At 40.3% G+C, this 57671-nt stretch carries 50 protein-coding genes (1 of these 50 running past the window's edge); 25 read left to right on the top strand and 25 right to left on the bottom strand.

The window, feature by feature from the left end; genetic code table 11:
- The 4 genes from gyrB to PR809_RS11645 all read left to right on the top strand — a co-directional run.
- A protein-coding gene (gyrB, locus tag PR809_RS11660; RefSeq protein ID WP_102140054.1) for a DNA topoisomerase (ATP-hydrolyzing) subunit B crosses the window boundary here: on the top strand, positions 1-41 show its 3' end. 2374 nt of this gene lie to the left of the window's left edge; the window shows 41 of its 2415 coding nt (coding positions 2375-2415); its start codon lies beyond the left edge, outside the window; its stop codon occupies positions 39-41.
- Positions 42-342: 301 nt separating this feature from the next.
- A complete protein-coding gene (locus PR809_RS11655; RefSeq protein ID WP_206276744.1) occupies positions 343-3240 on the top strand; it encodes an autotransporter domain-containing protein in 2898 nt (965 codons plus the stop codon).
- Positions 3241-3452: 212 nt separating this feature from the next.
- Positions 3453-5036 (top strand): phosphoethanolamine transferase, encoded by a 1584-nt coding sequence (locus PR809_RS11650; RefSeq protein WP_166267182.1) that lies wholly within the window; start codon positions 3453-3455, stop codon positions 5034-5036.
- 74 nt (positions 5037-5110) lie between these two features.
- On the top strand, positions 5111-5458 hold the full coding sequence (locus PR809_RS11645) for a DUF1622 domain-containing protein (RefSeq protein WP_206276745.1): 348 nt from the start codon (positions 5111-5113) through the stop codon (positions 5456-5458).
- 70 nt (positions 5459-5528) lie between these two features.
- Here PR809_RS11645 and asd read toward each other — a convergent pair whose 3' ends face one another.
- The 3 genes from asd to PR809_RS11630 all read right to left on the bottom strand — a co-directional run bounded on the left by asd (position 5529) and on the right by PR809_RS11630 (position 7374).
- Entirely contained in the window at positions 5529-6635 is a 1107-nt protein-coding gene (gene asd / locus PR809_RS11640) for an aspartate-semialdehyde dehydrogenase (RefSeq protein ID WP_195697958.1), read from the bottom strand.
- A 335-nt stretch (positions 6636-6970) separates the two neighbouring features.
- Positions 6971-7111 (bottom strand): type B 50S ribosomal protein L36, encoded by a 141-nt coding sequence (gene ykgO / locus PR809_RS11635; RefSeq protein WP_102140059.1) that lies wholly within the window; start codon positions 7109-7111, stop codon positions 6971-6973.
- A 2-nt stretch (positions 7112-7113) separates the two neighbouring features.
- Positions 7114-7374 carry a type B 50S ribosomal protein L31 gene (locus PR809_RS11630; protein WP_004906261.1) on the bottom strand — a complete coding sequence of 87 codons (261 nt, stop codon included), beginning with the start codon at positions 7372-7374 and terminating at the stop codon, positions 7114-7116.
- Positions 7375-7598: 224 nt separating this feature from the next.
- On the opposite strand from PR809_RS11630, the gene PR809_RS11625 reads away from it, so the two are divergent.
- The 8 genes from PR809_RS11625 to PR809_RS11590 all read left to right on the top strand — a co-directional run bounded on the left by PR809_RS11625 (position 7599) and on the right by PR809_RS11590 (position 21573).
- The gene (locus tag PR809_RS11625) at positions 7599-8534 is read left to right on the top strand and encodes an SGNH/GDSL hydrolase family protein (protein ID WP_206276746.1); all 936 of its coding nucleotides are present in this window, start codon (positions 7599-7601) and stop codon (positions 8532-8534) included.
- On the top strand, positions 8534-8773 hold the full coding sequence (locus PR809_RS11620) for a hypothetical protein (protein ID WP_206276747.1): 240 nt from the start codon (positions 8534-8536) through the stop codon (positions 8771-8773). Before PR809_RS11625 ends, PR809_RS11620 begins: the two co-directional genes overlap by 1 nt.
- A 297-nt stretch (positions 8774-9070) precedes the next feature.
- Positions 9071-9982 (top strand): N-acetylglucosamine kinase, encoded by a 912-nt coding sequence (nagK, locus tag PR809_RS11615; RefSeq protein ID WP_195697960.1) that lies wholly within the window; start codon positions 9071-9073, stop codon positions 9980-9982.
- 389 nt (positions 9983-10371) lie between these two features.
- Positions 10372-11010 (top strand): OB-fold-containig protein, encoded by a 639-nt coding sequence (locus PR809_RS11610; protein ID WP_166267192.1) that lies wholly within the window; start codon positions 10372-10374, stop codon positions 11008-11010.
- A gap of 74 nt (positions 11011-11084) precedes the next feature.
- Positions 11085-13286, top strand: coding sequence for a flotillin family protein (locus PR809_RS11605; RefSeq protein WP_102140062.1), 2202 nt, complete (start codon positions 11085-11087; stop codon positions 13284-13286).
- 95 nt (positions 13287-13381) lie between these two features.
- On the top strand, positions 13382-18319 hold the full coding sequence (locus PR809_RS11600; protein ID WP_206276748.1) for a DNA repair ATPase: 4938 nt from the start codon (positions 13382-13384) through the stop codon (positions 18317-18319).
- Complete coding sequence (locus PR809_RS11595; RefSeq protein ID WP_206276749.1) at positions 18319-18894, top strand: rhomboid family intramembrane serine protease; 576 nt, start codon at positions 18319-18321, stop codon at positions 18892-18894. Before PR809_RS11600 ends, PR809_RS11595 begins: the two co-directional genes overlap by 1 nt.
- 165 nt (positions 18895-19059) lie before the next feature.
- Positions 19060-21573, top strand: a complete 2514-nt coding sequence (locus PR809_RS11590) for a penicillin G acylase (RefSeq protein WP_206276750.1) — start codon at positions 19060-19062, stop codon at positions 21571-21573.
- Between the two features lie 37 nt (positions 21574-21610).
- Here the strand turns inward: PR809_RS11590 and PR809_RS11585 are convergent, their stop codons facing one another.
- Entirely contained in the window at positions 21611-22273 is a 663-nt protein-coding gene (locus tag PR809_RS11585) for a helix-turn-helix transcriptional regulator (RefSeq protein ID WP_102140066.1), read from the bottom strand.
- Positions 22274-22347: 74 nt separating this feature from the next.
- On the opposite strand from PR809_RS11585, the gene PR809_RS11580 reads away from it, so the two are divergent.
- Positions 22348-23757 (top strand): MFS transporter, encoded by a 1410-nt coding sequence (locus tag PR809_RS11580; protein ID WP_166267200.1) that lies wholly within the window; start codon positions 22348-22350, stop codon positions 23755-23757.
- Positions 23758-23799: 42 nt separating this feature from the next.
- On the opposite strand, the gene PR809_RS11575 is transcribed toward PR809_RS11580, so the two are convergent.
- A complete protein-coding gene (locus PR809_RS11575) occupies positions 23800-25305 on the bottom strand; it encodes an MFS transporter (protein ID WP_166267202.1) in 1506 nt (501 codons plus the stop codon).
- Positions 25306-25400: 95 nt separating this feature from the next.
- Here PR809_RS11575 and PR809_RS11570 point away from each other — a divergent pair, with 95 nt between their 5' ends.
- Together PR809_RS11570 and PR809_RS11565 are read left to right on the top strand one after the other, a co-directional pair.
- Positions 25401-25940: a TetR/AcrR family transcriptional regulator gene (locus PR809_RS11570; RefSeq protein WP_195697966.1), complete on the top strand. Its 540-nt coding sequence runs from the start codon at positions 25401-25403 to the stop codon at positions 25938-25940.
- Positions 25941-26020: 80 nt separating this feature from the next.
- Positions 26021-26575, top strand: a complete 555-nt coding sequence (locus tag PR809_RS11565) for a hypothetical protein (protein ID WP_272524527.1) — start codon at positions 26021-26023, stop codon at positions 26573-26575.
- Between the two features lie 55 nt (positions 26576-26630).
- Here PR809_RS11565 and PR809_RS11560 read toward each other — a convergent pair whose 3' ends face one another.
- On the bottom strand, positions 26631-27278 hold the full coding sequence (locus PR809_RS11560; RefSeq protein ID WP_166267206.1) for a helix-turn-helix transcriptional regulator: 648 nt from the start codon (positions 27276-27278) through the stop codon (positions 26631-26633).
- Positions 27279-27469: 191 nt separating this feature from the next.
- On the opposite strand from PR809_RS11560, the gene PR809_RS11555 reads away from it, so the two are divergent.
- From PR809_RS11555 to PR809_RS11545, 3 genes are read left to right on the top strand one after another with little or no spacing between them, the layout of a single operon-like run.
- Complete coding sequence (locus PR809_RS11555; protein ID WP_166267208.1) at positions 27470-27847, top strand: RidA family protein; 378 nt, start codon at positions 27470-27472, stop codon at positions 27845-27847.
- Between the two features lie 29 nt (positions 27848-27876).
- On the top strand, positions 27877-29130 hold the full coding sequence (locus PR809_RS11550) for an MFS transporter (protein WP_125893818.1): 1254 nt from the start codon (positions 27877-27879) through the stop codon (positions 29128-29130).
- Positions 29131-29152: 22 nt separating this feature from the next.
- Positions 29153-30127 carry a sugar phosphate isomerase/epimerase family protein gene (locus tag PR809_RS11545; protein WP_206277062.1) on the top strand — a complete coding sequence of 325 codons (975 nt, stop codon included), beginning with the start codon at positions 29153-29155 and terminating at the stop codon, positions 30125-30127.
- Between the two features lie 75 nt (positions 30128-30202).
- Here the strand turns inward: PR809_RS11545 and glmS are convergent, their stop codons facing one another.
- From glmS to asnC, 15 genes are all read right to left on the bottom strand, one after another.
- The gene (glmS, locus tag PR809_RS11540) at positions 30203-32035 is read right to left on the bottom strand and encodes a glutamine--fructose-6-phosphate transaminase (isomerizing) (RefSeq protein WP_181489996.1); all 1833 of its coding nucleotides are present in this window, start codon (positions 32033-32035) and stop codon (positions 30203-30205) included.
- 206 nt (positions 32036-32241) lie between these two features.
- On the bottom strand, positions 32242-33612 hold the full coding sequence (gene glmU, locus PR809_RS11535) for a bifunctional UDP-N-acetylglucosamine diphosphorylase/glucosamine-1-phosphate N-acetyltransferase GlmU (RefSeq protein ID WP_166268161.1): 1371 nt from the start codon (positions 33610-33612) through the stop codon (positions 32242-32244).
- 126 nt (positions 33613-33738) lie between these two features.
- Entirely contained in the window at positions 33739-34164 is a 426-nt protein-coding gene (locus PR809_RS11530) for a F0F1 ATP synthase subunit epsilon (protein ID WP_004906291.1), read from the bottom strand.
- A 21-nt stretch (positions 34165-34185) separates the two neighbouring features.
- Complete coding sequence (gene atpD / locus PR809_RS11525; RefSeq protein WP_102140420.1) at positions 34186-35568, bottom strand: F0F1 ATP synthase subunit beta; 1383 nt, start codon at positions 35566-35568, stop codon at positions 34186-34188.
- Between the two features lie 34 nt (positions 35569-35602).
- Positions 35603-36466: a F0F1 ATP synthase subunit gamma gene (gene atpG / locus PR809_RS11520; RefSeq protein ID WP_102140421.1), complete on the bottom strand. Its 864-nt coding sequence runs from the start codon at positions 36464-36466 to the stop codon at positions 35603-35605.
- Between the two features lie 52 nt (positions 36467-36518).
- A complete protein-coding gene (atpA, locus tag PR809_RS11515) occupies positions 36519-38060 on the bottom strand; it encodes a F0F1 ATP synthase subunit alpha (protein WP_102140422.1) in 1542 nt (513 codons plus the stop codon).
- A 14-nt stretch (positions 38061-38074) separates the two neighbouring features.
- Entirely contained in the window at positions 38075-38608 is a 534-nt protein-coding gene (gene atpH / locus PR809_RS11510) for a F0F1 ATP synthase subunit delta (protein ID WP_102140423.1), read from the bottom strand.
- A gap of 12 nt (positions 38609-38620) precedes the next feature.
- Positions 38621-39091 (bottom strand): F0F1 ATP synthase subunit B, encoded by a 471-nt coding sequence (atpF, locus tag PR809_RS11505; protein WP_004906301.1) that lies wholly within the window; start codon positions 39089-39091, stop codon positions 38621-38623.
- A 58-nt stretch (positions 39092-39149) separates the two neighbouring features.
- On the bottom strand, positions 39150-39389 hold the full coding sequence (atpE, locus tag PR809_RS11500; protein WP_004093904.1) for a F0F1 ATP synthase subunit C: 240 nt from the start codon (positions 39387-39389) through the stop codon (positions 39150-39152).
- 48 nt (positions 39390-39437) lie between these two features.
- Entirely contained in the window at positions 39438-40256 is an 819-nt protein-coding gene (gene atpB, locus PR809_RS11495; RefSeq protein WP_042846803.1) for a F0F1 ATP synthase subunit A, read from the bottom strand.
- 33 nt (positions 40257-40289) lie between these two features.
- On the bottom strand, positions 40290-40667 hold the full coding sequence (atpI, locus tag PR809_RS11490) for a F0F1 ATP synthase subunit I (protein WP_102140424.1): 378 nt from the start codon (positions 40665-40667) through the stop codon (positions 40290-40292).
- A 598-nt stretch (positions 40668-41265) separates the two neighbouring features.
- On the bottom strand, positions 41266-41886 hold the full coding sequence (gene rsmG, locus PR809_RS11485) for a 16S rRNA (guanine(527)-N(7))-methyltransferase RsmG (RefSeq protein WP_102140425.1): 621 nt from the start codon (positions 41884-41886) through the stop codon (positions 41266-41268).
- 1 nt (position 41887) lies between these two features.
- Positions 41888-43777, bottom strand: coding sequence for a tRNA uridine-5-carboxymethylaminomethyl(34) synthesis enzyme MnmG (mnmG, locus tag PR809_RS11480; protein ID WP_102140426.1), 1890 nt, complete (start codon positions 43775-43777; stop codon positions 41888-41890).
- A gap of 377 nt (positions 43778-44154) precedes the next feature.
- The gene (gene mioC, locus PR809_RS11475; RefSeq protein ID WP_206276947.1) at positions 44155-44595 is read right to left on the bottom strand and encodes an FMN-binding protein MioC; all 441 of its coding nucleotides are present in this window, start codon (positions 44593-44595) and stop codon (positions 44155-44157) included.
- A gap of 91 nt (positions 44596-44686) precedes the next feature.
- Positions 44687-45148 carry a transcriptional regulator AsnC gene (asnC, locus tag PR809_RS11470; RefSeq protein ID WP_125893840.1) on the bottom strand — a complete coding sequence of 154 codons (462 nt, stop codon included), beginning with the start codon at positions 45146-45148 and terminating at the stop codon, positions 44687-44689.
- Positions 45149-45309: 161 nt separating this feature from the next.
- Between asnC and asnA the strand changes: the two genes are divergently transcribed.
- Positions 45310-46302, top strand: a complete 993-nt coding sequence (gene asnA / locus PR809_RS11465; RefSeq protein WP_102140429.1) for an aspartate--ammonia ligase — start codon at positions 45310-45312, stop codon at positions 46300-46302.
- Here asnA and viaA read toward each other — a convergent pair whose 3' ends face one another.
- A complete protein-coding gene (viaA, locus tag PR809_RS11460; RefSeq protein WP_206276948.1) occupies positions 46303-47760 on the bottom strand; it encodes an ATPase RavA stimulator ViaA in 1458 nt (485 codons plus the stop codon). It abuts the gene before it with no gap.
- A 2-nt stretch (positions 47761-47762) separates the two neighbouring features.
- Entirely contained in the window at positions 47763-49280 is a 1518-nt protein-coding gene (ravA, locus tag PR809_RS11455) for an ATPase RavA (protein ID WP_102140431.1), read from the bottom strand.
- A 281-nt stretch (positions 49281-49561) separates the two neighbouring features.
- On the opposite strand from ravA, the gene rbsD reads away from it, so the two are divergent.
- From rbsD to rbsR, 6 genes are all read left to right on the top strand, one after another.
- Complete coding sequence (gene rbsD, locus PR809_RS11450; protein ID WP_206276949.1) at positions 49562-49981, top strand: D-ribose pyranase; 420 nt, start codon at positions 49562-49564, stop codon at positions 49979-49981.
- A gap of 7 nt (positions 49982-49988) precedes the next feature.
- Entirely contained in the window at positions 49989-51503 is a 1515-nt protein-coding gene (gene rbsA / locus PR809_RS11445; RefSeq protein ID WP_102140433.1) for a ribose ABC transporter ATP-binding protein RbsA, read from the top strand.
- Positions 51500-52462 carry a ribose ABC transporter permease gene (rbsC, locus tag PR809_RS11440; protein ID WP_102140434.1) on the top strand — a complete coding sequence of 321 codons (963 nt, stop codon included), beginning with the start codon at positions 51500-51502 and terminating at the stop codon, positions 52460-52462. Before rbsA ends, rbsC begins: the two co-directional genes overlap by 4 nt.
- An 18-nt stretch (positions 52463-52480) precedes the next feature.
- Positions 52481-53371, top strand: a complete 891-nt coding sequence (gene rbsB, locus PR809_RS11435; protein WP_102140435.1) for a ribose ABC transporter substrate-binding protein RbsB — start codon at positions 52481-52483, stop codon at positions 53369-53371.
- Positions 53372-53449: 78 nt separating this feature from the next.
- Positions 53450-54379, top strand: coding sequence for a ribokinase (gene rbsK / locus PR809_RS11430; protein WP_206276950.1), 930 nt, complete (start codon positions 53450-53452; stop codon positions 54377-54379).
- A gap of 3 nt (positions 54380-54382) precedes the next feature.
- Positions 54383-55384, top strand: coding sequence for a ribose operon transcriptional repressor RbsR (gene rbsR / locus PR809_RS11425; protein ID WP_166268174.1), 1002 nt, complete (start codon positions 54383-54385; stop codon positions 55382-55384).
- Here rbsR and mdtD read toward each other — a convergent pair.
- Complete coding sequence (gene mdtD / locus PR809_RS11420) at positions 55381-56784, bottom strand: multidrug transporter subunit MdtD (protein ID WP_102140437.1); 1404 nt, start codon at positions 56782-56784, stop codon at positions 55381-55383. The genes rbsR and mdtD overlap by 4 nt on opposite strands.
- 48 nt (positions 56785-56832) lie before the next feature.
- Positions 56833-57531 carry a FadR/GntR family transcriptional regulator gene (locus PR809_RS11415; protein ID WP_102140438.1) on the bottom strand — a complete coding sequence of 233 codons (699 nt, stop codon included), beginning with the start codon at positions 57529-57531 and terminating at the stop codon, positions 56833-56835.
- Positions 57532-57671: the final 140 nt, after the last annotated feature.

Raw genomic sequence — 57671 nt, 5'->3', positions numbered from 1 at the left:
TCGAAGAAAATGCCCTAAAAGCAGCGAATATTGATATTTAATTATTCAGCTAACTGAATAATATTTAATAACCCCATACGAAAGTTTGGGGTTATTTTTTTATAATTATTTTTTTATAGTTATTATTTTACTTTCACCATTTAATCAAACCAGTAGTAAAAAAATAAAAAAATAAAACCCGTCAATAGAAAACCACATTATAAAAAATAAAACAATTTAAAATAAAGCTTATCACTTTAATTAATAACGATTTTTTATTTTTAAAACTGTCATAAAAAATAAATATATTATAAATAAACTCCGCCAAATGAAATTTTCACCAATAGCATCGGCGGGATTACAATGAGAAAAACCTTTATATCAGTATCAATAACTTTATTACCATTCATATTCACAAATACTCTAATAGCAAAAAATCATATTTTAGAATTAGAGAAAAACATTATCGATACAAGAAATACATGGCTTGAGGATATAAAACACAATGTTATTAATAATACCCCTAAAGAAGGCAGCGAAGTTGCTGAGCAAGATAGGCTTATTAGCAATGAATACATCAATATCACAGGTGAAAGAAAAAATTTAGCACACGCAGATAAATCCCAAAGCTCAGATTATTTATTTAACAGTTATCAAACGATACTGTTTGGCGAACAGGATATTAATATAAAAGACCATAAACAATATAAAGAAATCCGTTCGTTACATGATACAAGCACTCGTGCTTATGATGAAAAAAAACAACGTACTAGGTCGATTGATTTTATTCTAAAAGACCATTTTAAGCGTGGTCGTCCTTACCAAGTATTGGATGACGAAGGTCATTATATTGCAGGTTATTCACATATACAGGGCTCATCTTACCCTAGCGGCCATACGTGGAATGGTTTTAAGCAAGCAGCAGTATTGGCGATGATTTTCCCCGAAAAAGGCAGTGAAACGTTCAACCGAGCGATTGAATACGGTGAAAGCCGCGTGATTGTTGGCGCACACTTCGCTACCGATACCATCGCTTCTCGTGTAGGTAATTATTATTTATTATCACAGCTGCTATCCGATGAAAAAAACAGCAAATTCATTGTTGAGTCGGCTAAAAATATTCGTACAGATATTTCATCGTCATGTTCAAATAACAGTCAAAATTGTCTAACCGTATCTAACCCTATAACCAATGACCATATTGGTTACTATGGAAAAAAAGAAACGCAAAAGATATCTATGATCGAGCCTAAAAATATACCTAAAACGGCGAGTTATTTACTTCGATTACGCTTCCCATACTTGAATAAAACACAGTGGAACAATATTTTAGCTAGCACTGCGTATCCAAGCCAATCAATTGCGGGTTGGAATATCAAAGAAAATGATCCAAATAGCTATTGGGGGTTAATTAACTTACCTGCGGCTCATCATGGCCCCTCCTATTTATATGAAAACTTTATCGTCAATCAAGACGTTAATGACTTTGATATTGCTAATTTCGGTAAGCTAGATGAATGGAAAAATAATATTCAAGGTACGGGAAAGTTAACGAAACAAGGCCAAGGGACATTAGTATTATCTGGCAACAATACCTTCGCAGGCTTTACAGTAAACCAAGGCCATTTAGTCTTAACGGGTGAGAATAAATACTCGCAAAAATCCCATATAAATGGCGGAACGGTTACCCTTAAAAAACACTTAGATTCCGCAGTTGATGTCCAGAAAGGAACGTTAGTCTTAGATGACGGAAAAATCGGTGCTTCGGTGAATATTAACCACCACGGTTTACTGACGGGCAATGGGAGCATTCGACAATTAACCGCTAACCAAGGTGCAGTTGTTGCACCCGGTCACTCAATTGGCACAATTAACATCATTGATTCCGTAACTTTTGCACCCAACAGCCATTATTTGGTTGAAATCAATTCAGCAGGTAAAAATGATAAAGTCATCAGCCAAGGCTCAGCTTTATTAAAAGGTGGTACCGTCAGTGTCACGCTTGAAAATCAAAATAACCCGCTTTCTAAGCAAGATATCAACCAGTTATTTGATACACAATATACGATATTAAGCGCTCAAAAGGGGATTGATGGCCAATTTGATGCTGTTGTGCCTAATTACCAGTTTATTGGAACGACACTAAATTACACCCCCAAAGAGGTTACACTTAAGGTAGGGCGCAATAACACTGCATTTTCCAGTGCCGCTGCAACGCAAAACCAAACCGCTGTGGCTAACGCCATTGAAACGCTTCCTACGCACCATACTCTCTATAACCAAACGTTAAAAAGCCAAACAAAACAACAAGCTCAAGCGATATTTCGCAATGTCACCGGGCAAATATACGCTGACCTATTATCCAATCAAATAAATAATAGCCGTCAGATTAAAGAAACAGTACTTGAACAAGCTCGCTTGTCTGGATCATGGAGTAGCGAAAGCAAAGGCAATGTATGGGTCAAAATGCTCTATGATTGGGATAAAACGACTGGTGATAACAATGCCACTGGGTATAAGTCATCAAATTATGGTCTATTGCTTGGGGCAAATCGACGTTTTATCAATGAAAAAATGACATTGGGTATCGCGGCTGGGTTTAGTCAAAGCACCTTATCTAGCGACCTAGACCACGGTAACAGTAACAACTACCATGCCGCCATTTATGGTAGCGCTTTATGGCAACCTATCGCGGTTCGTGCTGGGCTCGGTCACACTTCACATCTTATTCATACCGAACGCTCAATCAGTGATGGCACAAGTCACTCAGCGAGCTATTATACCAACACACATCAAGCTTTTATGGAGCTGGCCTATCCAATTAACTCAAATGGGATAAATATTGAGCCATTCACCAATCTCACTTATATCAGCGCAATGAATCATGCTATTAATGAAAACATCAACAACACATCACTACAGGCACGTAAACAGCGCATCAGTACAACGTTATCTACCCTTGGGCTACGCCTTGATAACCAATGGAAATTGAGTAAAACATCAAATATCGGTTTACACGGTGAGCTTAATTATCAATACCAATATGGGAATTTAAATAGAGGGATAAAATTGAATTTTACTGATACCGCGAGCTCATTTACAACACATAGTGTTCCTGCATCACGCCATGGTGTCGCATTAAAAATCGGTACTGATATCAATATAAAAGAAAATACTAAGCTATCAATTAATTATAATAAATTTTTATCAAAAAATTATAGCGATAACAATATTGATGCCAAAATTGCGGTAAGTTTCTAACTCAATATTTTACCTCCCCCTCACGAGTTGTGAGGGGCTAGTCATGACTAAACATCACGATATTTTACAGTTTTTTACGCCACTATTTTGATTATCTTACCTTTTTTTATGTTATAAACGAATAACACCCTAAGTTAACCAGATGTTAACTTATTATTTTTTAATGACTTCTATAACCTCTGATTAAGGTCAAAAATACGTAAAATAACACTATGATACGCCAACTTATTATTTCAATTTATGCATTATTGGTATCTATCATCCCTGTATTTTTTAGTGGAGATATCAGCATTATTGCAGACATTGCCATCATAATTTCAGGGGTGCTTATCATACTGTTATGTGCCGGTATTTATCGGTTTTTACTTGGCAAAATTTTTACTGTTTTTGTGTCACTTCTGTGGGCTCTCAATTTATCTGTTTCATTCTTCTTTTATCAAAAACACGATATCCGCTTTTCTTCTTCGATTGCAGAAACTTTTATCAATACCAATAGCAGTGAAACAGTTGGAATGCTTTCCTATAACATTGGTTATGTTATTTTTTATTTACTTGTTTTTTCAGCTTATTTAGCCTGTATCCATCAATGCGCAAAATATATGAAGCGTCGTATTACAGCGATAAGTATGGCACTAATTTGTGGTTACCTATTAGCCATTCCAGCCTATTACGCATCATTACTTAGCAAACCCGATAGCGCTTTATTGATCACGGAAAAATACTTCTTAAGCACCCCTTTCTATAATGCTGCAGCTTTAGTCAAAAATTTATATGAAAACCGAGGGATAAAAAAAATATCATCACAAGAAGTGGCTTTTAACTACCAGAAAAATGCGTCTGAAACTGAAATCTATGTTCTTGTCATTGGTGAATCATTGCGCCGTGACCATATGGGTTTTTACGGCTATCAATATGAAACAACACCCAATTTAAATCAGCGAAAATCACAAATATTGGCGTTTCAACAAGCCTATTCCCCTGCACCGGTGACTATCTTGTCAGTCCCTATTTCACTGTCTAATATTCGCTTTGAGCAAATGCAGGATAAATCACACTATTCGGACAATATCATTTCATTAGCCAATCATGCAGGCTTTAAAACCTATTGGGTCAGCAACCAGGGAAAAACTAATAAACGTACCAGTATTATTTCTGCTATTGCTTCTATGTCACAAAAGAAAGCTTGGAACGAATTTGTCGGCTACGATGAAGAGCTGCAAGATGACTTCAATAATGCTATCAATGACCCCACTGATAAGAAAAAACTCATTGTGTTACATACTTATGGCAGCCATGAACCTGCCTGTAACCGCTTCCCTGAAACTGAACTAAAAACATTCAGTGGCCAAGAAGATGACGATTGCTACGACAGTTCGGTAGCATATACCGATAAATTTATCGAAAACCTAATACAACAACTCGAAGGGAAACCTGCGACTTTGATGTACTATTCAGACCATGCGTTGCAACGCTTAGACAGCGATAACAATATTCACTACCACCATGGCGTTAACAACCCAAGAAAAGAAGCCTATGAAATTCCTTTGCTGATTTGGTACAGCGAAAGTGCCAGTAAACCAAACATCAAACCAGTAAACTTGCAGTCACCTTATTCTACAGCGAATAATTATTGGCTAATCAGTGATTGGCTTAATATACAACAAGGTTCGCAACAAGCTTGCTTATCACCTTTACGTGAATGTTATCAACCCAATAAGAATATTCAGGTCATTGATGGCAATCGAAATATTTTATCCATTAGCCAATTACCTTCTGAGACGATAGATCCACAATAAAACTCGATATTTTGGCAATATTTGCTCATAGTTAACAAATATGAATCCAATTTACTTATCGAGTCGAGGTTTTAATGTTCGATTTAGTTTTTTTACGTGAATTACTGGTCTCGAGTGTTCACGTACTTCAATTACTTTTAGAAGCAATTTCAGTTATCTGCGTAGTGATTGGGTTAATCAAGACCCTGATCGTGTGGATGAAAACCCAAAAATCACGTACCGCTCGCTATTGTTTTGGTGATTGGCTAGCCACTGCGTTAGAGTTCCAATTAGCCGCTGATATCTTAGCAACAACCGTTGACCCAGATTTAGATAGCCTCATTAAACTCGGTATTATTGCCGTGATCCGAACATTCTTGAACTACTTCTTGGCAAAAGAGTTAGAACACCAGCCGCCGCAGAATGAACCGGCTCGTCACTAATTTAGGTACAAAAAAACCTGCATATTAAATTATGCAGGTTTATCGAATACGACTTATCGCTGCGCCGCGCTTATAATAAAATCCGTAACATACGACGAAGAGGCTCAGCAGCTCCCCACAGTAATTGGTCACCAACCGTAAAGGCAGATAAGTATTCAGGGCCCATATTCAGTTTACGCAAGCGGCCAACAGGGGTGCTAAGCGTGCCAGTGACTGCCGCTGGAGTTAACTCACGCATAGTGATTTCGCGGTCATTAGGAACCACTTTCACCCAATCATTATGTGAGGCAAGCAATTGCTCAACTTCACTCAACGGAACATCTTTTTTCAGCTTCAATGTGAAAGCTTGGCTATGACAGCGCAGCGCACCCACACGAACACATAACCCATCAACTGGAATAATATTATTGCCCGTTTCTAAAATTTTATTGGTTTCTGCTTGGCCCTTCCACTCTTCGCGGCTTTGGCCATTTTCTAACGCTTTATCAATCCATGGGATCAGGCTACCCGCTAATGGTACGCCGAACGCATCCGTTGGCATTGTGCCACTGCGAGTGAAATCTGTGACTTTTTTCTCTATATCTAAAATAGCGGAGGCCGGGTCTTGGAGTTCTTTAGCCACTTGCGTGTGCAAAGACCCCATTTGTGCCAGAAGCTCACGCATATTACGCGCTCCCGCTCCTGATGCCGCTTGGTAAGTTGCCACAGATGCCCATTCCACTAAATTATTAGTGAACAACCCACCTAAAGACATCAACATTAAACTAACCGTACAATTCCCACCGACAAAGGTCTTAATGCCTTTATTTAAGCCGTCTTGGATATGTTGGTTATTTACGGGATCAAGAATAATAATCGCATCATCTTTCATACGTAATGAAGACGCAGCATCAATCCAGTAACCATTCCAGCCAGACTCACGAAGTTTAGGATAAACTTCATTCGTGTAGTCGCCGCCTTGGCAGCTAATAATAATATCCAATGCTTTTAGTGCATCGATATCAAAAGCATCTTGTAAAACGCTACGATGGCCACCATAAACCGGCGCTTCCGCACCCTGTTGTGACGTGGTAAAAAATACAGGACGGATCGCATCAAAATCACGTTCTTCGACCATTCTCTGCATCAATACTGAGCCGACCATTCCACGCCAGCCAACAAACCCTACATTTTTCATTTTCACTCACCCTGTTCGTTTAAATTTTTACCAAGAAATTTCTAGTTTCGACCCCACAAAGTAAATACCGTCATTGTTATCATTCATTCAGTATTCACAAAAATTGAAACTAGAAATTTTTCGGATGTATTAAACCTGACAAAATATGCATCCATGTGCAAGTGAATTTCATCACTAATAATAAGAAGATTAGTAATCATGCTAATAATCGAGGGGATCAGTGGACAAAAAAACAAATAAAAAAAGCCACGGCAGAGAGCAATAATCTGCAATGGCTAAGCAAATAAAATATAAAGCGATACAGGAAATTTTATAATTATGTTTAAATTCAATAATTAGCGTTTTTTCTTACAGCCTTGCACTGCTTTAAAACGCGGGTTTGTTTTGCATATCACATACACCCGGCCACGACGGCGAACAATTTGGCAATCTGGATGACGGTTTTTTGCCGTTTTTAATGAACTCAGTACTTTCATCTTCATTTACCCTCTGACTGTAAAAAACGACCAAAACGCTTCTGGAACTGTGCCGTTTTGCCTTCCTGAGAAATCATTTTCTGTTTACCGGTATAAAACGGATGTGACTGAGAAGAGACATCAAGCGTGACATACGGAAATATTTCACCCTCATACTCGATTGTTTTTTCAGTTTTTATTGTTGAGCCTACTTTGAAATAGGCATCTGCACTTGTGTCATGAAAAACCACGGTACGGTATTGTGGATGGATCCCCTGTTTCATAATAACCACCTAAATGTAATGTTATAATATAACAATACATTTTTTTAAAAAACGATGCAATAACTTTGTCGATAATAATAATTAGTAAACAAGCGATTGTTTTATATGCATTAATTTATTAATTATTAGTCATATCATTATAGATAAATAATCTTTATTTGATACTGTGTTTGTCTGTTGATTGGTAGTTTTATCGAGAAGTATCCCAATCAATAAGGACTCCTATGACATTAATATCCAATACAACTCTGTATGCAACTACACACAGACCTAATTCAACAGTACCCAATACCAATCTAGCCTCGGAAAAAATAGTATCGACTAGAAATGTTCCGCTACAGAATAGTATCGGTGGCAGCATATCTGTACAACTTTATAGCGACAGAGCTAAAAGTATGCCTTCGACGGACACCCCCGTCGATGATGATGTAGATGGGTCACTTTGGGGCAAACATACAGAAAAAAGAATTCCTGGAAATCAATTCCAATTAGCTACTGCGTATTCAAATAAATTTAATATAGGGAAAAAAGAACCGATAACCTATTTTGATAGTGTCACAGTTATTGGTGACAGCTTATCTGACTCTGAAGGAAGGATGCATAAAAAGTCGTGTGGATTACTCACTAATGCTAACCAATACTATAATGGACGGTTCACTAATGGTTTCACATGGCCTGAGTTTCTCACCATGCCTAATACGATGCAAAGCCATTCCAGTAAAGGTAAAGTTACACTCACGAATAAGTCGGAAGGTGGCTCAACTTGTGCACCTTATTTTAAATCCACACTTCACCCTCAATTTGCCATACTTTCAAATATCGAAAAACAAGCAAAACACCTTAAGTTTGATGACAAAAGTTTAGGTATTATTTTTATTGGTGCCAATGACTATATGACCTATTCGAAAGAAAATGTCGATGTTGTTATCTCTAGTCAAGAAAAAACAATCAAAAAAATGATCAAAAATGGTGCGAAAAATATTCTAGTGATGGGGCTTCCTGATCTATCCCAAACCCCTGCAATAAAAACCAGTTCACCGAAAAAACAACAAAAAATACAAAATCTCAGCATCGAACATAACAACAAGCTTCAGACTATAATTAACCTATTGAAATTAAACAAAATATCAACATTAATTACTTTAATGTTAATAACGTAATGAAAAATATAACGAATGTAGTTGGCGACATAAATAAAAACTCACCGGGAGCATATAATATAGAAGACGCTTTTACTGATGGTTATATTCGCCAAGACAATACCGCACCATTAGAAATCGACCCTCATTATGTTTTTATCGATGATGTTCATCCTACTCAGGAAGTCCATCAAATTATTGCGATGGAATTGCATAATTTTATCTTAAAAAAGTACAACCCACTAAACAACCAAAAATAACGCTTTATTTATCAATCAAGGTTAGCTGGTATCTGCTAACTTTGATTGATAAAGCGAGATAAACACGTAATTTTCTCACTTTGTTTTATCAGGCGAAAATCAATAACCTATTTGGCTTTTTCCCAAACATTGTCTGTTTGTCAGCACCCTGAAGCTAACCTCATGTGAATATAAAAATAAATATTAAATCAATAATTCTTTCATCAAATAACTTTTGTATAATCAGGTTAATTAGCACTTTCATTTATTATTTATCATATAGATACATGATACATAAATAACTAAAGGACGATGAAAATGTATTACGGCTTTGACATGGGCGGGACAAAAATTGAACTTGCCGTCTTTGATAACGAATTAAATCAGGTCTGGCAAAAGCGTGTTCCTACACCCAAAGATGACTACCAAACGCTCTTAAATACATTTCTTGAGCTCACACGAGAAGCAGATGAAAAATTTAACTGCCAAGGAAAAGTGGGTGTTGGCGTTCCGGGTATCGTAAACCACGCTGAAGGAACCGTATTTACAACCAATGTCCCTACTGCACAATACAAACCTTTAATTCATGATCTTGCTAATATATTACAGCGCCCAGTAAAAGTAGAAAATGATGCAAATTGCTTTGCATTATCAGAAGCTTGGGACCCTGATTTCAAACGCTACCCTACCGTTCTTGGCTTAATTTTAGGGACTGGTGTGGGTGGTGGGTTCATTATAAATGGTAAAGTTTTATCCGGTAAAAATGGAATTGCAGGGGAAATAGGCCACATGAACCTCAGCGTTCGTGGAGCCAAGCTATTAGGGGAAAAAGTTCCTGAAATAACTTGTGGCTGTGGCCAAACAGCTTGCTTTGAAACCTATCTATCCGGCCCGGGCTTTGAGCGTATTTATTCTTCATTCAACAATGAAAAACGTTCGGCTATCGAAATTATTGAGCTATATAAACAAGGTGATATTCAAGCAAAAGAGCATGTTAACCGCTATATGTCATTACTTGCGATGTTTATGGGGCAAATTGTCACTGTTTTTGACCCCGACTTAGTGGTTATTGGTGGAGGGTTATCACAGTTTGAAGAGATCTATAAACAACTACCAGAAGTACTTCCACAATACCTATATGGTATAGCAACATTACCTGCAATCGAAAAAGCACGTTATGGTGACTCTGGAGGCGCACGAGGTGCGGCATTCCTGAACTTGATAGACTAATCTTACTTTTTTGCGCTTCATAATAGTTTTCATCCATGAAGCGCGAATTTATCACTTTAATCTTATTAATCCCCCCCATTTTGTACTTTAAACACGCTTATTATAGTTGAGAATGATTATCATCAACTTGATTATTAATGGTAAAATCCTATCTCATTAATGTCTTACTATTATCGATAAGACTTTAGGAATAACTTCACCAAATAAAGCTGGATAAACAACCAGTACTATAAGAGACTTCAAAAAATTAAAAGTGCTTATAGACTAGTCTGATACTGCTATTAATTAAAAAATATATTATTAAGCTAAATAATTTTATGGTGATAAATTAAACAAACGTTCCTTTTCACGTAAGCTCAATAATGCATTAATAATAAAGAGAAAACCCTATGAGTTTGTTTTTCCATAACAGTTTGATGTTCCCGACAATTATCTTTAGTGGTTTGCTAATCATTGTTCTATTTTATTGGTTATGTGCCGCTTTTGGCTTATTGGATATCGACGTATTTAATCTTGATACCGAATTTGATGCTGGCATTGATGCAACAGGTTTCGCGGGTTGGCTAACCAAGCTTGGCTTAGCAGGGATCCCTGTCACCATTATTGTCACGTTATTTACTCTTTTTGGTTGGATAATCAGTTATTTCAGCGTACATATCTTTATTCGCTTCATTGATACTGATTTATTACGTTATCTCGTCAGCTTCGCCGTTTTTGCGATCACCCTATTTATCTCTCTTCATTTAACCGCTTTGTGCTTAAAACCTGTGCGCAAAAAATTGGTGAGCCTTAATAAACCCAAAACAGTACAACAACTTATCGGTAAATACGCCACAGTACGTTCAGGAACGGTGAGTGAACAAAATGGCGAAGCGCTATTAGAAGATGGCGGAGCCGGGTTAATTTTACAAATACGCGCCCCATCCTCCGAACAGTTAAAACGCGGTGATCGTGTTGTTATTATTAGCTATGACGCAGCATCGCACAGTTACCAAGTTGTCAGTGAAAATGAGTTTCGCCACGGATAACTTCGCTTTTTAAAATAAATATCTTGCTTGCATAATCGAAATGACGTCATCGTCAGAACCAATGGAGAATTAATATGGACTTGGCTGCACTAATGCCCTTTTTAACAATTATCGGGGGGATCATCCTAGTTATTTTAGGGTTCTTTGGGTTATTCAAAGCCTTCTATATCAAAGTTCCACAAGGTACTGCTTTGATTGTCAATGACATGTCATCACAGCCTAAAGTGCATTTTACAGGGGCATTAGTTTACCCTGTCATCTACAAAAAAGAATTCATGCGTATCTCTTTGCTAACACTTGAAGTTGATCGCCGCGGTAAAGATGGCTTGATTTGTCATGATAACTTACGTGCTGATATCACTGTTGCTTTCTATTTGCGAGTGAATGAAACGACAGAAGATGTGCTGAAAGTTGCAAAAGCTATCGGTGTTGACCGTGCATCAGACCATCAAGCGGTCAGTACATTATTCAGTGCAAAATTCTCTGAAGCCTTAAAAACAGTCGGTAAGCAACTGGATTTAGCCACTTTATTTGAAAACCGACAAGACTTCCGTGATCGCATTGTTGATGTGATAGGAAAAGACCTTAACGGCTATGCACTTGAAGATGTGGCGATTGATTACCTAGAACAAACACCAAAATCAGCCTTAGACCCAAACAATATCTTTGACTCCGAAGGTATTCGTAAAATTACTGAAATCACCGCGATCCACAATATTGAGACCAACCAAAAAGAGCGTGATCAAGAGCTCGCAATTCAAAAGAAAAACGTTGAAACCCGCGAAGCAAGTTTAGCCTTAGAGCGCCAACAAGCCGATGCCGAAGCTCGCCAAAAACGTGAAATTGATAATATTCGTGCACGTGAACAAGCTGAAACCTTACGTGTTCAAGAAGAAGAGCGCCTTAAAGCAGAGCAAGCGCGTATTCAAACCCAGCAAGAAATTGAAATCCGTGAAGAAAACCGCATGCGCGAAGTTGAAGTTGCTCAACAAAACCGTACTCGTGCAGTCGCCATCGAAGAAGAACGCGTGAGCCGCGCACGTGAGCTCGAAATTGTTGCCCGTGAAAGAGAAGTTGAATTACAACGTATAGAAAAAGAAAAAGCACTCGAAGAAGAACGCAAAAATATCTCCAATGTTATACGTGAGCGTGTAGCCGTTGAAAAAACCGTGGCACAAGAAGAAGAACGCATCAAAGAAGTTCGTGAAGTCTCTGAAGCTGAACGCATGCGCCAAGTCACCGTGATTAACGCACAGGCAGAAGCAGAAGAGTCGCTAGTTCGCCAAGTGAAAAAAGCCGAAGCTGATGAAGCCAGTGCTAAACACCGTGCAGAAGAAATAAGCACCATGGCACAAGCAGAACTCGAAGCATCGGCAAAGCAAGCTGAAGCCAAAAAGCGCTTAGCTGAAGGGGTTGAAGCCGAACACGCGGCATTAGGTTTAGCAGAAGCTCGAGTTCGCCAAGCAACTGCAGAGGCAGAAGAAAAAGAAGGTCTTGTTCTTGCCAATATTACGGCTGAGAAACTGTTAGCAGAAGCACGTGGGCTAAAAGAAAAAGGCTTAACGGAAGCTCAGGTTATGGAAGCTAAAGCTAAAGCAGAGCAACAACAAGGGTTTGCTGAAGCAAAAATCCTTGAAGAGAAATTAGCAGCCCAAGCTCGTGGTGAAGAACAACAAGCAAATGCTAAAGAAAAACTAGGCTTAGCTGACGCGAAAGTACTGGAAGAAAAACTGGCAGCACAAGCTCGAGGTGAAGGACAATTAGGTTCAGCGCAAGCAGAAGTTATCCGCCAACGCTTGAAAGCTGAAGCCGATGGTTTAACCGACAAATTTAAATCAATGGATCACCTCAGCGATACTGCACGTTCACATGAAGAGTTTCGTATGCGCCTTGAGAAAGAGTTCGAACAATCCATGGCCTCTATCGACGCAAATAAAGAAATTGCCCGCGAGCAAGCTGATGTATTGGCTGCAGCTCTTAGCAAAACCAATATTGAAATTGTGGGCGGCGACGGCAGCTTCTTCAACACCTTCTCTAAAGCACTAAGCCTCGGTAAAGCGGTTGATGGCTTTATGGATAAAAGCAGTTTCGCAAAAGAAAATGTCGAGAAGCTCATAAATCGTAGCAAAGAAGACAAAAAAATTGATATTGCCGCATTATTGAAAAACCCAGAAGTTCAAGACCTTATCAACGGTTTTATGGCAGCTAAAGGGGCTAACCAGCCAGCAAAAACAGTCATGTCAAAACCGATTCCACCGACGGATGACCAGCTGTAAACCTTTAGCACATTGGGGTAGTGAACCTACCCCCTATTGTTCTTCATTATTTGTTTTCCATTTTTATTGTCTTAGTTAAGGGAATTCGCTGCGCAATGTCAGATATTCAGGATACGGATCGCGAACAAGAAATACTCGATAGCGCTGTTGCAGAAGGCGGTGCTTATGAAATATTACGCAAACGCCTGACCGACCAAGGGCAACAGCTGCATCAAAAAGCCGCACAACTCAATGAAATGCGGTTGGATGAATTTGGTCAAAGCCAAATGGATATTATTGGTCGTATTCGCATTCGTACTGAAAATAATTGCCAAGCAAGGGACATTGTCCGCGTCGGTGAATGGCTCTTATTCGGTTATAACGTATTCCTCGGCCTAAAAAAAGAAACGCACCTCGAAGATGTATTTTCACTATATCGGTTAATTGAAAACGACAATGAGTTTGATGTTGAAGCAGTCCCTTATGAAGATACCTTCTTGAGTGATAATCGCTTTGTTCAAGATTTTACTGAACTCTATACCTATTATAAGAACACACAGTTACTGCAACTTGTTGAACGGGACGGCAAACTTCTTGCTAGTTTTCAAATTGGCGATCGCATCACGGACGTGCGAGTTTTTCGCTGGTCAATCTCCAGCGACAAACGCAAAATTGAGTATATTGATAATCGGGGTGAACGCGATATCGCCCTCCCACCAGCCTATGATTTTGAATGGCAAAAAACCACACGGGAAGACACGGTTAACGGCCGATACCCTCACATCAATATTCTTGACACTGTATTCATAGAAACTATTGGCGGTGATTTAACCATCAAGTGTGAAAATAACACTGAAGATGGTTTGGGGATTTACCAAGAAGCTGTTCTTGATAAAAACCAATCTTTAGATGACGCACAAATTGAATATGCACAAACTGGCAGTTTAATTATCTTAAAAGTTTTACCCTATCGAGAAGAAACTTGGCGTTACTTGGTTTACAACACGCTGTCTCAATCTGTACAACGCATTGATGCCATTGGGCAAGCATGTGTCCAGCTACCAGAAGACCACGGTATTATTTTCCCTGGCGGCTACTACTTACAAAATGGTGACTATAAAACGTTTGAGCAGTCTATGGATGGAATGCGTTTTCGCCGTTTGCGTCGTTCTCCAAATGGAGAAGATGTCCTATATGTTTTCTATTCACCAAATCAAGGTCGTATTGCTCTATTCAATTACAATTTAATTGAACGAACACTTTCAGTTCCGCTTATTGGCCATGGCTATGCCATGCTTGAAGACGGAAAAATGGTGTTATTTGAAGGTGAAGGCGAAGAAGCGACTCGCGTTCATCCTATGCAAGTTTGGCAGACCCCATTTTACTCAGAAGAATTTGCCGACCAACAGCCGACTCGTAGCGGTTTTTTAGGGCGTATCGGCAATGCAGATTTAGTTCGAGGTATTTCTGAAATATTACATGTTTCCAAAGAAATAGAAGGCAGCCAAATTTCTATCGCTCGCTACGAACAGCTCAGCCAACAAGCAAAAAATTTACTGGATATTTATTACTGGTTTGGTGATGAACAATGCCTTGGTATTGGCAAATTGCTCAAAGAAATCACCCAAACAAGTGAACTTGTCCTTGATGAATATGAGAAGGTCGAAAGCATACGGCAGCAATCAGCTAAATCAATGAATGAAGCCATCAGCCGCCAAAAATCACTACTTTCACTAACGTTGCCTGAAAGTTGGGCTGATATTCAACAATTTGTTGATGGCTTAAATGCCCTGAGTGCTCAACGCGGGCACTTGATTTCACTGCGCGAATTTCGCTATATGGATTTAGAAAAGCTTAGCGAAATGGAAAGTGAAATAGAGAAAAATCAACAATATGTATCGCAAGAAACCGCTGTTTTCCTGGCTAGCGATAAAGCATTACAGCCCTTTAAAACACAATTAACTGTTTTCGAAGAACAAATAGAAAAAGCCCAAAACAGTGCTCAGTTAGACATTCCCATGAAGGATATGGAAAAAATGTCTACTGATTTAGATATGCTATCAAACTTAATGGCTTCACTGAGTTTCAACGATGTCACACAACAAACCCACATTATTGATGCTATTTCGCAAATCTATGCTCAGCTAAACCAATCTAGAGCTCGTTTACAACAAAAACGAAAATCACAAAGCAGTGTGGAAACCGTCGCTCAATTTGGCGCACAATTCCGGCTGTTCAGCCAAGGCATTACCAATGCCCTGTCTCTTGCCACTGATCCTGAACGTTGCGATGATCAGTTATCAAGATTGCTTGTTCAGTTAGAAGAACTCGAAAGCCAATTTAGCAATCATGATGAATTTCTTGATGATATCTTGGCTAAGCGGGAAGAATTACTCGAAACCTTTGAATCACATAAACAAGTTCTTATTGATGACCGCCAACGCCGCGCCCAAAATTTAGTTACTGCAGCAGATCGCCTACTAGACAGCCTGCAACGACGAACAACTCGTTTACAGTCTCAAGATGAGCTCAATGCCTTCTTTGCCTCAGACCCTCTCGCGCTTAAAACACGTGAAATAATTGAGAAATTAAGGGAAATTAACGATAACGTTAAAGCTGATGATATTGATGCACGTTTGAAATCCTCTCGGGACCAAGCCATTCGAGTTTTGCGTGATAAAACAGATATTTTTGAAGATGGTGGGAATGTCATTAAGCTCGGTCGTCACCGGTTCAGCGTAAACACTCAAGAGCTTGATCTCACTATTTTACCAAAAAATGAACAACTATGGGTTTATCTCACTGGAACAGATTTCCAAGAACCCATAGAAAATGAACAACTATCACAACTCAAACCTTATTGGAGTGCCTCATTAGAGTCCGAATCTAATACGGTTTACCGCGCAGAATACCTTGCTTATTCAATTATCTATGCCGCAACAAAACGCCAAGAAGGGCTAGATTTTGATATCCTAAAAAATGCATTAACATCAACGGAAAAACTTGAAAAAATTGTCCGTGATTTTGCGAGCCCACGCTATAAAGAAGGCTATGAAAAAGGCATTCATGACCACGATGCTGTTGCTTTACTGAAAAAACTACTGCCAATCGGTGAAAGTGCAGATTTATTACGGTATAGCCCGACAGCCCGTGCTATCGCAGCTATTTATTGGGAGCAAGTACAAAACGACGATTTCCCCGCTTTATGGCCTGAACGTGCAAGAACAGCCATGAATATTCACCAATTATTCCATAATGACAATGCACTTCTTGACCTACAAGCCGAAATCGAAGCTGGGATTAGCTTATTTTTACAAAATAACCCCATTCAATGCCAAGCTTATGAGCAAACCCAAGCCGCTGAATACCTTAGTTTTGTATTAGCAAGAACTCCGATAGAGCTCGTCTATAGCAAGTACGCAAGGGAGTTAGTTTTAGCGCTCCAGAGCCGCTTAGAAGAAACCCATATGTGGGGTGATTTTAATCGCTCACAACAAAATTTAGGGGCTCGCTACGCCCAGCGCTGGTCATTAGTTCAAAACTGGCTACAAGGGCTGTGCTCAATCCCTGAATTTGCTCACCTTGTTCCATACATACCGGGTGCTATTGCCATTATTATCTTAGATAAAGTAGCTTCCGCTCGCTTTAGTGAAGCAGACCTTTACTTTAAGGTTAGCGGGTTGCTCGGTGAACACCCGACCATTGAAAACCAAACTCTAGCACTGAGTTTAGATAACTACTTCAGTCGTATGCGTGGTCAAAGGAAGCGATTCATTCCCGAATTCCGCCAGTATCAAACTCTGCGCCAACAAATTGTGACTGAAGAACGTAGCCGTTTAAAACTGCATGAATACAAAGCAAAGCCACTAAGCTCTTTTGTACGTAACAAACTGATAAACGACGTCTATTTGCCTATCATTGGCGATAACATGGCAAAACAAATTGGGGCTTTAGGGGAAGGTAAACGCACTGACCTCATGGGGCTGCTATTAATGATTTCACCGCCCGGGTACGGTAAAACCACTTTAATGGAATATGCCGCTGACCGTTTAGGGCTAATTTTTATGAAGGTCAATGGGCCTGCTCTTGGCCATGATGTACTTTCTCTTGATCCTGAACAAGCGCCTAACGCAACGGCAAGACAAGAGCTAGAAAAGCTCAATCTAGCTTTAGAAATGGGTAATAATGTGATGCTATACGTTGATGATATTCAGCACACACACCCTGAGTTTTTGCAAAAATTTATCTCTTTATGTGATGGAACACGACGCATTGAAGGGGTTTGGAAAGGCAAAACCAAAACGTATGACATGCGGGGTAAAAAATTCTGTGTCGTTATGGCAGGTAACCCTTATACCGAGTCTGGAGAAGTTTTCCGGATCCCTGACATGCTTGCAAACCGCGCTGATATTTATAACCTTGGTGAGGTGCTAGGGGGTATGGATGAAGCATTTGCTTTGAGCTATATCGAAAACAGCCTGACATCAAACCCTGTATTAGCCCCTCTTGCATTACGAGATCTGAACGACCTGTACTTATTTGTCGATAAAGCGATGGGCAAATCTGTCTCTACCAATACCTTAAGTTACCCATACTCTGATGCAGAAATTAATGAAATCACCTCGGTAATCAGCAAGTTAATTAAGTTACGGGATGTTGTATTGAAAGTGAATCAACACTATATCGCTAGCGCAGCGCAATCCGATAAGTACCGGACAGAGCCTGCATTTCGCTTGCAAGGTAGTTACCGTAATATGAATAAACTCAGCGAAAAAGTCTCTTCAGTGATGAATAATAATGAACTTGAAAGATTACTCGATGACCACTACTTGGGTGAAGCACAGCTGCTCACAACGGGTGCAGAAGAAAACCTACTCAAACTCGCTGAACTGCGTGGTACATTAACAGAAAAAGATTCTGCACGTTGGCAACAAATCAAGAAAGACTTTATGCGTAACAAATCGTTAGGTGGAGATAATGCAGATATTGGTGATCGGGTTGTTGGCCAGCTAGCGTCACTCGTTGAAAGTGTTCAAGCACTTGGCAACCACTAATGAGCTATTTATCAGGGTATCCTCGCGTTAAGTTATTAACCTCAATTGTTGCAATTTTTATTATTGTTCAATCGGTTAATAGCTTAACCGCTGGCGGTTTAACCCAATTTGGGCTAGTTCCACGTACAGAATGGGGCTTGCTCGGTATCTTCTTCGCTCCATTTATTCATGGAAGCTGGGAGCATCTACTCAGCAATTTGCCTCCATTTATCATCTTAAGCGCATTATTGCTTCATCGCACCATCAAAGCTTACATATTGGCATCACTGTTTATCATTATTGCTGGTGGGTTAGCAGTTTGGCTCATTGGTAGGAATGCAGTTCACATCGGCGCAAGCGGGTGGGTTTTTGGTTTATGGGGGTTGCTAATTGCTCAAGGCTTCTTCCGGCGAAAATGGGGTGATATCGCTATCGCATTATTAGTGCTGTTCTATTTTGGCACAATGGCTAGCGGCTTATTACCTACTCACTTATACATCTCAACTGAATCACATATAGCGGGGGCTATTGCAGGGGCTATCTATGCATGGCTGAGTCATCGTTACCATCAAAAAACCAATAATCGCTCACCTTAAATTAGCACCATCACAATTATGACTCACTTTTTATGCTTTATTTAAATTTATGTATCTTTTTATGTGATCGTGGTTCACATATTAACAATTAACTATAAATTAACCATTTATTAACATTGCAATAATGATAGTCTCGAAAAATAATAACAACATGGGACTCAATAAATGAAAAAACACCTCATCTCAATCGCTATTGTTCTAAGTTTAAGCTCCTTATCACTGTCATCATTTTCTCAATCAACTCAAATTAAAATTGAACGAGATAATTATGGGGTCCCTCATATTTATGCCAATGATACTTATAGCCTGTTCTATGGGTACGGCTATGCTGTGGCACAGGACCGATTATTCCAAATGGAAATGGCCAAACGCAGTACCCAAGGTACTGTTTCTGAAGTATTAGGTAAGGATTATATTTCTTTTGATAAAGAAATCAGAAACAACTATTGGCCTGATTCTATCCATAAACAAATCAATCAGTTACCCTCCCAAGAACAAGATATTTTAAGAGGGTATGCAGATGGTATGAATGCATGGATTAAACAAATCAATACTAAGCCAGATGACTTAATGCCAAAACAGTTCATTGACTATGATTTTTTGCCATCCCAATGGACGAGTTTTGATGTTGCTATGATTATGGTCGGTACAATGGCAAACCGCTTTTCCGATATGAATAGTGAAATTGATAACCTAGCATTACTCACTGCGCTTAAAGATAAGTACGGTGAACAATTGGGAGTAGAGTTCTTTAACCAAATTAATTGGCTTAATAATCCCAATGCGCCAACAACAATATCATCAGAAGAGTTCACCTATTCAGATTCACAAAAAACAAAAAATATATCTCAATTGAATCAAATTAGTGATTACCGACTTACTGCTCCCATGTTTGAACGCACAGCCAAAGATACAACTGGAAAAGTCATTGCACTTTCTTCTCAAGAAAATAATGCGTTAATCGCTAAGCAATATGAACAAAGTGGTGCGAATGGGCTAGCTGGCTACCCAACCACCAGCAATGTTTGGCTTGTTGGAAAAGCAAAAGCTTCTGGCGCAAAAGCCATTTTACTTAATGGCCCACAGTTTGGTTGGTTTAACCCAGCCTATACATACGGTATTGGCTTACATGGGGCAGGGTTTAATATTGTCGGAAATACACCGTTTGCTTATCCCGCGATTTTATTCGGCCATAATGGACATATATCTTGGGGTTCTACCGCTGGGTTTGGTGACGGTGTTGATATATTTGCAGAACAAGTTTCACCTGAAGACCCAAATAGCTACCTCCACCAAGGGCAGTGGAAGAAAATGCTTTCTCGCCAAGAGACATTGAATGTAAAAGGTGAACAACCCATTACTTTTGAAATATACCGTACTGTGCACGGTAATGTGGTTAAACGGGATAAGACAACTCACACCGCCTACAGCAAAGCTCGCGCATGGGATGGCAAGGAGCTTACATCCTTAATGGCTTGGGTAAAGCAAGGACAAGCGCAAAACTGGCAGCAATGGCTAGACCAAGCACAAAACCAAGCACTGACGATCAATTGGTATTATGCAGATAAAGACGGAAACATTGGCTATGTCCATACCGGACACTACCCCGATCGCCAAATAAACCATGATCCTCGTTTACCAGTATCAGGCACAGGAGAATGGGACTGGAAAGGTATACAACCCTTTGCTAATAATCCAAAAGTGTATAACCCCAAATCAGGTTATATCGCCAACTGGAATAACTCTCCAGCTAAAAATTACCCCGCTAGCGACTTATTTGCCTTCTTATGGGGCAGTGCAGATAGGGTGAAAGAAATCGATAACCGCATTGAAGCCTATGATAAGTTAACGGCTGATGATATGTGGGCGATTTTACAGCAAACTAGCCGTGTCGACCTTAATCATCGCTTATTTACACCATTTCTAACTCAAGCGACACAAGGTTTGCCATCAAATGACAATAGCGTCAAATTAGTGTCCATGCTCCAGCAATGGGATGGCATAAACCAGTTATCAAGTGATGGAAAACATTATATTCACCCAGGGTCTGCTATCCTCGATATCTGGTTAAAAGAAATGCTTAAAGCCACCCTAGGCCAAACCGTCCCTGCACCATTTGATAAATGGTACCTAGCGAGTGGTTATGAGACGACGCAAGAAGGCCCAACAGGGTCATTAAATATCAGTACAGGTGCAAAATTACTGTATGAATCTCTCTTAGAAGATAAATCCCCCATATCTCAGTCTATCGATTTATTTTCAGGACAACCGCAGAATGATGTTATTAGAAAGACTTTGAATACGACTTACCAAAAAATGATAGAAAAATACGGTGATAACCCGGCTAATTGGCAAACACCAGCCACGGCATTAACCTTCCGTGAAAATAATTTTTTTGGTATACCACAAGCCTTACCTCAAGAAAATTTCCATCAAAATGAATACCATAATCGGGGAACTGAAAACGACTTAATCGTGTTTACCGAAGAAGGGGTGAGCGCATGGGACGTTGTAGCTCCAGGGCAAAGTGGCTTTATTTCCCCGCAAGGAAAACCTTCGCCTCACTATCAAGACCAACTCTCTTTATATCAGCAATTTGGTAAGAAACCGTTATGGCTTAACAGCGAAGAGCTGGCGCCATATATTGAGTCAACTGAAACACTAATAATTGAGAGATAATACTATTATTAAGCTAAATACCAAGGTGTCTCGGTATTTAGCTTTTAACCTTCACACGATACACACAGCGCCCAGCACCATTTAGTAAGTACTGTTCGCGTTCAATGCTACCATTATCACCCACAATCTCACTGAACAACGCCAATTCCGACCGACAAAAGTTTTGGCAAGCAGTGGCTGCTGCACAAATTGGACAATGGTTTTCGATAAACAACCAACTGTCACCATCTTGCTCAACCTTCGCCATATACCCTTCTTCGCTACGCACTTCAGCCAATGCTTCAAGCCGCTCAGCTAATGGTAAATTTTTACAACGGGCAAAATATTTTTCTCTGCTTTCCGTTTCCCTTTGGTTAATCAGCTTTTCTAGTCCTTCATCTCCAAAAATAGTACGAACGGAATCAATCAATTGCAGAGCAAGTTGCGCGTGAGTATCAGGAAAGCGTTGATGCCCCAACTCCGTTAATACCCAATTTTGTCGAGGACGTCCTGCCCCTGTTTGCGATAAGCACTGCGCCCCCTCTACTAACCCTAATGACGTCAGTTTTTGGATGTGCTGCCTTGCAGCTTCTCCGGTCATATTTAAATCATTTGCGATCACAGCGGTAGAAATTGGCCCTTTAGTTTTGATACAAAAAAGAACCTTATCCACGGCCTGTGTCAAATTTAAATTATCAAAGTAATTACTTGCATTAATCATTATGCGACTCTATTATCCAAGCTATTACTTGGATAATACCTCTTTTTCTACTATTCCGTCTAGCGGGTCTCTCTATGAGCAATGAAACATCAACCATACCTCAAGCCAAATGGGCTGATTTACTCAGTGGCACTAATGCATTACTCACTATTGCCCTAACTGGAGGTGTTGCACTACATGCTATCAATATTTATATCGTAACAACCATATTGCCTAGTGTCGTTAACGATATTGGTGGTCTCGAATATTACGCATGGAATACCACTTTATTTGTAGCAACATCCATTGTCGGTTCAGCCCTTTCCAGTAAAGTATTAGACCGTTTTGGGCCTAAATATTCTTATTTATTCGCACTCATTCTCTTTTCTTTGGGGTCTATTTGGTGTGCAGCGTCCCCATCAATGCTGGTATTACTTGGTGGTAGAGCATTGCAAGGGCTGGGGGGTGGTATTCTATTTGCTCTTAGCTATGCATTGATCCGCATTGTCTTTACCGAAAACTTATGGTCCCGAGCAATGGGAGTTGTTTCGGGTATGTGGGGAATAGCAACACTCTGTGGCCCTGCAATTGGGGGGATTTTTGCAGAAAGTGGCCACTGGCGTTGGGCATTTTGGGCTTTACTGCCTGTCGCTGTTTTTCTCGCACTCATTGTCATCAATCAACTTCCTAAAAAGCAAACTCAAGCACCAAAAAACAGCAAAGTTCCATTCCTAGCGATTTCTTTGTTAGTGATATCCGTTCTTGCTATTTCAATTGGAAGTTTGTCTGAAAGTTTATTCATAAACCTTATTGGTTTGTTAATTGGTCTAGCCATACTGCTGACTATTGCCTTACTCGATGGCAAAAATGACAGACGCTTATTACCAACTGGATCCTATTCACTCAAAAGCCCACTTGGCGTCATATTTTTAACCATGTGTTTGTTAGTTGGAGGCATGACAACAGAAATTTATGTCCCTTATTTCTTACAAACCATCCATCAGTTTTCTCCACTCACTGCGGGTTATTTAACCGCAATAATGGCCGCAGGTTGGACCATCGGAGCGCTCTTTAGTGCCAATAAAACGGGGGCGATTGTTATCCGAATTATTCGAATAGGGCCGGTCATCATATTGATGTCTTTAATTGTTCTTGCTGTTTTAACGCATAATCAACAGCTTATTGAATCATGGCCACTGTTCGTTATTTATCTCATCGCCATGGCAGGGGTGGGTCTAGGAATTGGTGTGTGTTGGCCTCATCTGGTATTGCGTGTTTTTAAAAATGCGCCAGAGGGAGAGGAAAACCTCGCATCCTCTTCCATTATTACCATTCAATTGTATGCAACCGCGCTATCTGCCGCCTTAGTGGGAGTCGTCGTCAATAATAGCGGGCTAATTAACCCTGGGGGGATTGCGGGAGCACAGCAAGCTTCAATCTGGTTATTCGCCCTATTTGCTATTAGCCCATTACTCGCAACGGTATTAATCCGCAAAATCAGATAAAAAAGAGCAAAAGGGAGCCAAAGCTCCCTCTTTAATGAAAAATCAATCTAATGAGTTCGTTAATACCTTTTGGGAGCGTAAAAAATAAGGCAGAACAATAATACTGATCAGCAGAACAAAAATAGTTGCTACCATCACCCCTAAGAAAGCATGATCAAAGGCAATATTGGCCTGATTTATCAACGCAAATGCATTATTTGCTGGCAGTGATTCAGAAACTAATAAGGCCTCATCAATACTGTCATAAACTTTATCACTGACAGTTATACCTTCAGGCAGTGAAAGTTTTAACGTATAGATAGCACTCATTAGTCCCCCCATAAACGTTACGCCTAAAACGCTGCCAATTTCATAAGCGATTTCTTCAATTGATGCCGCCATACCTGCTTTTTCATCGGGGGCATTTAACATCACCGTGGTCGAAGCCGTTGTAAAAATAGCACCCAAACCAAAACCTATCAAAAAGAGGAATGAAAGTAACAGAATACCTGTCGAGGTTTGGTACACCATCGTTAAACCAACAACACCAATTAACGTACAAGTAAACCCAAAAACAGTGAGTTTTACCTCACCAAATTTATGAAGGTACATACCTGCCAATGGCGCAGCTATCACCGAAGCCAATGGAATTGGAATGATATATAACGCTGCCTCAAACGGGGTATAACCCAAAACCAGCTGTAGACGTTGACTTAGTAATAGCTCGACACCAACAATAACTACAATGGATAAAACCGCCATCATCAGCCCTGCATTGAATTTAGGGTGCTTTAATAACGTAAAATCAATCATTGGTGATGTGGATTTAACTTGTCGATTTCTAAATACCACCAAAAAGAAAACCCCAATAACACCCGAGACCAATACCGCTGGCCAATCGGTATAAGGTTTACCGAGCTCCTTCAACGCATAAATAACACCAATTAGACCAATTAATACTAAAATAGAACCTAAAATGTCGATTTTTTTATCGCTGTTACCACCACATTTAGGGATCAAATAACACGCAAACGGAATAACCAATAAAACGACCGGCACATTAATGAGAAAAACAGAGCCCCACCAAAAGTGGTTAAGTAAGATACCGCCGATCAAAGGGCCAATAGCCGCGCCACCTGAAGCAACTGCCGACCATATTCCAATAGCGAGAGCTCTTTCTTTCGGGTCTAAAAAAACATGTCTTACAATCGCAAGGGTGGCAGGCATACTTACTGCAGCACCTACAGCCAAAAAGCCACGAGACAAAATTAAACTGGTTGCTGTTGGTGAAAAAGCTGCACACAACGAAGCTAAACCAAATAATGGTAACCCCAACAAAAACATTTGCTTGTGACCGACTTTATCACTTAGCATCCCTGCCGCAGGTAATAAACCAGCGACCACCAGTGGGTAAGCATTCATTATCCACAGTTTTTCAGATGACGTAGCGCCTAAATCATGGGTTAATTTAGGTAAAGCGGTATACAGTACAGTGACATCAATAACGATAAGAAATAGTACACTTGAAACTAATAGAAGCACTATCCAGCGCTTATAATCGGTTAACATAAAATTCTCTCAATGAGTTTATTTGATCATGATTTCTGTGCTGATCGTGCTATAATATAAATCCATACGTACGTATTGAAAAGAGGTTTTTCTAAATGGGACGTCAACGAACAATCGATAGAGAAAAATTACTTGATGCTGCTGAAGACATTGTTCTACAGCAAGGCGCTACAGCGCTCACTATCGACGCAGTCGCCAAAGCAATGGGGATTTCCAAAGGCGGTGTTCAGTACTGTTTTGGCAATAAAGATGCCTTAATCGATGCAATGTTTGAGCGTTGGGGCCAGTCCTATGATGAAATTTTCAATCAAACAATTGAACAAGATAACTCCCCTGAAGGGCAAATTTTTGCGCATATGCAAGCGACCCACCAGCACGACAAAGTCTCGATGGCAAAAGGCGCTTCTTTAATGGCATCCTTATTACAAACCCCTGAATATCTGGAAAGTACGCGTATTTGGTACCGTGAACGGCTTGCTAAGTTAGACACCTCAACAGAAAAAGGTAAACAGGCCAGAATTGTTTTTCTAGCCACTGAAGGCGCTTTTATGCTGCGCTATATGGGATTCATGGAAATTGATGATAATGAATGGCAATCTATATTTAGTGATTTAGAAAATTTATTAAAAGGGTAGACTTAGTCTCTTTTTTTGATATCGATAATAACTCCACTCCAATAAACTAAAAATAAGAAATAAAATGGAGATGATTTAAAATGAAAGTAAATGAATTAAAATTACTTATAGAGACAAATAAAAACAATAATTTTATTAATAATAAGAAACCATTTATCTATAATATAAAAGAAAAGCCCATTAACACTGACTGTGTAGCTTCATTAAAGAAGAAATTTGAAGAGTTAGATAGAAAAACTGACAGTTTTAAAAAAACACAACCGAATAAACCACAAAACCATATAAAAAAAGAATTATTAGAATACGACAATTACGCTTTTGGAAATGATTTAACGAAAAAAAACCTTTACTTTATTTATAGTTCACCAGACTCAAAAAAAATAGAGCTAATACACAATCATAATGAGAACAAAATAAATAGTAACAATGCAATTTTTATCAATATGTTTAGTTTATTAAAAAATGAAACTGATGGTTCCATATATAAAATACATGACTTCATCATTAAAATTGCAAATAAAAATAAAGAATTATCAACAAATCATAGCCAATTCACTCATATCATAACCTTAGAAAATGGGAGGGATGTATTAATAGAAAAATATAAAAAACAAAGTAAATATTCATGTTATTAAAAATAAAAGATAAACCCGGAAAATGTAGATTTCCGGGCTATTTTTATTAGCTATATTATGAATTTATTTTTCTAAGATGCTTATATATGGTCGCTGAGCTAATCCCTAATTCGACAGACACAATTTTATGTGCAGCAGAAAATTCAAACATACCACAGTCATGGAGTTCTTTAATGATTTCAAAGTTTTTATTTTTACTTGGAATGTTTTTATTTAAATAGATCGTATTTTTAATGGGTTCAAGATGATCCATAATTAATTTATTAACATCTTGCGAAAAGTTTTCATTTTTAGAATTGTTCCCCCCGCCCATCAAATCAACCATCGCATTCATTGGCATATCTAATGCCCAATTCATACATACCATACCAATCGGCTGGTTATCTAAATTCACAATTAAGGTTGAAGAAGAGCGAAATGGACGAATACTTTTAGTATTAAAATACACTTCCCAAGATGAATGATTCTTTTTAAAACCAGCCAATTTCTCAAGCGCAATATTCGTTGCAGGAGCTCCAAGTGTTCTCCCTGTTAGATGCCCATTAGCAATGTGGATCACAGAACTGTGTAAATCTTCAAAACTATGCAAAACAACTTCGCAATATGGCCCCAAAAACTCACCGAGACACTCAATCATAGGGGTGTATGACTGCAATAATTTTCGATCTTGCTCAGTAAAAACATAATTAATATTCATATCCATACTCAACAATCCACTTAGTAAATTCCCATAACTTTAATAAATTAGAGTAAATTTTTCAATACTTAATCCATAAAAACACACCTTAGTATAATTTTTTTATACTTAGTCAAAAAATTGACAATAATCACGGAAGGGAAAATATGATTGTGATTTAATCATCAGCGTCAAGATAACAACCAAAGGAACCAATAATGATTATTTCAACTGAAAATGCCCCTAAAGCCATCGGCCCTTATTCCCAAGCCCGAAAAGTTGGCAATAGCGTTTATATCTCGGGCTGCTGCCCTTTCCATCATGAAGATGGCTCTGTCGTTGGTGCCGACATCACCACACAAACAAATCAAGTCATGAAAAACCTAAAAGCCGTTGTTGAAGCCGCGGGATATTCTATGGATGACGTGGTCAAAACCACCTGCTTCATCAGTGATATGAATAATTTCGTTACCTTTAATGGTGTCTATCAATCCTATTTCTCTGAAGGTATCTACCCCGCTCGTTCCTGTGTAGAAGTTTCTCGCCTTCCAAAAGACGTATTAATAGAAGTTGAAGCGATCGTTTTGAAGCAATAAACGCTAAATATAATAATTAAGGCGGATTTATGAATAAGTGGATAAGACTCAGTTTTCTCATTCTTGGTGCTGGTACTATTTTTAAATTATCCAGTATGAAAGATGTTTTTTACGTTCCTATGCAGCAAGATTGGGGACTAACAAATGCCCAAATTGGCTTTGGTTTTACGGTTTACACTATTGTTCAAACCATTGGTCTATTCTCATCACTATATATTGCAGATAGATTCTCGAAAAAAATCCTTCTACCCGTAGGGTTAATTGGGGTTGGGCTTTGTGGTGCGTACTTATCCACTCTTCCGCCATTTACCGGTTATCTCATATCCTTTGCCGTCATGGCATTGTTTGCAGATGTTATTTATTGGCCAGTACTACTTAAAGCCGTGCGCTTACTCGGTGATAAAAAAGAACAAGGCCGCCTATTTGGTTTCCTTGAGGCTGGACGCGGTATTGTAGACGTAATTATTGCTTCCGGTGCATTGTATGTCTTTGTCCTGTTCGGTGAAGGCAAAGAAGGTATGCAAGCTGGGTTAATGTTCTACACCATTGTGACCGTGGTTATTGGGGTTATCACTTATTTCATCGTTAGCGATGATGACAAAAAAGTTGCAGACAATTCATCAGAGGCAAATAAGCAAGTTATTGAAGGGATAAAAAGTGTCATTAAATGTCCTAACTTATGGCTTGCATCGATGACTATTTTCTTTATCTATGCATCATATTGTGGATTAACTTACTTCATCCCATTCTTGAAAGATATCTATGCGTTACCCATTGCATTAGTGGGTGCCTACGGGATCATCAACCAATATGCTCTAAAAATGGTAGGAGGCCCTATTGGTGGTTTCTTATCGGACAAAGTATTTAAATCACCTACTAAGTTCTTACAGTTCACCTGCTTATTATCTGCCGTCGCAATGGGTTTATTCATGATGTTACCTCATGAAAATATGAATGTTTATCTCGGTATGGCGGCAACATTAGGCTTCGGAGCTATTATTTTTAGCCAGAGAGCTATTTTCTTCGCCCCGATGGAAGAAATTGGGACTAAACGTGAGTATGCAGGTTCTGCAATGGCATTTGCTTGTATTCTTGGTTATATGCCTGCGATGTTTGCTTACGCGATTTATGGCTCTTTCCTAGATAACTACCCTGGTATAACTGGCTATAACTTTGTTTTTGGCATGATGATCATGTTTAGCTTGCTAGGTTTCGTGACCGCTAAAATTTTAACTAAACGTATAAAACAACGCGAAATCAATGCAGCAACAGAAAATGAATAGAATTGACATTACAGGTGAAAAAATGAATAACATCGAAGCACAAAAAATTATTGATCGTATTGACTCAATGCCACTGTATCTACACGCTTATGCCTTCCATTTAAACATGAGAAAAGAGCGTATTTTACCCGATGACTTATTAGAAATAGCGAAAAAGCATCATTTAACAGGCGCTAAGATCCATGTTGAAGATGGTGAAACTAAAGCCCTAAAAACCATGAGTGATGCACAACTAGAGGCTTTTGGACAAAAAGCAAAGAAATATAACCTCGATTTAAAAATTGAAACGAGTTCTTCTGCCGCCAATGCAATTGATGAAGCCGTACACATTGCACTAAAAACACTTGCTAGCTCTATTCGCTTTTACCCTCGCTACGAAGGGAATCTTCAAGATGTACTTAAGAAAGTCAAAGCTGATATCCAGTATATCAAAGAAACTTATGAGCACACGGGCCTGAAGTTTGTTATCGAGCAACATGAAGATCTAAAAAGCCATGAACTTAATCAATTAGTCGAAGACGCTGATTTCCCTAATTTTTCATTGCTGTTTGATTTCGGCAATATGTTCAATGCTAATGAACTACCGTTAGAAGCTTTTGATAAAATGAAAGGCAATATCACTCAGGTCCATATGAAAGATGCCGTTCGCCTTCCTGAAGGAAAAGGATTTGGTCACAAAGCGAGCCTTTCAGGTGAAGGAGAAGTACCTTTCAAAGAATTAGTTAAAAAACTAATTTGCTTGGGTGATGAAAAACCACAAGTCATATCCTTTGGCTTAGAAGAAGAAGTTGACTATTACGCACCTGCTTTTCGCTTTGATGATGAAGGGGATAACCCATGGATCCCATATCGTGGCGCAAGTGAAACGCCAATGCCAACAGAAGGGCTCGATGAGCGTTTAGAAAAAGAATTCAACGACGCTATGAACCAGCTTAAATTTGTGCAGAATATCGCGAATCAGCTAAAGCAAGAAGCACTCGCAGTCCTCAATAAATAACGACCCCATGACTCAATAAAAAACCGGTACAGCAGCGTCTGTTGTACCGGTCATCAATATTAAATCAGTATGTCATTACTCAACTGTCACCGATTTCGCCAAGTTACGAGGCTGGTCAACGTCTGTGCCTTTAATCAATGCAACGTGATAAGACAACAATTGCAGTGGTACGGTGTAGAAAATAGGCGCAATTAACTCTTCAACATGAGGCAACGAAACAATTTTCATGTTTTCACTCGCTTCAAAGCCTGCATCTTGGTCAGCAAATACATACAGCAAACCACCACGCGCACGAACTTCCTCAATGTTCGATTTGAGTTTTTCTAACAGTTCATTGTTAGGTGCAACGATGATAACAGGCATATCAGCATCAATTAGCGCTAATGGGCCGTGCTTTAACTCACCCGCGGCATACGCTTCTGCGTGAATGTAAGAAATCTCTTTTAATTTCAGAGCCCCTTCAACTGCAATAGGGAATTGATCACCACGACCTAAGAACAATGCGTGGTGTTTATCTGAGAAATCTTCTGCCAGTGCTTCGATGACTTTATCTTGCGATAACATGCTTTCAATACGAGCAGGAAGCGCATGTAATGCATGGGAAATGCTTTCTTCTAACTCAGGTTTTGCCCCCTTCAAACGACCCATATACGCAACTAGCATCAGTAAAACCGTTAACTGTGTGGTAAACGCTTTAGTCGATGCGACACCAATTTCTGCCCCTGCTTTGGTCATTAAAGCAAATTCAGATTCACGTACTAGAGAAGAGCCCGCCACGTTACACACTGCTAAAGAAGTCAGATAACCTAATTCTTTTGATAAACGCAGGGCTGCCAGTGTATCTGCGGTTTCACCTGATTGAGACAACGTAATCATCAGGCTGTTTTTACGGTGAGCAGGGTTGCGGTAGCGATACTCAGAAGCAATTTCCACATCACAAGGAATACCAGCCAAAGATTCAAACCAATAACGTGCAACCATTCCCGCATTGTAGGATGTCCCGCATGCGACGATTTGAATATGTTCAACTTGAGATAAAATTTCACTCGCACGAGGGCCTAACTCGCTTAAATCGATACCATTGTCTTTGTCAAAACGCCCTTCAAGGGTGTTTTTAATTGCCATTGGTTGTTCGTAAATTTCTTTTTGCATGTAATGGCGATAGACGCCTTTATCGCCTGCATCATATTGAACGTTTGATTCAATTTGTTCGCGATCGACCGCTTCACCATTTTTATCAAAAATATGAACAGTACGACGAGTGACTTCGGCAACATCCCCTTCTTCGAGGTAAATAAAGCGACGAGTCACAGGCAACAATGCTAATTGGTCTGATGCTAAGAAATTTTCACCTACACCTAAACCAATAACCAACGGGCTACCAGAACGTGCAGCAACTAATAATTCAGGAATACGGCTATCCATGATCACGGTACCGTAAGCACCACGCAATTGTGGGATAACACGTTGAACCACTTCCACCAGCGTGCCACCTTTTTGTTGTTCATGGTGAACAAGGTGAGCAATCACTTCGGTATCAGTTTCTGAACTAAAGATATAACCGAGTTTTTTCAGCTCATCTTTGAGCTCTAAATAGTTTTCAATAATGCCGTTATGAACAACCGCAATGTAACCAGAAGTATGCGGATGAGCATTACGTTCACTTGGAATACCATGAGTTGCCCAACGGGTATGTGCAATCCCCGTTCCACCCGATACCGGGTTTTTCTCCGCTTCTTCAGCTAACATTTGCACTTTGCCGACTTCACGTAAGCGTTGCAAATGCCCTTCGTGATCAACAACTGCCATACCGGCAGAGTCATAACCACGATACTCAAGACGACGAAGACCTTCTAACAGAATTTCTGCGATATCACGTTGTGCAACAGCACCTACAATTCCACACATATTTTTTGGATCCCTAGACAAAAGGTTTCTTTCTTGAGAAACCTTCATTTGTCGCAACCTAATTGTTGTACAGTTTTCACTGTTCCCCAGCCTTGTAGAAAATGGGGATATTTTTATATTGCTACCTTAGGTAGCTATTTTATTATTTGCTATTAATTAGCTTTTTTATCATAGGAGAGATATCGCTATCTCTCCTCAAAATTTACTTATTTTTTCTTAACTGGACGCTGCCAGTTTTTAATATGCATTTGCTTTACACGACTAACGACAAGTTCATCTTCATTCACATCACGTGTTACCGTAGTGCCAGCCCCTATTGTTGCACCTTTGGCAACAGAAACTGGTGCAACTAACTGAGTATCTGACCCGACAAATACATCGTCGCCAATAATGGTTTTGTGTTTATTGGCACCATCATAATTACAGGTAATAGTACCTGCGCCAATATTCACGTTATCACCAATTTGAGCATCACCGAGGTAACTTAAATGACCTGCTTTAGAGCCTAAACCTAAAGAGGCATTTTTCATTTCTACAAAGTTACCTACGTGCGCTTTGGCCGCTAATTTAGCACCTGGACGTAAACGCGCAAAAGGGCCAACCGTACATTCGGCTGACAATTCAGAGTTTTCTATCACTGAATATGGGCTGATAACCGAGTTATCACCGATTACACAATCTTTTAATATACAGCCAGATTGAATGTGTACGTTATTCCCTAATGTGACATTACCTTCAATAATCACGTTAGTATCAATAATAATATCGCGCCCATGAGTCAGCGTTCCGCGCAAGTCAAAACGTGCAGGGTCAATTAACATCACACCAGCTAATAACAGTTTTTCCGCTTGTTCTTTCTGATAAACCCTTTCTAACGCAGCCAATTGTAGGCGGTTATTCACCCCTTCCATTTCACTTAAATGTTTAGGGTGAACAGTTGCAATTTTATTACCTTCTTTATGTGCCAATGCAATAATATCAGTAATATAATATTCGCCTTGCGCGTTATCGTTGTTCAGCTGTGCCAACCAACGTTTAAAATCTTTGCCACTGGCAACCATAATCCCAGTGTTAATCTCTTGGATTTTACGTTGCTCTTCGCTGGCATCTTTTTGCTCAATAATACCTACAACTTCATTATTTTCACGAATGATACGGCCATACCCTGTTGGGTTATCTAAAATAACCGTCAGCAAGCCAATACCACCTTCTGGCTTCACTTCAATTAGGCGATCTAAGGTATCTTTCGCTATCAACGGTACATCGCCATATAACATGACAATATTTTCATCGTCTTGGAAGCTTGGCGCTGCTTGTTGCATCGCATGGCCAGTGCCGAGCTGCTCGGCCTGCAATACCCAGTTGAGGTTTTGCTCACCCAGTTTTTCTTTCAGTAAATCACCGCCATGTCCGTATACCAGATGAATATCTGATGCACCAATGGATTTTGCTGTATCTATAACATGCTGAACCATGGGTTTGCCTGCAAGTAAATGCAAAACTTTAGGTAGCTCTGAATACATCCGTGTGCCTTTACCGGCAGCTAAAATCACGACACTTTTTCTTTGCACAGTCATTTTTCCTGAAACTCCAACTTAGGGATGAAAGTAAACCTATTTCCTTTATAAATTACTACATATTTCGCTCAAATAAAAAAGCCAGTTAGACTTAACCAACTGGCTTTTTTTACTATACCGCTATCATTACATTAGCTTTTTAGTTAACTCGATGACTCGAAGTTTCGCTATTGCTTTTGCAAGTTCTGCTGATGCCTGAGCATAATCAACATCGCCGTGAGCTTTACGGACGTGTTCTTCCGCTTTGCGTTTAGATTCCACTGCACGAGCTTCGTCTAAATCTTTACCACGGATCGCTGTATCAGCGAGTACGATAACACCATTTGGTTGCACTTCTAAAATACCACCGGAGAGGTAAATTAGCTCTTCTTCACCAAACTGTTTGGTAATACGTACCATGCCCGGTTTTATGGCAGTCAGCAGCGGGGTATGCTGCGGGTAAATCCCCAGCTCACCTTCACTACCTGTCACCTGAATTTTCTGTACCATGCCTTCAAACATTTGTTTTTCAGCACTTACTACAGTCAGGTGGTATGTCATTGCAGCTACCATATCAACCTCCTGTCAGCTGGATTAAAGCTTTTTCGCTTTTTCCACAGCTTCTTCAATGGTACCAACCATATAGAACGCTTGTTCTGGCAGGTGGTCGTAATCACCGTTCAGGATCCCACTGAAGCCACGGATAGTGTCTTTCAGAGAAACGAACTTACCTGGTGAACCGGTAAATACTTCAGCAACGAAGAATGGTTGAGACAGGAAGCGCTGGATCTTACGAGCACGAGCAACAACCAGTTTGTCTTCTTCAGACAGTTCATCCATACCCAGAATTGCGATGATATCTTTCAGTTCTTGGTAACGTTGCAGAATAGACTGAACGCCACGAGCAACATCATAGTGCTCTTGACCAACAACCAGTGGGTCAAGCTGACGGCTAGTAGAATCCAGAGGGTCAACCGCAGGGTAAATACCCAGAGATGCGATTTGACGGCTCAGAACTACCGTTGCGTCTAAGTGAGCAAAGGTGGTTGCTGGTGATGGGTCAGTCAAGTCATCCGCTGGAACGTAAACCGCTTGAACGGAAGTGATAGAACCCGTTTGAGTTGAGGTAATACGTTCTTGCAGAACACCCATCTCTTCCGCCAGCGTTGGCTGATAACCTACCGCTGAAGGCATACGACCTAACAGTGCTGATACCTCAGTACCTGCCAGGGTATAACGATAGATGTTGTCAACGAACAGCAGTACGTCACGACCTTCGTCACGGAATTTTTCAGCCATAGTCAGACCAGTCAACGCAACGCGCAGACGGTTTCCTGGTGGCTCATTCATCTGGCCATAAACCAGTGATACTTTATCCAGAACGTTTGAGTCAGTCATTTCATGATAGAAGTCGTTCCCTTCACGAGTACGCTCACCAACACCAGCGAATACTGAGTAACCTGAGTGCTCAATCGCGATGTTACGGATCAGTTCCATCATGTTTACTGTTTTACCAACACCCGCACCACCGAACAGACCAACTTTACCACCTTTCGCGAATGGACAGATTAAGTCCATTACTTTGATACCGGTTTCCAGCAGTTCTGTTGAGTTAGCTAACTCTTCGTAGCTAGGTGCAGCACGGTGAATTGACCAGCGCTCTTCTTCGCCGATATCACCTTTCATATCAATAGGCTGACCCAGAACGTTCATGATACGTCCTAAAGTTGCTTTACCTACTGGTACTTCAATTGGGTGCTCTAAGTTTACAACTTCTAAACCACGGCTCAGGCCATCTGATGTACCCATTGCGATACAACGGACAACACCACCGCCTAACTGTTGCTGAACTTCCAGCACCAGTGTTTCTTTACCGTTAACAACCTCAAGAGCGTCGTACACTTTTGGTACGTCATCTTGAGGGAACTCGACGTCCACAACGGCGCCGATTACCTGGATAATCTTTCCAGTAGCCATCTTGAATCCTCTACGTAATTCGTAAACCTAGCTGTTAAACCGCGGAAGCACCCGAAACGATTTCGGTAAGCTCCTGAGTAATGCTGGCCTGACGAGCTTTGTTGTAAACCAACTGCAACTCTTTGATCAGGTTTCCACCATTATCAGTAGCGGCTTTCATCGCTACCATTCGTGCGGCCTGCTCACTAGCCAGGTTTTCAACGACGCCCTGATAAACCTGCGACTCGATATAACGACGTAGCAGGGTATCCAGCAACGCCTTTGGATCGGGTTCGTAAATGTAATCCCAAGACTTCTTCTTCAGTGTTTCATCATTGCTTGCAGGCAATGGTAACAATTGAAGAATAGTTGGCTCCTGAGACATTGTATTGATGAACTTATTCGTCACCACATACAGTTTATCCAAACGCCCTTCATCATAGGCTTGTAGCATAGTGTTAACTGGACCAATCAAATCCGAAAGCGTTGGGTTATCCCCCATTCCGGTAACTTGTGTCACGACATTGCCGCCCACAGAACCGAAGAATGATACCGCTTTAGAACCGATTAAAGCCAAATCAACCTGAACGTTTTTCTCAGACCACGACTTCATCTCTGCTAACAGTTTTTTGAACAAGTTAATGTTCAAGCCACCACACAGACCACGGTCTGTTGAAACAACCAGATACCCGACACGCTTAACTTCACGCTCTTCGAGATATGGATGTTTATATTCCAGATTACCTAATGCTAAGTGACCAATTACACTGCGCATGGTCTCTGCATAAGGACGGCTGGCCGCCATGCGTTCCTGCGTTTTACGCATTTTGGACGCAGCGACCATTTCCATCGCTTTAGTGATCTTCTGCGTGTTTTGCACGCTGGCGATCTTGGAACGTATCTCTTTTGCGCCGGCCATTTCTGCTTCTCCTTATTAACCAGACGGCCCTAGAAACTCGGGCCGAATAGTATTACCAGGACTGGGTTGCTTTAAATGATTCGAGCAGTTTTTTCAACTTGCCTTCGATATCATCGTTATAGCTACCAGCCGGGCCAATTTCGTTCATAAGGTCAGCATGCTCGCGCAATGCATAAGAAACTAAAGCAGCTTCAAACGCACCAATTTTAGCTAACTCAACATCATCCAAGAATCCACGTTCTGCCGCAAACAGAGACAGTGACTGCTCTGCTACTGACATAGGTGCATACTGTTTCTGTTTCAGCAACTCAGTTACTTTCTGACCGTGGCTCAGCTGCTTACGCGTTGCATCATCAAGGTCTGAAGCAAACTGAGCAAACGCTGCCAGTTCACGATATTGAGCAAGTGCTGTACGGATACCACCAGACAATTTCTTGATAATTTTAGTCTGAGCAGCACCACCAACACGAGATACTGAAATACCTGGGTTAACCGCTGGACGAATACCAGAGTTAAACAGGTTAGATTCCAGGAAGATCTGACCATCTGTAATCGAAATTACGTTAGTCGGAACGAATGCAGAAACGTCACCGCCTTGAGTTTCAATGATTGGCAATGCAGTCAATGAACCCGTTTTTCCTTTAACTTCACCTTTAGTGAATGCTTCAACGTACTCAGCGTTAACACGAGCAGCACGCTCAAGTAAACGTGAGTGCAGATAGAAAACATCACCTGGGTATGCTTCACGTCCTGGTGGACGACGCAGTAACAGTGAAATTTGACGGTACGCAACAGCCTGTTTAGACAGGTCATCATAAACAATCAGAGCATCTTCACCGCGGTCACGGAAATATTCGCCCATTGCACAGCCAGCGTAGGCTGACAGATATTGCAGTGCAGCTGACTCAGATGCAGTTGCAACAACAACAATGGTGTTTTCCAGAGCGCCATGTTCTTCAAGTTTACGAACAACGTTAGCAACAGTTGATGCTTTTTGACCGATAGCGACGTAAACACATTTGATGCCAGAGTCGCGTTGGTTGATGATTGCATCGATTGCCAAAGCAGTTTTACCTGTTTGACGGTCACCGATAACAAGCTCACGCTGACCACGACCGATTGGGATCATGGCATCGACTGATTTATAACCAGTTTGAACAGGTTGATCAACGGATTGACGGTCGATAACACCTGGAGCAATAACTTCTACAGGAGAGAAGCCATCGTTATCAACAGGACCTTTACCATCAATTGGTTGACCCAGTGTATTCACAACACGTCCTAGCAGGCCACGGCCTACTGGAACTTCAAGAATACGACCAGTACATTTAACTTTCATGCCTTCTGCCAAGTCGGCATAAGGACCCATAACGACCGCACCAACAGAGTCACGCTCTAAGTTCAGTGCGATAGCGTAACGGTTGCCAGGCAGCGCGATCATTTCACCCTGCATGACCTCGGCTAAACCGTGAATACGAATAATACCGTCATTAACGGATACAATCGTACCTTCATTGTGAGCTTCACTCACAACATCGAACTGAGCAATACGCTGTTTGATCAGTTCGCTGATTTCGGTGGAATTCAGTTGCATATGCTCCAGTCCCCTTAAGACTGCAAGACGTCAGTTAAACGCTCTAAGCGACCGCGGATACTCCCGTCGATGACGAGGTCTCCAGCACGAATGATCACTCCAGCAATAACAGACTTATCAATTTTGCAATTCAGCTTAACTTTGCGTGACAGACGTTTTTCCATCGCTGCAGAAATTTTAGCTGACTGCTGTTCACTCAGTTCGTTAGCGGATAAAACATCAACTTCAATGGTTGATTCCAGAGAATCGCGCAATTGGATAAACTGCGTTAAAACTTCTGGTAGCGTCGTTAAACGCCCGTTATCTGCCATAACACGAATCAGATTCTGAACATGCTCGTCAATTTCATCTCCACAAACAGAGATAAACGTTTTAGCTAATGTTTCTGGTGCAATAGAACCAGAAAGCAGCTCACCAACCTGCTCATTGCGCGTCACCTCAGAGGTGAAGGCCAGCATTTCCTGCCATTTAGCAACAGCTTGGTTTTCCACAGCAAAGTCAAAAGCTGCTTTGGCGTAGGGGCGAGCTACAGTAGCAATTTCAGACATGCCCCTCCCTCCTTACAGTTCAGCGACTAGTTTATCAACGATGTCGCTGTTAGCAGCTTCATCCACGGAACGTTCGATGATCTTCTCGGCACCTGCGATAGCAAGCATCGCAACCTGTTTACGTAACTCTTCACGTGCACGTTTACGCTCAGCATCAATTTCAGCTTGCGCTTGTGCGACGATTTTTGCACGTTCTGCTTCTGCTTCTGCTTTTGCTTCATCAATCATTTGAACGCGTTGTTTATTCGCTTGTTCAATGATGACTTGAGCTTCAGCTTTCGCTTTTTTCAGTCGGTCGGTTGCGTCGGTTTGCGCCAGTTCCAGGTTCTTTTTAGCACGTTCTGCGGAAGATAAACCGTCAGCAATTTCTTTTTGACGTTTTTCAATGGCCGCCATAATCGGTGGCCATACATACTTCATACAGAACCAAACAAACAGGACAAACGCGATAGCCTGGCCGAGGATTGTTGCATTTAGATTCACAGACAATACCTCATATTCATTAGTGAATTAATGTTCTTACAGTGTTCCGTAACGTTAATTAGGCAACAGCGAACATTACATACAAGCCCAGACCAACAGCAATCATCGGAATAGCATCGACCAGACCCATTACGATAAAGAACTGTGTACGCAGCAGAGGAATTAAATCTGGCTGACGAGCAGCACCTTCTAAAAATTTACCACCTAGGATGCCGATACCGATCGCAGCACCGATCGCCGCTAAGCCCATCATCACAGCGGCAGCCATGTACAGCAGATCCATACTCAGGTTTTCCATGACAGTCTCCAGTTTGTTTCAGTTAATACAATTATTGATAAAATTAAATTAGTGTTCTTCAGATGCCATCGACAGATAGACAACTGTTAGAACCATAAAAATAAAGGCTTGTAGCGTAATAATCAGTATGTGGAAGATAGCCCAAGGTAGGCTTAACAACCACTGTGACCACCACGGAAGCAGAGCCGCGATAAGAATAAAGATCAATTCACCTGCATACATGTTACCAAACAGTCGCAGACCGAGTGATACAGGTTTTGACAGCAGGCTTACCCCTTCAAGAATCAAGTTGACTGGAATGAAGACAGGATGGTTAAAAGGCTGCATTGTGAGCTCTTTTGTAAATCCGCCAATTCCTTTCATTTTGATGCTGTAGAAGAGGATTAGGATAAACACACCAATAGCCATCGATAATGTGACACTAACATCTGCGGTTGGTACTGCACGTAATGCAGGTAACCCGAGATAATGTTCAGCAATATACGGAAGGAAATCAATTGGTAGTAAATCCATCAGGTTCATTAAGAATACCCAGACGAACACTGTTAATGCTAAAGGAGCAATAACTTTGCTCTTACCGTGATACATATCACGGACTGAGTTATCAACGAAACCAATGATCAGTTCTATTGCAGTCTGTAACTTACCGGGTACGCCACTAGTCGCATTGGCTGCAACTCTTCTAAATAGCCACAGGAACAGAGCCCCGAGAACTACTGAGAAAAAAAGCGAGTCAATGTTCAACGTCCAAAATGTTGGACTAGCGTGGGGATCGACCAACTTAAAGGTACTCAGGTCCAACTGAAGGTTTCTCAGATGGTGGCCTATGTAATCCTCTGTAGTCATCACTTCTCCTGATGCAGACATGATGCCTCTTACCCTTTTGTAGTTTAAAAATACTTACCGTTTAAAAACGGCTGGTGCAACAATCTGAACAATTAGCACCGCTAAATAGGTCAAACCCAGTGGTGTTAATGACGCTTTGAACACACCGAAAGCAACAACTAAGACAGTGATAGTTGTAACAACCTTTAGCCCTGCTCCTAATGCTAAGAACCAGGCAATGCGGACAGGTTCATCCTCTCCTTTTGCTTTCTGAAATTGTGATAGCAGCATAAATACGATATTTGGTAACCAGCATGCTAACCCACCAGCAAGAGCAGAGGCCCCCCATTCTATACTATTTGCACAGAAAGCCCCACTGAGGATCACAAAAGTTATCAACTGAACAGACAACTGCTTTACAGCATGCTTGTTGTCATAAAGGGATACAGACATAACTTTTGTTTACTCCCAGCTCTTCTCAGCCTCAGAAACGCTAAGTGTTGTATAAAACTGCCTTTGCGTAAATGTGTCAAGAGACAAAAACGTGCAAATTATACGGGCAGGCGAAATGAATTCAATCAGTAAGTAGCGAAAAGGTGAATAAATATTTAATTTTTTCGAGTTAGCGCAGAATTGTCGCTGTAATATTTAATAAATAGTTAATGAATTGCTGCATACATTCATATAAATGTGACATATATCACATTTAACTTTATTCACTTTATTTATTACTTCAATTTTATTCATAACAAAAAATAGATTTAACCAGTAAATCAAATAATTAAAGAAATTAATTCCTAAGCTAAATTTTGAAAGAGTAAATCCAATATTTTTCGATTCACTATTTTTTTGCTAAATCGATTAAGTAAAAATCATCAATTAGCCAGTATTTTTCTTTCAATGCCTTATTTTTGCAACTTATTCGTTATTGCCGTGTAAATACCACGTAAAATATATATTTTTATTATTTGATGGCGAATAAAAATAGCTGGCCGTTTGTAAACGTCCAGCTATCGCTCTAAATGATAAAATTATTTGATAGAAAGCAACTTTATTTCATCGAAATTTTAACTAAATGACGTTGCTCATCAAGTTCGGGCACTTCAAGTTCCGTGATCGATTCAATCATAAACTCGTCTGGTAGCGCCATTTCATCATCACGAATGACACCTTTGAGTGCATAAAAACGCCCTTCTGCTGAAGGTAAATGATGGCACCAACTCAACATGTCATTCAACGAAGCAAATGCGCGGCTAATCACACCATCAAAGCTTTTTTCCACTGGAAACTCTTCAACGCGTGATTGAACAGGCTCAATATTAGTCAGCCCTAACTCATGTTGAACCTGTTTTAAAAAGCGTACACGCTTCCCTAAGCTGTCCAATAGAACAAAATGGGAATCAGGTCGAACAATCGCTAAAGGCACGCCGGGTAAACCAGGGCCCGTCCCAACATCAATAAAACGTTGCCCGATGAGTTGACCGTTCACCACTATGCTATCCATGATATGGCGGATTAACATCTGTTGTGGGTCACGTACCGATGTCAGGTTATAGGCTTTGTTCCATTTCGCTAATAACCCAACATAGTCAATAAGTTGCTGTTTTTGCTTTTCCGTTAAGTTGATATCGGTTTTTACTAGCAATTGATTCAGTTTTGATAATAAATCCATGTTAAGCGCTCCGGCGTAGCATGCCTTGCTTTTTCAACCAAACAAGTAAAATAGAGATTGCAGCAGGCGTGATCCCTGAAATTCGTGATGCTTGACCAATAGATGTCGGTTTATGGTCGTTCAGTTTCGCCATTACCTCGTTAGACAACCCTTTAACTTGTTTGTAATCGAGGTCAACAGGCAACAACGTATTTTCATTACGCAGTTGTCTTTCGATTTCTTCTTTTTGGCGGGCAATATAACCTTCGTATTTAACTTGAATTTCCACTTGATCCGCGGCTTGAGGATCATCAATAGCTGGAGCAAAAAGGTTGAGTGAGGTTAACATTTTATACGTCATTTCCGGGCGACGTAGTAAATCTTCCCCATTGGCTTCTTTCGATAATGGAACGGTTAAAATTCCATCTATTTCTGTATGGTTATCTGATTTTGGATGAACCCAGATATCTTTTAAGCGTTGGCGCTCTTTTTCAATCAATTCGACTTTGTTATTAAAATGAGCCCAGCGAACGTCATCAACTAAACCTAACTCTCGGCCTTTTTCTGTTAGACGTAAATCCGCATTGTCTTCACGAAGCATCAAACGGTATTCTGCACGTGAGGTAAACATACGATAAGGTTCTTTTGTCCCTAAAGTACAAAGATCGTCAACGAGAACACCGATATAAGCTTGGTCACGACGAGGGAACCAACCTTCTAAACCAAAGGCATGTTGTGCCGCATTAAGGCCTGCTAATAGGCCTTGAGCTCCAGCTTCTTCATAACCTGTAGTGCCGTTAATTTGGCCAGCAAAGAATAATCCATCAATAAATTTACTTTCAAGCGTCTGTTTTAGATCTCTAGGGTCAAAGAAATCATATTCAATGGCATAGCCAGGACGAATGATCCTCGCATTTTCCATTCCTTTCATGGAATGAACAATTTGCATTTGGACATCAAATGGCAAGCTGGTGGATATCCCGTTAGGGTAAATTTCATTGCTGGTTAGGCCTTCAGGTTCTAGGAAGATCTGATGTGAGTCTTTATCAGCAAAACGCATGACTTTATCTTCGATCGAAGGGCAGTAACGTGGGCCGATCCCTTCAATCACGCCTGCGTACATAGGGCTGCGATCCAGATTATTTCTGATCACTTCATGCGTTTTTTCATTGGTATAGGTGATATGACAAGGCATCTGTTGTGGATGTTGATCTTGTGAACCTAAAAATGAAAATACGGGCATTGGGTCGTCACCTAGCTGTTGAGCTAACTGACTGAAATCAATGGTTCTTGCATCAATACGTGGTGGCGTTCCTGTTTTTAAACGATTAACACGTAAAGGTAATTCTCTCAAACGTTGAGAAAGTGAAATTGAAGGAGGATCTCCTGCACGACCACCACTGTAATTTTCTAAACCAATGTGAATTTTGCCATCAAGGAAAGTACCAACGGTTAATACCACCGCTTTGGCTTTAAATTTTAAGCCCATGCGGGTAATAGCCCCTGTGACCCTATTGTTTTCAACAATTAAGTCTTCTACAGGTTGTTGGAAAATCATTAAGTTAGGCTGGTTTTCTAAAGCCATTCTGACAGCTTGGCGATAAAGAACACGGTCAGCTTGTGCTCGAGTCGCACGAACTGCAGGCCCTTTGCTGGCATTTAATGTTCTAAATTGAATACCTGCTTTGTCTGTTGCTGTGGCCATCAAGCCACCTAGCGCATCAATTTCTCTAACCAGATGTCCCTTACCGATCCCACCGATGGCTGGGTTGCAAGACATCTGGCCCAATGTATCAATATTGTGAGTCAGTAATAGGGTTTGACGCCCCATACGTGCAGCTGCCATTGCTGCTTCAGTACCGGCATGACCACCACCAATTACGATGACGTCAAATTGCTCTGGATAAAACATGTGTGAACCTTAAACGTTAGAAAATGCGGATTGTGCATTTGAGGAGAGAATTCTACTCAAGTTTGAGGAAGAGACCAAGCTTTAGGTTTCTCCCTTATATAATATTAAGATCTTTTTATTTAAAGATCTCTTTATTAGATCTTTTATTAGGATCACGGGTTTCTGTGGATAAGTGGATTTTCACTTTAAAGATCATAAAAGTGTAAAGGATCATATACTGTGAATGATCCGTGATCCGTTTGCGTATAAGCTGGGATCAAAAAGGGTACTTATGCACAGGCCTTGTCAGCCTTAAAACTTATACTCTGGATAACTACGGGTTAATACCGGGATCTTCCCTGAGTTATCCACAGTTAATTGCTGTTATTTTAATCAAACTAGAGTTCGTTTGCCCAAATTTTAACCCATTCACCCGCGGGATCTTCCGGTATTTCGTGTTGTTGGACATCAATTTCCAAACATTCACCGATCCTTATCCCCCCTTGCTTGATTAATAAAGCATCTATTTTGTGGATCGCTCCACAGAAAGTGTCATATTCAGAGCTGCCGATCCCTACAGAACCAAATTGAACTTGGCTTAGATCAGGAGCGCTTTCTTCTATTGAATCAAAAAGAGGTTGAATATTTTCAGGGAGATCACCTGCTCCATGTGTTGAGCTCACCACCAGCCATATGCCTTCAAGTGTTAAGTCATCAAGCTTTGGGCCATGTTGAATTTCAGTTTCATGACCGAGTTCTTCTAAAATCTCTGCCATGTGCTCGGCAACATACTCCGCACTGCCCATTGTACTGCCACTTATTAAGGTTACTTTTGTCATGGTGATTCTCTTTCACAATAATAGGGCGCTATTGTACGCTGTGAATGAGCTGGGATCTACCTGTGGATAATGTGGTTATATCATTTTTTTTCTACGGATTGATTGTTCGTAAGATCGGGTTTTGTAAGGAGATCAGTGTTTCTGTGGATTGTATCTCATCAATGGTCTGAATTTTGTTGATAAGTACGTCTTGTAAAGAATCAATAGAACGGCACATCACTTTAATAAAAATGCTGTATTGCCCTGTTGTGTAGTACACCTCGACAACTTCTTCTAAGGCGTCTAATTTTTTTAGTGCGGTTGGGTAATCTTTTGCACTTTTTAAAATAATGCCAATAAAGCAACAAACATCGAAGCCTAATTGTTTTGGGTTTATATCAATACGTGTGCCTTTAATAATCCCTGCTTGCTTCATTTTTTCGACACGGACATGAATTGTCCCGGGGCTAACAGCAAATTTTTTAGCTAATTCAGCATACGGTGTACGTGCATTTCCCATTAATTCGTGAAGTATGTCACGATCGAGATTATCGATTTGATAATTTTCCGGCATTATTTCACCTCTATTTTAACGATTATTCATTTTTATACCTGTTTTTTTATTCAAAATAAACAATAAAGGCTTTTTTTAATGATGGATATTGAATTTATACCTCATTTTGTTGCTTAATCTATACATCAGCTAACACAGCTAACAAATTATGGGAATAAATTATGGACAAGTCATTTATCGAACATCAGCAACAAATTAGTTTTGTGAAATCGTATTTCTCACGTTTACTTGAAAAAGAATTAGGGTTGATTGAAGTTCAAGGGCCAATCCTAAGCCGTTTAGGGGATGGTACTCAAGACAACTTATCTGGCAGCGAAAAAGCCGTTCAAGTAAAAGTGAAATCAATTCCAGGTGCAACCTTTGAAGTGGTTCATTCTTTGGCTAAATGGAAACGTAAAACATTAGGTCGTTTCGGTTTTAGTGAAGGCCAAGGTCTATACACGCATATGAAAGCGTTGCGTCCTGACGAGGATCGCTTAACCCCAATCCATTCCGTCTATGTTGATCAGTGGGATTGGGAAAAAGTGATGGCAGATGAGGAACGTACACTTCCTTATCTGAAGCAGACAGTGGGTAAAATCTATAAGGCAATAAAAGAAACAGAAGCTGCCGTAAGTAAAGAATTTGGGTTGGCACCGTTCCTGCCAGACCAAATCCACTTTATTCACAGTGAAGAGTTGTTACAGCGCTACCCTGATTTAGATGCGAAAGGGCGTGAACGTGCAATCGCAAAAGAACTAGGCGCAGTATTCTTAATTGGTATCGGTGGTAAGCTATCTAGCGGTGAATCACATGATGTTCGCGCGCCTGACTACGACGACTGGACAACAAAAAATGAAGACGGTTTTTGTGGTTTGAACGGCGACATCATTGTGTGGAACCCTATTTTACAGGACGCATTTGAGCTCTCTTCAATGGGAATTCGTGTAAGCCCTGAGTGTTTGACTCGCCAATTAGGCTTAACCGGTGATGAAAAACGTATGGAATTAGAGTGGCACCAAGCGTTAGTAAAAGGTGAAATGCCACAAACTATCGGTGGTGGCATTGGCCAATCACGCTTAGTCATGCTACTTCTTCAACGCCAGCACATTGGCCAAGTACAATGCGGTGTTTGGGGTGCTGAAATGCAAGAATCTGTTGAAGGTATGCTGTAATTAGCGACTAAAGCGGCGTAACAGCCTGCTTTTTAACCCAGTATCAAAACGCCAAATATGGTCAAAGATTTTCATGATGCTGGGTTTCCCATAATTTGATACAGATACCGCATGGAAGCGGTATTTACCTTTCTTCTGCATAGTCTTAATTTTTTGAATCAATTCATCAGGTAAACGCTGAGCAACAAAATCAGAAATCACCACGGCATCTGCATCAATCCACTGTTTTGATTCCAATTTTACTGCGGTTTCTTGTAAACAAGCTGCCAAGTCAGTCCCACCTTTAAATGTTTGATGTAAAAAACGAATACATTGCTCTAGGCCATCAATAGAAAGTAAATCGTAATGCACAATTTCGGTGGAAAATAACATCACATGGCATGAACGGTTATCTGCCAGCGCAATTTTCATTAACGCAAGGCAAAAGGCTTTGGCGCAGCGTTCATTTAAACCGCCCATCGAACCCGATGTATCAATACATACAACAAATGGCCCTCTTGGCTGCTCTTCATCATGGTGATGGGTAATAGGGCGCAGAACTTTTCTTTCTTGCCAGCTATCCCCTTGTAATCGGTAGGTTAGAAGCTGTTTTTCGAGTAATTTTCGATAAAATTCAAATTCAATATCTTCAAGGCCTAACATGGCGAGTTCTGCAGGTAATAACCGTAAAATATCATCACTTTGATTTAAACCGTTGACTTGCTCAGGTACTATTTCGGGTACCTTTTCCATGATTGTCATGGGCTCAAGAAAAACACTATCGTCAGGAATCGATTGAGCAGATTGGCTACGGCCTAATAATTGCGCTATTTTTTCTAATTCAGGCTGCTGACGTAAAAAATCACTGTATCGGCTTAATAATTGGTCATTATAAGCGGAAGTCATGTTTACACCTTTGGTTAAGTCCCATAGCCGGCCTGCAGCTCGCTCATTTTCGCCTAAGATATCCTCTAAATTGCCACTTAACGCTAATCGGCGTTGTAACTCCGCCAGCAATTGTTCTTTTTCTTGCTCTAACAGTTCTTTATGAAGAGTTGTCACTTGTAAAATTAAACTAACTCGCCATCTTTGAACAAATAATGACTGCCTTGCGCTGCGGTTTTCTATTTTTCCACTTTGTAGCTGATGTGCCTCACGATAAAACGGGGAATCCAGCTGCTGAAGTTTTGCTATAACCCCCGGTAATTGGTTAAAAAAGGCATCTGTCGAAATACCAAGGGATTGACGATAAAGTTCAAATTCTTCTGAAAGTTGTGCGGGAACAAGCGCATCTTGCATACGCTGTTTGAGATCCTTTTTCCAACCCGATAAATCTTTGAGTAAAGCTTTTTTTAATCGAGGGTGTTTTTCAAAAAACACCGCTAATTGAGGGGTTGCCAGTAAAGATATAATGATCTCTTCAATTAATTGGCCTTCATTAACCGAAAGCAACATTTCTAATGTGGCTAAACTCATCATCGTTATTCGGCCACTTTACCCGTGATTTGGTTACGTAATTGGTTTAGCTTTTCTGTGAGTTTCATGAAGCTTTGTTCAATATCTGCAAGCCAGTGCGGTTCAATAAATAAGTTGGGCTGTTGTTTTTCAAACTGATAACGCGCGGTTTGAATCTCTTCTTGAATTTTATCCAGCTTGTCTAGCCACTCTTGGTTATTTGTATTTGGCACTAGCGACGAAGCTTTATCTTGAATATATAAAGTAGATGATTGATGGCTTACATCTAATAACTGTATCTGATTTAAATTATTTACCTCAGCGGCAATTTCTTGTGCAAAGCCAATCCCATTTAGGTGGGCAGATAGTGTTGTTCCTTTATTTAAGAAGGTTATCAGGGATTTTTTATCGGTTGTTACAAAAGTGACTTTCATATTATGCAGTTGCAGTGGGCGATGTAAAAATAGAGTAATTCGCCCGTCACCGATATTTTCGGGTAATACATAGGACGCTTTACGAGCAAACATCGCATTGTTTTTATTAACTTTAAATGCATCTTGGTTATTTTGGTCTTGGGTCGATGACATCCATTGCTGATAAGTTTGCTCTATTTCGCGGGTTAACTTTCGCTGTTGCCAGCCATCTTCTTGTAATAATGACTGCAATAGTTTCGGTAACGTATTCATCGACTGCATGTCATGCCAAAGGCAATCTTTTAATAACACAAGATCTAGAGGAGATACGCTATTGCGCCCATTAAAGAAAGCACTTGCTTGTAATAAATAAACTGCTTTTTTCCAACGCCTATCAGAAACATAAAGCTGCTTTTCTGTTGCATCTAATTGTTGGCGTAATTGGTAAATAAGTTCAAAACAGTGATCGGGTAGCGTAATTTTAGGAATTTCTTGTTGCCATTGTTGGTACTCTTCATCACTGATTTTTAAATGCTCTGGCATTTGAGATTCATTCAGCGATGATTTTCCTGTTAACAGTGCGCGAAAATTTTGTTTCTCTTGCACTTTATCCAGCCAAATACGTACTAGCATTCTGTCGAATAGCGCCTCGAGGCTATTATCAGCATCGGGTAATTCATTTGATGCAGTTACTAATAATCGCATAGGGATGGATTTTTCTTCATCACCATTACGGAACTTGCGCTCATTAACCGCCGTTAATAAGGTATTTAAAATGGCTGGGCCCGCTTTCCATATTTCATCAAGAAATACGACTTCAGCGTCTGGTAAATAACCTTTGGTTAAACGTTCATATCGTCCTTCATCTTTTAGCGCCTGTATTGAAAGAGGACCAAAGATTTCTTCCGGTGTTGAAAATCGCGTCATTAAGTATTCAAAAGCGTTTGCGTGACGAAAAGCATATTTCATTCTTCGTGCAATTAAGCTTTTGGCAATACCTGGAGGGCCTAATAGAAATACGCTTTCACCGCTTAATGTGGCGAGTAAGCACAAACGAATAGCTTGTTGGCGTTCATATAAACCGCTTTCAAGGTAATTGCTTAATTGGGCTATTCGTTCAGCAAGCTGCATATTCATTCCTTTTATTAATAGAGGCGTTGATATCAAAACTATCAATTTCTTTTATTACATACTGCGACCTATTTTTCCATTTTTCTTTGATATGCCCCAAGAAATAAGAAAAAACGATTCAGCTATAAGTGATTCAATAAGTTATTGTTTTTTAGCTTTTCTAATAAGAACGAAACGTTTCGATATTGATCACAAATATTAACCATCAATATTGAGTTGTGACTTATCTTTACTATTATTACATGAGCGAAACGTTTCGCTTACTAGAATGGCGGTGAAAAATGAAAAAGGGTATTTTACTTAATGCCAACGTTACCTCGGTAATTGCAAAGTTAGGTCATACAGACCAAATAACGCTTGCTGATGCAGGTTTACCTATTTATCAAGGAACGGAGCGTATTGATTTAGCAATTACGCAAGGCTTACCCGATTTCATGTCAGTTTTAAGTGTCATCACCCAAGAGATGCAAGTCGAAAAAGCCATTCTAGCTGAGGAAATCAGTACCATTAACCCACAAATGGAAGCCGCTATTTTGGCTCACTTACAACAGTTAGAAGTTACTCAAAATAATACGATTGAAATTATTTATTGCAGCCATGAATGCTTTAAACAATTGACTCATGACAGTAAAGCGGTGATCCGCACCGGAGAATGTTCACCGTTCGCTAACATTATTCTTTGTTCTGGTGTGACTTTCTGAGGTGATTATGCAACCTTTATTAGAACTTATCGGGATCGATAAATCATTTCCAGGGGTAAAAGCCCTCAGTGGGGCGACATTAAATGTCTACCCAGGAAAAGTCATGGCGCTGGTGGGGGAAAATGGGGCAGGCAAATCAACCATGATGAAAGTGCTGACGGGTATTTATAAAAAAGATGCTGGTCAAATCCGCTATTTAGGTAAAGAAGTCGCATTTAATGGCCCTAAAAGCTCCCAAGAAGCAGGAATAGGGATTATCCACCAAGAACTCAATTTGATACCTGAATTAACTATTGCAGAGAATATTTTTCTAGGTCGAGAGTATGTGAATGCGTTTGGTAAAATTGACTGGAAAAAAATGTTCAGTGAATCGGACAAACTGCTTAAACGGCTTAACCTTGATTATGATAGCCATCAAACTATTGCTGAGCTTTCTATTGGCGAACAACAAATGGTCGAAATCGCCAAAGTTCTGAGCTTTCAATCACAAGTGATTATCATGGATGAACCCACCGATGCACTAACAGACACGGAAACAGAGTCCCTATTTAGAGTTATCGAAGACTTAAAAGCTCAAGGCTGTGGCATTGTTTATATTTCCCATCGTTTAAAAGAAATTTTTGAAATTTGCGACGATGTGACCGTGTTCCGCGATGGCCAGTTTATTGGTGAGAAACCCGTGAGTGAGTTAGAAGAAGAAAAACTCATTGAAATGATGGTTGGTCGTAAGCTTGAAGACCAGTACCCGAGGGTCGAGGTAGAAACCGGAAACATTAGGCTGCAGCTTGAAGGGGTATCTGGACCTGGTGTAACAAATGCCAATTTCACCCTGAAGAGTGGGGAAATTTTAGGTGTATCTGGCTTGATGGGCGCGGGGCGTACAGAGTTGATGAAAATCATCTACGGCGCGGCGACAAAAAAATCAGGCACGATAAAACTGGAAGGCAAAGCCGTAACACTGAAAACACCACAAGATGGCTTAAACAGTGGCATTGTTTATATTTCAGAAGACCGTAAACGAGATGGATTAGTATTAGGCATGTCAGTGAAAGAAAATATGTCATTGACAGCATTACGTTATTTCAGTCGTGCAGGGGGAAGCCTCAAGCATAGTGAAGAACAGCAAACCGTTAGCGATTTCATTCGGTTATTCAATATTAAAACCCCGTCTATGGACCAAATAATTGGCAACCTTTCAGGTGGAAACCAGCAAAAAGTGGCCATTGCGCGCGGTTTGATGACAAGACCAAAAGTACTGATCCTCGATGAGCCAACTCGTGGCGTAGACGTTGGTGCTAAAAAAGAAATCTATCAACTAATTAACCAATTTAAAAAAGAAGGGCTGAGTATCATTTTAGTTTCTTCAGAAATGCCTGAAGTAATAGGAATGAGTGACCGCATTTTGGTGATGCACGAAGGTCATATCAGCGGCGAATTTTCAGCCAAAGACGCGACTCAGGAAGCCTTAATGGCTGCCGCAGTGGGTAAAAATTATGGCTCAGTTCAGGAGTTATCAGTATGAGTTCAACTACCGCATCATCAAAACGCTGGTTCAGCAAAGCATGGCTGATGGAGCAAAAATCATTAATCGCACTCTTAGTTTTGATTGCCATCGTATCAACATTAAGCCCGAATTTTTTTACGGTTAATAACCTATTCAATATCTTACAACAAACCTCCGTCAACGCCATTATGGCCGTTGGGATGACGCTAGTTATCTTAACCTCGGGTATTGATCTCTCTGTTGGGTCCTTATTGGCCTTAACGGGCGCGGTTGCAGCTTCCATGGTCGGGGCGGAAGTTAATGCGCTAGTGGCTGTTGCGGGGGCATTAGCACTCGGTGCCGCGATCGGTGCATGCACCGGGGTGATTGTTGCAAAAGGAAAAGTCCAAGCTTTCATTGCGACTTTAGTCATGATGCTACTATTGCGTGGTGTGACACGAGTTTATACAGACGGTAGCCCTATCAATACAGGGTTTAGTGATAACGCAGACTTATTTGGCTGGTTTGGTATTGGCCGCCCATTTGGTATTCCTACCCCAGTCTGGTTAATGATTATCGTGTTTGCAGCTGCATGGTATATGTTGCACCATACTCGCCTTGGTCGTTACATCTACGCACTTGGTGGGAATGAAGCGGCTACCCGTCTTTCTGGTATTAATGTTGATCGCATTAAAATAGTGGTTTATGCCTTATGTGGAATGCTAGCAGCATTGGCGAGTGTCATTGAAGTTGCACGTTTATCATCGGCTCAGCCAATGGCAGGTAATGGTTATGAACTTGATGCTATCGCTGCGGTTGTACTTGGTGGTACCAGTCTTGCTGGTGGTAAGGGGCGTATAGTCGGAACATTGATTGGTGCGCTTATCCTTGGTTTTTTAAACAATGGATTAAACTTATTAGGTATTTCGTCAAACTACCAGATGATTGTTAAAGCTGTCGTCATCTTACTTGCTGTACTTGTTGATAATAAAAAGTAACCCTACAGGAAAATTATTATGAAACTGAACAAACTAGCAACGTTATTATCTGCAGTTGCACTGAGTGCAACTGTTAGTGTCAATGCGATGGCGAAAGATAGCATTGCACTCGTCATTTCTACATTGAATAACCCATTCTTTGTGACAATGAAAGATAGCGCACAAAAAGAAGCGGATAAATTGGGTTATGAACTGATTGTTTTAGATTCTCAAGACAACCCAGCCAAAGAGTTAGCAAACGTACAAGATTTAACCGTTCGCGGTACAAAATTAATGTTAATTAACCCAACGGATTCAGATGCGGTGGGCAACTCAATATTAATGGCTAATAAAGCCAATATACCTGTCATCACTTTAGATAGAGCGGCTAATAAAGGTGAAGTTGTCAGTCATGTGGCATCCGACAACCGTATGGGCGGGAAAATGGCTGCTGACTATATTGCACAAAAAACAGGCAATGAAGCTAAAGTGATTCAATTAGAAGGTATTTCAGGTACATCAGCAGCACGTGAGCGCGGTGAAGGTTTTAATACCGGAGCAAAAGAGCACAAATTCAATTTACTGGCGAGCCAACCCGCTGATTTCGATAGAACAAAAGGCTTGAACGTAATGCAAAACTTGTTAACGGCACACCCTGCTGTTCAAGCGGTATTTGCACAAAATGATGAAATGGCATTAGGTGCGTTAAGAGCTTTACAAACCGCAGGCCGTACTGATGTTCTGGTTGTTGGCTTTGATGGAACAAATGATGGTATTAAAGCCGTTGAAGGCGGAAAATTAGGTGCAACTATTGCACAGCGCCCAGACCAAATTGGGATTGTTGGTGTACAGATTGCAGATAAAGTCTTAAAAGGCGAGAAAGTGGATCCAACGGTTCCGGTTGAATTGGAATTAGTGGTTAAACAATAAGATAAAAACCGCCATGGCGCACTGTGGCGGTTTATTTAATTTGCGATCCATTGGGTCATAAAAAAGGAAATAAACGTTATGGGTATAGCTAAGCTGGTGGTTCTCGGTAGTATCAATGCGGATCATATATTAAATGTTAAGCATTTCCCTCAGCCGGGTGAAACTGTTAGAGGCGATCATTACCAAGTTGCATTTGGCGGGAAAGGTGCCAACCAAGCTGTTGCAGCAGGTCGCAGTGGTGCTGACATAACGTTTATTGCTTGTGTTGGTGATGATGATATTGGGGCGAGTATAAAAAAACAGTTATTTCTCGATAATATTAAAACCGAATGCATTGATGCCATTGAAGGTGAAACGACAGGTGTTGCTCTTATTTATGTGAACCAACAAGGGGAAAATACAATTGGTATCAATGCAGGTGCAAATGCGCGACTTACCAAAGAAAGATTAGCTCAATATCAGCAAAAAATTGTGGAAGCTGATGCGGTATTGATGCAACTGGAATCCCCTATTGAAACAGTACAAATGGCTGCTGAAATAGCGAAGAAAAACAATACGAAAGTCATTTTGAACCCTGCACCGGCTCAATCATTACCAGATTCATTATTATCACTAGTTGATATCATCACGCCAAATGAAACAGAAGCTGAACACCTAACAGGTATTGCTGTTAATGATAATCAAGGTGCTCAGGATGCGGCTGAAGCTTTACATCAAAAAGGTATCAGTAAAGTGATGATAACACTCGGCTCTCGAGGCGTTTGGTATAGTGAAAAAGGTAGTGAAGGCAAAATAATTTCTGCATTTCGCGTAAAAGCAGTGGATACTATTGCCGCAGGTGATACATTCAATGGGGCTTACGTTACAGCTCTGCTTGAAGGTAAAGCTGACGAAGAAGCGATTATTTTTGCTCATGCAGCGGCGGCGATAGCTGTGACTCGCCCGGGAGCTCAACCCTCAGTTCCATGGCGTAAAGAAATTGACCAGTTTTTGACTCAACAGGATTAACTTGTGGCAACAATGAAAGATGTGGCACGCCTTGCAGGGGTGTCGACGTCCACCGTCTCTCACGTTATTAACCAAAATCGCTATGTCAGCGAGAGCATTACCATACGCGTTAAAAATGCGATTGAAGAGTTAAATTATGCACCTTCTGCTTTAGCGCGTAGTTTGAAGATGAATCGTACGAATACAATTGGGATGTTACTGACAACAAGTAATAACCCATTTTACGCAGAGGTAGTGCGGGGTGTAGAACGTAGTTGCTACGAACGTGGTTATAGTTTGATTTTGTGCAACACTGAAGGTGACCTTCAGCGAATGAATCATAGTTTAGAAACCTTGCTACAAAAACGTGTTGATGGGCTACTGATTATGTGCACAGAAGTACAGGGGCCATCAAAAAATGTTTTGGCTCGTTACCCTGCTGTGCCAACAGTTATGATGGATTGGTCACCTTTTGAGTCGGAAGGCGATATCATTCAAGATAACTCTTTTCTTGGTGGAGAAATAGCCACTCGTTACCTTATCGAAGCTGGTTTCTCTCGTATTGCATGTATTGCAGGGCCACAAGATAAATCACCAGCAAGAGCGCGTCATCAAGGTTTTATTCAAGCCATGACAGATGGCGGCATTAATATTTATGATGACTATATCATTTTCAGTGATTTTGAATTTGCTGGTGGGTTTGAGTCAATGAATAAATTGCTTAGCTTACCAACCCCTCCCGAGGCCATTTTTGCAGGTAATGATGCGATGGCGGTAGGCGCTTATCAAGCGATATACCAAAAGGGTTTGAAAGTGCCTGATGATATTTCAATCATTGGTTATGATGATATCGATCTTTCGCCTTATATGATCCCACCATTAACAACAATTCATCAGCCAAAAGATAAGTTAGGCCAACAGGCTGTTGACCAACTTATTTATCGTATGGATAACCCAGAGGCAAATGCGAGTGTTTTGGTTCTTACCCCTGAGTTAATTGAACGTCAATCGGTTAAAAAATATTAATTCTTCGCTTTTTTGGTTTTATTTTTTATTAAATTATCACCGTCTGTCTTACTTAATAATAAGAAGACAAAAGCCGAGATAAGCGTAATGACGCCAACGGTAATAAAGGTGTAATGGAAATTATCGACCGTATTGCTATTAGGTTGTCCACCATAGAAGTTTAAGATTGCAGCACTGACTGCGATACCGAAGCTTATCGATAGCTGCTGAGTCACAGCTAACATACTATTTCCCGCACTTGCATTATTGTCTGTTAAATCAGCCAGGCAAATAGTATTCATTGCGGTAAATTGTACAGACATCACCATTCCTAAAATAAATAAAGGTACAACTAACAGATAAATCGACATACTTGGTGATTGTAAGGAAAACTGTGCGATCATTAATCCTATAATAATGGTGATGACAAATAATGTATTACGGTAGCCATATTTAGTTAGGATCCGAGTAACCCCTGATTTAGCAGTGATTGAACCTATTGCTAGTGGTGCCATCATCATTCCCGCCACAACGGCTTCGTAGCCGAAACCTACTTGCAGCATTAATGGCATTAAAAATGGAATACTGCCTGTTCCTAAGCGTGTTGCGATATTACCGCTGATCCCAATAGAAAAAGTGCGAGTTTTAAATAAATTCAAGGGGATTATTGCATGCTTAGTACGTCTTGCATGGAAAATATAAACAAATAAGAAAAGAAAGCCGACTAAAACAATAGTGACTGGAATCGATGTTGAAAGAGACTTATCACTGAATAAGTCTAGGCTGACAGATAGCATGACTAAACCAGAACCAAACAATAAGAACCCTAAAGTATCAAATTTACGTTTTGGCATTTTAAAGTCTGGCATATGTTTTAACGCATAAAAGATACCTAAAACACCAATAGGAATATTAATAATAAATATCCAATGCCAAGTTGCATAGGTGACTAATATACCACCTAACAGAGGTCCCAATATTGGGCCAACTAAACCAGGAATGGTGACAAAATTTAATATTGGTAGTAATTCACTTCGAGGGTAAGCCCTTATTAAGGCTAAACGAGCAACTGGCATCATCATTGCCCCACCAATACCTTGAATAACCCTAGAGGTCACTAAAAAGTTTAAAGAAGGCGAAAGGGCACAAAGTAATGAACCAAAAGAAAACAAGGAAACCGCTAAAATGAATATACGTCTTGTACCAAATCTATCTGCAAACCAGCCACTAACAGGGATCAATAGAGCAACAGTAAGCGTATAACTGACTACGGCGGATTGCATCGCAAGCGGCGAGTGATCAAGGCTTTTTGCAATATCGGGTAAAGCCGTATTCAAAATGGTGGCATCGAGCGCTTGCATGAAAAAGGCCATTGCTGCAATCCATGGAAGGCCTGACATATTTTTAGCTGTTTTGAACATCAGTTACCTATACAAGTAAATTAAAGCTTCAATTGGAGTATTGTTTTGTTAGTCTTGCTTTTGGGTAATTGTTAATAAGTTATAGCAAAGGTCGAGTGCTATTGTACTTTTACCATGAATAATTGCATTGGCAAGTTGTTGATGAATTTCGACCTCTATAACCTCATTATCAGTGATGACATCAAAGTAACGCTGATAAATAGAACGGAATAAATTCGCAAAAGAAATTAGGAAGGGATTGGCACAAGCTTTGTAAATAGTTAAATGGAAATGGTAATCAACTTTCACCCAATGCGCCCTGTCAAATTCTTTGGCGAGTAACTGCATTTCACTTGCTAATAATTGTAATGATTGTTTTTGTTCTTTTGTTGCATGTATAGCCGCAAGATAACAAGCTTGAGGTTCTATTGCGAGTCGAACCATTTTAAAGTGTTCCATCACAACCGATTGCTCTTCACTATTGGACCACCATGTTAAGAGATCTTGGTCTAAAAAATTCCAATTTGAGGGTGGCATAACACGGGTACCTATTTTGGGGCGTGCTAATACCATTCCTTTTGCCGCTAATATTTTTATTGCTTCTCTTATCGCTGTTCGACTTGCTTGGAATTGTTCTGATAATTCTAATTCGCTAGGTAAAGTGGAATCAGGTAAATAGGTGCTGGTTAAAATCAGCTGGCCAAGATTTTCTGCAATAATATAAGAACGATTTTTTTGTGAGGCGGTTTGTTGCTTACTTAATTCCATAATTCATCTCAAAGCATAATTCTTAGATACACATATTACGTGAGTAGGTGCGCAATTGCTGCTGAAATAGTCAATATATAGACCGAATTTAACTTATAAATACCTTTTTGGCTAAAAAAAACACGAACAAAATAAAAATT

The organism is Providencia sp. PROV201, from assembly GCF_028479545.1.
In the GTDB taxonomy this organism is placed as follows: Bacteria; Pseudomonadota; Gammaproteobacteria; order Enterobacterales; family Enterobacteriaceae; genus Providencia; species Providencia huaxiensis.
The sequence above is the reverse complement of the archived record's forward strand: the minus strand, read 5'-3'. Positions and strand labels throughout refer to the sequence as shown.

Coding starts and splice junctions, on each gene's coding strand:
- PR809_RS11655 (WP_206276744.1), top strand. CDS start 343: ATGAGAAAAACCTTTATATCAGTATCAATAACTTTATTACCATTCATA.
- PR809_RS11650 (WP_166267182.1), top strand. CDS start 3,453: ATGATACGCCAACTTATTATTTCAATTTATGCATTATTGGTATCTATC.
- PR809_RS11645 (WP_206276745.1), top strand. CDS start 5,111: ATGTTCGATTTAGTTTTTTTACGTGAATTACTGGTCTCGAGTGTTCAC.
- asd (WP_195697958.1), bottom strand. CDS start 6,635: ATGAAAAATGTAGGGTTTGTTGGCTGGCGTGGAATGGTCGGCTCAGTA.
- ykgO (WP_102140059.1), bottom strand. CDS start 7,111: ATGAAAGTACTGAGTTCATTAAAAACGGCAAAAAACCGTCATCCAGAT.
- PR809_RS11630 (WP_004906261.1), bottom strand. CDS start 7,374: ATGAAACAGGGGATCCATCCACAATACCGTACCGTGGTTTTTCATGAC.
- PR809_RS11625 (WP_206276746.1), top strand. CDS start 7,599: ATGACATTAATATCCAATACAACTCTGTATGCAACTACACACAGACCT.
- PR809_RS11620 (WP_206276747.1), top strand. CDS start 8,534: ATGAAAAATATAACGAATGTAGTTGGCGACATAAATAAAAACTCACCG.
- nagK (WP_195697960.1), top strand. CDS start 9,071: ATGTATTACGGCTTTGACATGGGCGGGACAAAAATTGAACTTGCCGTC.
- PR809_RS11610 (WP_166267192.1), top strand. CDS start 10,372: ATGAGTTTGTTTTTCCATAACAGTTTGATGTTCCCGACAATTATCTTT.
- PR809_RS11605 (WP_102140062.1), top strand. CDS start 11,085: ATGGACTTGGCTGCACTAATGCCCTTTTTAACAATTATCGGGGGGATC.
- PR809_RS11600 (WP_206276748.1), top strand. CDS start 13,382: ATGTCAGATATTCAGGATACGGATCGCGAACAAGAAATACTCGATAGC.
- PR809_RS11595 (WP_206276749.1), top strand. CDS start 18,319: ATGAGCTATTTATCAGGGTATCCTCGCGTTAAGTTATTAACCTCAATT.
- PR809_RS11590 (WP_206276750.1), top strand. CDS start 19,060: ATGAAAAAACACCTCATCTCAATCGCTATTGTTCTAAGTTTAAGCTCC.
- PR809_RS11585 (WP_102140066.1), bottom strand. CDS start 22,273: ATGATTAATGCAAGTAATTACTTTGATAATTTAAATTTGACACAGGCC.
- PR809_RS11580 (WP_166267200.1), top strand. CDS start 22,348: ATGAGCAATGAAACATCAACCATACCTCAAGCCAAATGGGCTGATTTA.
- PR809_RS11575 (WP_166267202.1), bottom strand. CDS start 25,305: ATGTTAACCGATTATAAGCGCTGGATAGTGCTTCTATTAGTTTCAAGT.
- PR809_RS11570 (WP_195697966.1), top strand. CDS start 25,401: ATGGGACGTCAACGAACAATCGATAGAGAAAAATTACTTGATGCTGCT.
- PR809_RS11565 (WP_272524527.1), top strand. CDS start 26,021: ATGAAAGTAAATGAATTAAAATTACTTATAGAGACAAATAAAAACAAT.
- PR809_RS11560 (WP_166267206.1), bottom strand. CDS start 27,278: ATGGATATGAATATTAATTATGTTTTTACTGAGCAAGATCGAAAATTA.
- PR809_RS11555 (WP_166267208.1), top strand. CDS start 27,470: ATGATTATTTCAACTGAAAATGCCCCTAAAGCCATCGGCCCTTATTCC.
- PR809_RS11550 (WP_125893818.1), top strand. CDS start 27,877: ATGAATAAGTGGATAAGACTCAGTTTTCTCATTCTTGGTGCTGGTACT.
- PR809_RS11545 (WP_206277062.1), top strand. CDS start 29,153: ATGAATAACATCGAAGCACAAAAAATTATTGATCGTATTGACTCAATG.
- glmS (WP_181489996.1), bottom strand. CDS start 32,035: ATGTGTGGAATTGTAGGTGCTGTTGCACAACGTGATATCGCAGAAATT.
- glmU (WP_166268161.1), bottom strand. CDS start 33,612: ATGACTGTGCAAAGAAAAAGTGTCGTGATTTTAGCTGCCGGTAAAGGC.
- PR809_RS11530 (WP_004906291.1), bottom strand. CDS start 34,164: ATGGTAGCTGCAATGACATACCACCTGACTGTAGTAAGTGCTGAAAAA.
- atpD (WP_102140420.1), bottom strand. CDS start 35,568: ATGGCTACTGGAAAGATTATCCAGGTAATCGGCGCCGTTGTGGACGTC.
- atpG (WP_102140421.1), bottom strand. CDS start 36,466: ATGGCCGGCGCAAAAGAGATACGTTCCAAGATCGCCAGCGTGCAAAAC.
- atpA (WP_102140422.1), bottom strand. CDS start 38,060: ATGCAACTGAATTCCACCGAAATCAGCGAACTGATCAAACAGCGTATT.
- atpH (WP_102140423.1), bottom strand. CDS start 38,608: ATGTCTGAAATTGCTACTGTAGCTCGCCCCTACGCCAAAGCAGCTTTT.
- atpE (WP_004093904.1), bottom strand. CDS start 39,389: ATGGAAAACCTGAGTATGGATCTGCTGTACATGGCTGCCGCTGTGATG.
- atpB (WP_042846803.1), bottom strand. CDS start 40,256: ATGTCTGCATCAGGAGAAGTGATGACTACAGAGGATTACATAGGCCAC.
- atpI (WP_102140424.1), bottom strand. CDS start 40,667: ATGTCTGTATCCCTTTATGACAACAAGCATGCTGTAAAGCAGTTGTCT.
- rsmG (WP_102140425.1), bottom strand. CDS start 41,886: ATGGATTTATTATCAAAACTGAATCAATTGCTAGTAAAAACCGATATC.
- mnmG (WP_102140426.1), bottom strand. CDS start 43,777: ATGTTTTATCCAGAGCAATTTGACGTCATCGTAATTGGTGGTGGTCAT.
- mioC (WP_206276947.1), bottom strand. CDS start 44,595: ATGACAAAAGTAACCTTAATAAGTGGCAGTACAATGGGCAGTGCGGAG.
- asnC (WP_125893840.1), bottom strand. CDS start 45,148: ATGCCGGAAAATTATCAAATCGATAATCTCGATCGTGACATACTTCAC.
- asnA (WP_102140429.1), top strand. CDS start 45,310: ATGGACAAGTCATTTATCGAACATCAGCAACAAATTAGTTTTGTGAAA.
- viaA (WP_206276948.1), bottom strand. CDS start 47,760: ATGATGAGTTTAGCCACATTAGAAATGTTGCTTTCGGTTAATGAAGGC.
- ravA (WP_102140431.1), bottom strand. CDS start 49,280: ATGCAGCTTGCTGAACGAATAGCCCAATTAAGCAATTACCTTGAAAGC.
- rbsD (WP_206276949.1), top strand. CDS start 49,562: ATGAAAAAGGGTATTTTACTTAATGCCAACGTTACCTCGGTAATTGCA.
- rbsA (WP_102140433.1), top strand. CDS start 49,989: ATGCAACCTTTATTAGAACTTATCGGGATCGATAAATCATTTCCAGGG.
- rbsC (WP_102140434.1), top strand. CDS start 51,500: ATGAGTTCAACTACCGCATCATCAAAACGCTGGTTCAGCAAAGCATGG.
- rbsB (WP_102140435.1), top strand. CDS start 52,481: ATGAAACTGAACAAACTAGCAACGTTATTATCTGCAGTTGCACTGAGT.
- rbsK (WP_206276950.1), top strand. CDS start 53,450: ATGGGTATAGCTAAGCTGGTGGTTCTCGGTAGTATCAATGCGGATCAT.
- mdtD (WP_102140437.1), bottom strand. CDS start 56,784: ATGTTCAAAACAGCTAAAAATATGTCAGGCCTTCCATGGATTGCAGCA.
- PR809_RS11415 (WP_102140438.1), bottom strand. CDS start 57,531: ATGGAATTAAGTAAGCAACAAACCGCCTCACAAAAAAATCGTTCTTAT.